This is a genomic window from Reyranella sp., assembly GCF_004297265.1.
Taxonomy (GTDB): domain Bacteria; phylum Pseudomonadota; class Alphaproteobacteria; order Reyranellales; family Reyranellaceae; genus Reyranella.
The window spans coordinates 112034-168510 of the sequence record NZ_SCUT01000035.1 but is presented as its reverse complement, the minus strand read 5'-3'; the positions used below and the strand labels follow the sequence as shown (position 1 = coordinate 168510).

The 56477-nt window shown below is 67.1% G+C and carries 54 protein-coding genes (2 of these 54 running past the window's edge); 26 read left to right on the top strand and 28 right to left on the bottom strand.

The window, feature by feature from the left end:
• On the bottom strand, positions 1–93 hold the start of the coding sequence (locus tag EPO41_RS16060; protein WP_296326867.1) for an OpgC domain-containing protein. It extends 1053 nt beyond the left edge of the window; only the first 93 of its 1146 coding nucleotides appear in the window; the start codon lies at positions 91–93; its stop codon lies off the left edge, out of view.
• 56 nt (positions 94–149) lie between these two features.
• Here EPO41_RS16060 and EPO41_RS16055 point away from each other — a divergent pair, with 56 nt between their 5' ends.
• A complete protein-coding gene (locus tag EPO41_RS16055; RefSeq protein ID WP_296326866.1) occupies positions 150–866 on the top strand; it encodes an alpha/beta hydrolase in 717 nt (238 codons plus the stop codon).
• A gap of 109 nt (positions 867–975) precedes the next feature.
• On the opposite strand, the gene EPO41_RS16050 is transcribed toward EPO41_RS16055, so the two are convergent.
• Positions 976–2184, bottom strand: a complete 1209-nt coding sequence (locus EPO41_RS16050) for a CoA transferase (protein WP_296326864.1) — start codon at positions 2182–2184, stop codon at positions 976–978.
• A gap of 66 nt (positions 2185–2250) precedes the next feature.
• Between EPO41_RS16050 and EPO41_RS16045 the strand changes: the two genes are divergently transcribed.
• Complete coding sequence (locus EPO41_RS16045; RefSeq protein WP_296326862.1) at positions 2251–3231, top strand: tripartite tricarboxylate transporter substrate binding protein; 981 nt, start codon at positions 2251–2253, stop codon at positions 3229–3231.
• 3 nt (positions 3232–3234) lie between these two features.
• Here the strand turns inward: EPO41_RS16045 and EPO41_RS16040 are convergent, their stop codons facing one another.
• On the bottom strand, positions 3235–4449 hold the full coding sequence (locus EPO41_RS16040) for a patatin-like phospholipase family protein (RefSeq protein WP_296326859.1): 1215 nt from the start codon (positions 4447–4449) through the stop codon (positions 3235–3237).
• 173 nt (positions 4450–4622) lie between these two features.
• Between EPO41_RS16040 and EPO41_RS16035 the strand changes: the two genes are divergently transcribed.
• Positions 4623–6416: a hydantoinase B/oxoprolinase family protein gene (locus EPO41_RS16035; RefSeq protein ID WP_296326857.1), complete on the top strand. Its 1794-nt coding sequence runs from the start codon at positions 4623–4625 to the stop codon at positions 6414–6416.
• Between the two features lie 5 nt (positions 6417–6421).
• Positions 6422–8521, top strand: coding sequence for a hydantoinase/oxoprolinase family protein (locus EPO41_RS16030; protein ID WP_296326856.1), 2100 nt, complete (start codon positions 6422–6424; stop codon positions 8519–8521).
• Here EPO41_RS16030 and EPO41_RS16025 read toward each other — a convergent pair.
• The 10 genes from EPO41_RS16025 to EPO41_RS15980 all read right to left on the bottom strand — a co-directional run bounded on the left by EPO41_RS16025 (position 8518) and on the right by EPO41_RS15980 (position 16308).
• On the bottom strand, positions 8518–9804 hold the full coding sequence (locus EPO41_RS16025) for a TRAP transporter large permease (RefSeq protein WP_296326854.1): 1287 nt from the start codon (positions 9802–9804) through the stop codon (positions 8518–8520). The genes EPO41_RS16030 and EPO41_RS16025 overlap by 4 nt on opposite strands.
• Before the next feature lies 1 nt (position 9805).
• Entirely contained in the window at positions 9806–10390 is a 585-nt protein-coding gene (locus tag EPO41_RS16020) for a TRAP transporter small permease (RefSeq protein WP_296326852.1), read from the bottom strand.
• Between the two features lie 15 nt (positions 10391–10405).
• A complete protein-coding gene (locus EPO41_RS16015; RefSeq protein ID WP_296326850.1) occupies positions 10406–11455 on the bottom strand; it encodes a TRAP transporter substrate-binding protein in 1050 nt (349 codons plus the stop codon).
• Positions 11456–11545: 90 nt separating this feature from the next.
• On the bottom strand, positions 11546–11836 hold the full coding sequence (locus tag EPO41_RS16010; RefSeq protein ID WP_296326848.1) for a copper-binding protein: 291 nt from the start codon (positions 11834–11836) through the stop codon (positions 11546–11548).
• Positions 11837–11860: 24 nt separating this feature from the next.
• Complete coding sequence (locus tag EPO41_RS16005) at positions 11861–12352, bottom strand: cupredoxin family protein (protein WP_296326846.1); 492 nt, start codon at positions 12350–12352, stop codon at positions 11861–11863.
• 19 nt (positions 12353–12371) lie between these two features.
• A complete protein-coding gene (locus EPO41_RS16000; RefSeq protein ID WP_296326844.1) occupies positions 12372–13763 on the bottom strand; it encodes a copper oxidase in 1392 nt (463 codons plus the stop codon).
• A gap of 14 nt (positions 13764–13777) precedes the next feature.
• Positions 13778–15214, bottom strand: a complete 1437-nt coding sequence (locus EPO41_RS15995; RefSeq protein ID WP_296326842.1) for a TolC family protein — start codon at positions 15212–15214, stop codon at positions 13778–13780.
• A complete protein-coding gene (locus EPO41_RS15990) occupies positions 15211–15366 on the bottom strand; it encodes a hypothetical protein (protein ID WP_296326840.1) in 156 nt (51 codons plus the stop codon). The genes EPO41_RS15995 and EPO41_RS15990 overlap by 4 nt, the downstream gene beginning before the upstream one ends.
• A 222-nt stretch (positions 15367–15588) precedes the next feature.
• Positions 15589–16020, bottom strand: a complete 432-nt coding sequence (locus EPO41_RS15985; protein ID WP_296326838.1) for a hypothetical protein — start codon at positions 16018–16020, stop codon at positions 15589–15591.
• Positions 16021–16032: 12 nt separating this feature from the next.
• Positions 16033–16308, bottom strand: a complete 276-nt coding sequence (locus tag EPO41_RS15980) for a metal-sensitive transcriptional regulator (RefSeq protein ID WP_296326836.1) — start codon at positions 16306–16308, stop codon at positions 16033–16035.
• Between the two features lie 37 nt (positions 16309–16345).
• On the opposite strand from EPO41_RS15980, the gene EPO41_RS15975 reads away from it, so the two are divergent.
• The 3 genes from EPO41_RS15975 to EPO41_RS15965 all read left to right on the top strand — a co-directional run bounded on the left by EPO41_RS15975 (position 16346) and on the right by EPO41_RS15965 (position 20120).
• The gene (locus tag EPO41_RS15975; RefSeq protein WP_296326834.1) at positions 16346–18700 is read left to right on the top strand and encodes a heavy metal translocating P-type ATPase; all 2355 of its coding nucleotides are present in this window, start codon (positions 16346–16348) and stop codon (positions 18698–18700) included.
• A gap of 78 nt (positions 18701–18778) precedes the next feature.
• Positions 18779–19126: a hypothetical protein gene (locus EPO41_RS15970; protein WP_296326833.1), complete on the top strand. Its 348-nt coding sequence runs from the start codon at positions 18779–18781 to the stop codon at positions 19124–19126.
• Between the two features lie 82 nt (positions 19127–19208).
• Entirely contained in the window at positions 19209–20120 is a 912-nt protein-coding gene (locus EPO41_RS15965; RefSeq protein WP_296326831.1) for a TerC family protein, read from the top strand.
• Between the two features lie 57 nt (positions 20121–20177).
• Here EPO41_RS15965 and EPO41_RS15960 read toward each other — a convergent pair whose 3' ends face one another.
• Both EPO41_RS15960 and EPO41_RS15955 read right to left on the bottom strand, forming a co-directional pair.
• Positions 20178–21095: a phosphoribosylaminoimidazolesuccinocarboxamide synthase gene (locus EPO41_RS15960; protein ID WP_296326890.1), complete on the bottom strand. Its 918-nt coding sequence runs from the start codon at positions 21093–21095 to the stop codon at positions 20178–20180.
• Between the two features lie 115 nt (positions 21096–21210).
• Positions 21211–21603 (bottom strand): carboxymuconolactone decarboxylase family protein, encoded by a 393-nt coding sequence (locus tag EPO41_RS15955; RefSeq protein ID WP_296326830.1) that lies wholly within the window; start codon positions 21601–21603, stop codon positions 21211–21213.
• A gap of 91 nt (positions 21604–21694) precedes the next feature.
• Between EPO41_RS15955 and EPO41_RS15950 the strand changes: the two genes are divergently transcribed.
• Positions 21695–23593 (top strand): potassium transporter Kup, encoded by a 1899-nt coding sequence (locus EPO41_RS15950; RefSeq protein ID WP_296326829.1) that lies wholly within the window; start codon positions 21695–21697, stop codon positions 23591–23593.
• A gap of 1 nt (position 23594) precedes the next feature.
• Here the strand turns inward: EPO41_RS15950 and EPO41_RS15945 are convergent, their stop codons facing one another.
• Entirely contained in the window at positions 23595–23840 is a 246-nt protein-coding gene (locus tag EPO41_RS15945; RefSeq protein WP_296326828.1) for a hypothetical protein, read from the bottom strand.
• Between the two features lie 23 nt (positions 23841–23863).
• Positions 23864–24421: a hypothetical protein gene (locus EPO41_RS15940; protein WP_296326827.1), complete on the bottom strand. Its 558-nt coding sequence runs from the start codon at positions 24419–24421 to the stop codon at positions 23864–23866.
• A gap of 34 nt (positions 24422–24455) precedes the next feature.
• Between EPO41_RS15940 and EPO41_RS15935 the strand changes: the two genes are divergently transcribed.
• The 17 genes from EPO41_RS15935 (at position 24456) to dapA (ending at position 44301) form a co-directional block, all read left to right on the top strand.
• Entirely contained in the window at positions 24456–24638 is a 183-nt protein-coding gene (locus EPO41_RS15935) for a hemin uptake protein HemP (protein WP_296326826.1), read from the top strand.
• A gap of 107 nt (positions 24639–24745) precedes the next feature.
• Positions 24746–26986: a TonB-dependent hemoglobin/transferrin/lactoferrin family receptor gene (locus EPO41_RS15930; protein WP_296326825.1), complete on the top strand. Its 2241-nt coding sequence runs from the start codon at positions 24746–24748 to the stop codon at positions 26984–26986.
• Complete coding sequence (locus EPO41_RS15925) at positions 26980–27822, top strand: energy transducer TonB (RefSeq protein WP_296326824.1); 843 nt, start codon at positions 26980–26982, stop codon at positions 27820–27822. The genes EPO41_RS15930 and EPO41_RS15925 overlap by 7 nt, the downstream gene beginning before the upstream one ends.
• Positions 27823–27834: 12 nt before the next feature.
• Positions 27835–28884, top strand: a complete 1050-nt coding sequence (locus EPO41_RS15920; RefSeq protein ID WP_296326823.1) for a ChuX/HutX family heme-like substrate-binding protein — start codon at positions 27835–27837, stop codon at positions 28882–28884.
• A complete protein-coding gene (locus EPO41_RS15915) occupies positions 28884–29747 on the top strand; it encodes an ABC transporter substrate-binding protein (RefSeq protein WP_296326822.1) in 864 nt (287 codons plus the stop codon). The genes EPO41_RS15920 and EPO41_RS15915 overlap by 1 nt, the downstream gene beginning before the upstream one ends.
• Positions 29744–30778 (top strand): iron ABC transporter permease, encoded by a 1035-nt coding sequence (locus tag EPO41_RS15910; RefSeq protein WP_296326821.1) that lies wholly within the window; start codon positions 29744–29746, stop codon positions 30776–30778. Before EPO41_RS15915 ends, EPO41_RS15910 begins: the two co-directional genes overlap by 4 nt.
• Entirely contained in the window at positions 30775–31554 is a 780-nt protein-coding gene (locus EPO41_RS15905) for a heme ABC transporter ATP-binding protein (protein ID WP_296326820.1), read from the top strand. The genes EPO41_RS15910 and EPO41_RS15905 overlap by 4 nt, the downstream gene beginning before the upstream one ends.
• A gap of 122 nt (positions 31555–31676) precedes the next feature.
• The gene (locus tag EPO41_RS15900; protein ID WP_296326819.1) at positions 31677–32933 is read left to right on the top strand and encodes a hypothetical protein; all 1257 of its coding nucleotides are present in this window, start codon (positions 31677–31679) and stop codon (positions 32931–32933) included.
• A 9-nt stretch (positions 32934–32942) separates the two neighbouring features.
• Positions 32943–34388 carry an SrfA family protein gene (locus EPO41_RS15895; protein ID WP_296326818.1) on the top strand — a complete coding sequence of 482 codons (1446 nt, stop codon included), beginning with the start codon at positions 32943–32945 and terminating at the stop codon, positions 34386–34388.
• Positions 34389–34427: 39 nt separating this feature from the next.
• Positions 34428–37394: a virulence factor SrfB gene (locus tag EPO41_RS15890; RefSeq protein WP_296326817.1), complete on the top strand. Its 2967-nt coding sequence runs from the start codon at positions 34428–34430 to the stop codon at positions 37392–37394.
• A gap of 18 nt (positions 37395–37412) precedes the next feature.
• Positions 37413–40082 carry a virulence factor SrfC family protein gene (locus EPO41_RS15885; protein WP_296326816.1) on the top strand — a complete coding sequence of 890 codons (2670 nt, stop codon included), beginning with the start codon at positions 37413–37415 and terminating at the stop codon, positions 40080–40082.
• Between the two features lie 9 nt (positions 40083–40091).
• On the top strand, positions 40092–41186 hold the full coding sequence (locus EPO41_RS15880) for a tetratricopeptide repeat protein (RefSeq protein WP_296326815.1): 1095 nt from the start codon (positions 40092–40094) through the stop codon (positions 41184–41186).
• On the top strand, positions 41183–41665 hold the full coding sequence (locus EPO41_RS15875) for a hypothetical protein (protein WP_296326814.1): 483 nt from the start codon (positions 41183–41185) through the stop codon (positions 41663–41665). Before EPO41_RS15880 ends, EPO41_RS15875 begins: the two co-directional genes overlap by 4 nt.
• A 62-nt stretch (positions 41666–41727) precedes the next feature.
• A complete protein-coding gene (locus tag EPO41_RS15870; RefSeq protein ID WP_296326813.1) occupies positions 41728–42603 on the top strand; it encodes a hypothetical protein in 876 nt (291 codons plus the stop codon).
• Between the two features lie 111 nt (positions 42604–42714).
• Positions 42715–43164, top strand: coding sequence for a hypothetical protein (locus EPO41_RS15865; RefSeq protein ID WP_296326812.1), 450 nt, complete (start codon positions 42715–42717; stop codon positions 43162–43164).
• Entirely contained in the window at positions 43165–43326 is a 162-nt protein-coding gene (locus tag EPO41_RS15860) for a hypothetical protein (RefSeq protein WP_296326811.1), read from the top strand. It abuts the gene before it with no gap.
• Positions 43327–43350: 24 nt separating this feature from the next.
• A complete protein-coding gene (gene dapA, locus EPO41_RS15855) occupies positions 43351–44301 on the top strand; it encodes a 4-hydroxy-tetrahydrodipicolinate synthase (RefSeq protein WP_296326810.1) in 951 nt (316 codons plus the stop codon).
• On the opposite strand, the gene EPO41_RS15850 is transcribed toward dapA, so the two are convergent.
• The 7 genes from EPO41_RS15850 to EPO41_RS15820 form a co-directional block, all read right to left on the bottom strand.
• Positions 44298–44981 (bottom strand): response regulator, encoded by a 684-nt coding sequence (locus EPO41_RS15850; protein ID WP_296326809.1) that lies wholly within the window; start codon positions 44979–44981, stop codon positions 44298–44300. The two genes, dapA and EPO41_RS15850, sit on opposite strands and share 4 nt — an antisense overlap.
• Positions 44971–47646 carry a sensor histidine kinase KdpD gene (locus tag EPO41_RS15845; RefSeq protein ID WP_296326808.1) on the bottom strand — a complete coding sequence of 892 codons (2676 nt, stop codon included), beginning with the start codon at positions 47644–47646 and terminating at the stop codon, positions 44971–44973. The genes EPO41_RS15850 and EPO41_RS15845 overlap by 11 nt, the downstream gene beginning before the upstream one ends.
• Positions 47647–47661: 15 nt before the next feature.
• The gene (gene kdpC, locus EPO41_RS15840) at positions 47662–48252 is read right to left on the bottom strand and encodes a potassium-transporting ATPase subunit KdpC (RefSeq protein ID WP_296326807.1); all 591 of its coding nucleotides are present in this window, start codon (positions 48250–48252) and stop codon (positions 47662–47664) included.
• Positions 48253–48263: 11 nt separating this feature from the next.
• Positions 48264–50312, bottom strand: coding sequence for a potassium-transporting ATPase subunit KdpB (kdpB, locus tag EPO41_RS15835; protein ID WP_296326806.1), 2049 nt, complete (start codon positions 50310–50312; stop codon positions 48264–48266).
• A gap of 12 nt (positions 50313–50324) precedes the next feature.
• Positions 50325–52034: a potassium-transporting ATPase subunit KdpA gene (gene kdpA, locus EPO41_RS15830; RefSeq protein ID WP_296326805.1), complete on the bottom strand. Its 1710-nt coding sequence runs from the start codon at positions 52032–52034 to the stop codon at positions 50325–50327.
• A gap of 7 nt (positions 52035–52041) precedes the next feature.
• Complete coding sequence (kdpF, locus tag EPO41_RS15825; protein ID WP_296326803.1) at positions 52042–52131, bottom strand: K(+)-transporting ATPase subunit F; 90 nt, start codon at positions 52129–52131, stop codon at positions 52042–52044.
• Between the two features lie 181 nt (positions 52132–52312).
• The gene (locus EPO41_RS15820; protein WP_296326800.1) at positions 52313–53524 is read right to left on the bottom strand and encodes an alpha/beta fold hydrolase; all 1212 of its coding nucleotides are present in this window, start codon (positions 53522–53524) and stop codon (positions 52313–52315) included.
• A 128-nt stretch (positions 53525–53652) separates the two neighbouring features.
• On the opposite strand from EPO41_RS15820, the gene EPO41_RS15815 reads away from it, so the two are divergent.
• A complete protein-coding gene (locus EPO41_RS15815; protein ID WP_296326799.1) occupies positions 53653–54474 on the top strand; it encodes a TorF family putative porin in 822 nt (273 codons plus the stop codon).
• Positions 54475–54565: 91 nt separating this feature from the next.
• Here EPO41_RS15815 and EPO41_RS15810 read toward each other — a convergent pair whose 3' ends face one another.
• The 4 genes in view from EPO41_RS15810 to cyoB are tightly spaced (at most 15 nt apart) and all read right to left on the bottom strand, a layout consistent with a single transcriptional unit that may run on beyond the window.
• Positions 54566–55075, bottom strand: a complete 510-nt coding sequence (locus tag EPO41_RS15810) for a hypothetical protein (RefSeq protein WP_296326797.1) — start codon at positions 55073–55075, stop codon at positions 54566–54568.
• A 15-nt stretch (positions 55076–55090) separates the two neighbouring features.
• The gene (gene cyoD / locus EPO41_RS15805) at positions 55091–55399 is read right to left on the bottom strand and encodes a cytochrome o ubiquinol oxidase subunit IV (protein ID WP_296326795.1); all 309 of its coding nucleotides are present in this window, start codon (positions 55397–55399) and stop codon (positions 55091–55093) included.
• A complete protein-coding gene (gene cyoC, locus EPO41_RS15800) occupies positions 55399–55998 on the bottom strand; it encodes a cytochrome o ubiquinol oxidase subunit III (protein WP_296326794.1) in 600 nt (199 codons plus the stop codon). Before cyoC ends, cyoD begins: the two co-directional genes overlap by 1 nt.
• Positions 55995–56477: the 3' end of a cytochrome o ubiquinol oxidase subunit I gene (gene cyoB / locus EPO41_RS15795; protein WP_296326791.1), read on the bottom strand. 1491 nt of this gene lie beyond the right edge of the window; 483 of the gene's 1974 nt are visible here — the last part of the coding sequence; its start codon lies beyond the right edge, outside the window — the gene reads right to left on this strand; it ends in the stop codon at positions 55995–55997. The genes cyoC and cyoB overlap by 4 nt, the downstream gene beginning before the upstream one ends.

The following is a 56477-nucleotide window of genomic DNA, read 5'->3' as shown; positions in this document are numbered from 1 at the left end:
GATGTTGGTCGGGATGTGGTCGAGGAAGATGAACCACAAAGCGAGCCCGCGGAACAGGTCGAGACGGATGTCGCGAACGGAGGCGGCGGCCATGCCTATTGGTACCGCAGCCGAATCGTCTGCGCTACGCTCGGCGACGGAGGAAGGAAATGACCAAGACCCCCCTGCTGCTCGTCCCCGGCGTGCTGTGCTCGCCCCGCCTGTTCTCGGCCCAGGTCGCCGCCCTTTCGGGCCAGGCCGATATCGTCGTGCCCGACTGGCGCAAGGCACCACTGTCCATCTGGGACAGTTGGGAGACCGCCGCCCGCTGGGTGGTCGATCAGATGCCGGCGGAAAAGTTCGCGCTGGCCGGCCTGTCGCTGGGCGGCATGCTCGCGGTCGAGATCATGCAATTCGCCGCCGACCGCGTGACCAGGCTCGCTTTGCTCGACACCGGCATGAGGAGCCAGAGCGAGGCCGAACGCGCGATCCGCCGCGCCCGCATCCGGCTCGCCGACGAAGGTCATTTCGAGCTGGTGCTCGGCATGCAGATGACACGCTTCATCCCGGCCTATCGCCTGCCCGACAAGCCGCTGGTCGACGAGGTGATGACGATGTGCGGCGAGATCGGCGTCGAGATCTACAAGCGGCAGGAGGAGCTGGCGGCGATCCGCACCGACCGCCGTCCCGACCTGCCGAGCATCAAGTGCCCGACCATCGTCGTCTGCGGCCGCGACGACGCGGCGACGCCGCTCTTCCTGTCCGAGGAGATCGCCAAGGCCATCCCGGCGGCGGCGCTCGTGGTCGTCGACCAGTGCGGCCATCTCGTCACGATGGAAAAGCCCGAGGAAGCGAACCTCATCCTGAAAACCTGGCTGGACAGGTAAGGAGCCTGTCATCCTGAGCCGAAGGCGAAGGATCTCACGGTAGGCAAGGAGTCGTCTGGCCGTTCCGCGAGGTCCTTCACTTCGTTCAGGACGACATGAATGAGAGGACTCAGCCCACGATCTTCTTTTCCCGCAGCGTCGCGATCTCCGCGGCGCCGAGGCCGGCGAGTTCGGTCAGCACCTGATCGGTATGCTCGCCCAGCGCGGGCGGCGGTCGCGTGTCGTCGACCGGCGTGTCGGAGAAGTGGAAGTTGGAGCCGATCAGCGGCACGTCGCCGACCTTGCTGTGCCTGTAGGTCTTCAGCATGCCGCGGCGCTTCACTTCGGGCTCGTCCAGAGCCTCCTTCATGGTGCGGATCGGGCCGGCCGGGAGGTGGCGCAGCTTCTGCGCCCAGTTCTCCTTGGTGTCGGTCGTCAGCACCTCTTCCATGAGGCGTGTCAACTCGGGCTTGTTGGCCACGCGGTTGGCGACCGTATCGAAGCGCGGATCGGTCACCCATTCGGGGTGGCCCAGCGCCTTGGCTGTGTCGGCGAACAGCTTCTGGTTCGCGACCGCCATGTAGATCTTGCCGTTCGCCGTCTCGAACGAGCTGTTGGGCGCCGAGGCGAAATGGCCGTTGCCAGCCCGCCGCGGCTGCTCGCCGCCGATCAGGTAGTAGGAGCCCATGTTGCCCAGCGACACGAGCGCCGTGTCGTAGAGGGCGAGATCGATCTGCTGTCCCTTCCCGGTGTCGCGGCGCGCATAGAGCGCGGCGTTGACCGCGGCCACCGAGTGGATCGCCGTCATCGTGTCGACGATGGCGATGGCATGGCGCAGCCCCTCGCCATTGGCCTCGCCGTTGACGCTCATCATGCCTGACTCGGCCTGCAGCACGGGATCGTAGCCCGGCCGGTCCGACAGCGGCCCGGTCTGTCCGTAGGCCGAAATCGATAGGTAGATCAGCTTCGGATACTTCGCGGCGACGCTGGCATAGTCGAAGCCGTATTTTTTCAGGACGCCCGGCCGGAAGTTCTCGACCATCACGTCGGCACCGGCGAGGAGCTTGTGCACGATCGCCTGGCCTTCGGGCTTGGTGAAGTCCAGCGCGACGCTCTTCTTGCCCCTGTTGTAGGTCATGAAGAAATGGCTCTCGCCGTTGGGGCCCCCGGCCCGCGGGCCGGCGCCCTTGCGCGTGTCGTCGCCGCCGTCGGGATTCTCGATCTTGATCACTTCGGCGCCCATGTCCGAGAGCATCTGGGTGCACATGGGTCCCGCGATCACGCGGGAAAAATCGATGACACGAATGCCGTCGAGCGGCGGCCGACCTGATTTTGACATGGCTGCAAGGTAGGGCTGCAAGCGGCGCGCTGTCCATCCGATGCACATGCGCTAGAGTCCACTCCCATGGACACATTTCGCACATCGCTGTCTCGCCGCAGCCTCTTCGCTCTCCCTCTCCTCGCCGCCCTGCCTGCCGCTGCGCAGACCGAAACTTTCCCGAACAAGCCCATCCGGATCATCGTGCCCTTCGCGCCCGGCGGCTCGGGCGATATCACGGCGCGTCTGGTCGGCAAGTATATTGAGGAAAAGACCGGCCAGCCCTTCGTGGTCGAGAACAAGCCGGGCGCCAACGGCATCGTCGGCGCGATGTCCGTGAAGGTCGCACCGCCGGACGGCTACACGCTGATGCTGGCCACGACTTCGACCAATGCGGCCAACGTCCACATGTACAAGAATCCGGGCTACGACCCGGAGAAGGATTTCTCCGTCGTCGGCATCATCGGCTCCTCCGGCACCTTCCTCGTGGTGCCGGCCGACAGTCCCTACAAGACCCTGGCCGACCTGCTGGCCGACGCCAAGGCGCGACCCGGCAAGCTCAACTTCGGCTATTTCAATGCGAGCTCGCAGGTGCCGGCCGAGGTTCTGGGCAAGAAGGCCGGCGTCGACTGGCAGGGTGTCGGCTACAAGGCGATCGGTAATGCCTGGAACGACCTCTACGGCGGCGCCATCAACTTCATGTTCGTGGACCTAACCGCCGGGCGCGGTCAGGTCGTCGACAAGAAGGCGCGCGCACTCGCCATCTCGCTTCCCAGTCGCAGCCCGCTCTATCCCGATATCCCGGTCCTCTCCGAAACCTTCCCAGGCTTCACCAGCACGGGCTTCCTGGCCATTGCGGTGCCGAAGGCCACACCGCTGCCGATCCAGCAGCGGCTGAACACGCTGATCAACGAGGCCATCACGGCGCCCGAGAACAACAAGCGCCTGACCGATGAATTCGCCCTCACCGCCAGGCCGCTCACGCTCGAGCAATGTGCGGCGCAGGATCGCGAGGAACGCGCCAAGTGGGCCGACTACGTCAAGATCGCGAAGATCGAACCGCAGTAGCCATCACTCCTGACGCGCCAAAGGGTCACGCCAGCGCGACAGCGGGAGTTCGTCGAACCCGTCACCGTTCGGCGTGGCCTGCCCGGCGGTCTGGCTTTCGCCGAGGGAAGAAGCGGCGACGGCTTCTGCCCGCGCCTTCAGGAAGACTTCTGCGGCCTTCTCCCCCTCGGCGATCAGGCGACCGATGTTCTCGGAGCCGCGATCGATCTTGCCCTCGTAGTCGAGCAGATCCTGAAGCTCGGCCGGCATTTCGATACAGGGAATGTGGTAGGGCTTGGCACCATCGGTGTGGAACGACTTCGGGATCCGGACGGGCGCCTTGATGTCGAAACGGCTGAGGAATTCCGGACGGAAGGCATCGGCCAGGATCAGGTCGTTCATGAACTCGAGATGGCCGAGCTGCTGGAACAGCGAGATGTTGCCCTCGAGCTGATTGCGCCGGTCGACGATCTCGCCCGGCTTCAGAGGCACACGCCGACTGGCGGTCGGGTTGATCTTGATCAGCCAGACCTCGTCGGGAATGTTGGCTTCGCCGACCGAGCGCGGGCGGATCAGTTCCTCGACGGGCGGGTTGTCCGAGAAGAGCCCGTCCCAGTAGGCATCCTGTCCGATCTGCACCGCCGGAAAGATGTTTGGCACCGCGCAGGAAGCCAGGACGTGCTCGACCCGGATGGGCTCGTGCGCGGACACGAACTTGGCGAGCGCGCCGCTGGTCACGTTGGCGGCGCCGAGCATCAGGACCGGCCGCTGCGGCTTCGCCCCCCACGAGGCGATCTCCGCGAAGTCGATGTGCTTCTCGAGCAACCCGCGGAAATCGGAGAAGCCCGTGCGCTGCCCCGTCGTCATGAACTCCATCATCGACTGCATGAGCAGCGACGACGGGCTGAGCTGCAGCGTCGGCATGATGCCCGCGTTCACCAGCCGGACCGATTCGACGATGAAGCTGTTGATCGCGTGCTCGATCGGCCCCTGGGCGGTGTTCTCCTCCCAGAAATCCATCATGCGCTTCCAGACGGGCCGCTCGCCCTTCATGAAGGAGTACCAGAGCAGCGTGGCGCAGACGGCGCCGCCCGACGTACCGCTGATGGCGACGAACTCGAACTCGTCCTTCAGCCGGCCCTGTCCCTGAGCCTGACAGAGCGCTTTCAAGGCGCCGGCGGTAAAGGCGGTCTGGCTGCCGCCGCCCTGACAGGCGAGGGCAATCTTGGTCCTGGGCATCGAGCGTTCCTTTGGAGGGCCAATATAGTGTAGCGCGGCGCGGGCAAGTTCGCCCATGCGACCGGTCGGACCGGTCCCGTCTACACATAGCCGAAATTCGACAGGCGAAGCGGCTTGCAAATTGCATGGCGACGCTCGCCAAATGACGGCCACTGATTTCGGGAGGAAGACGAGTGCCGGTATCCGATCCGATCGCATTGGAGCTCTTCAAGAACGCCATCTTCTCGATCGCCGACGAAATGGCGCTCACGGTCTTCCGGACGACCTATTCCGGCGTGCTCAAGGACAACATGGACTATTCGACGGGTTTCGCCGACGCCAACGGCAAGCTCGCGGCCCAGGGCCTGACCCTGCCGGGCCATCTCGGCTCCGTGCCGACGGCGATGGAATCGATCATGCGGCACTTCAAGGACGACATGGCGCCGGGCGACGTCTTCATCATGAACGACCCGTTCGACGGCGGCATGCACCTGCCCGACATCTTCGTGATCAAGCCGCTGTTCCACGAGGGCGAGCGGCTGGCCTTCGCCTGCACCGTCTGCCACCACATCGACGTCGGCGGCCGGGTCGCCGGTTCGAACGCCTCGGATTCGACGGAGATCTACGCCGAGGGGCTGCGCATCGCGCCGATGAAGCTTTACGACAAGGGCATTCTCAACAAGACCATCATGACGTTCATCGAGAAGAACGTCCGCCTGCCCGTCCAGCTGTTCGGCGACCTGCGCGCCCAGCTCGCGGCCTGCCATATCGGCGAGAAGCAGTTCGCCGAGCTGGTCTCACGCCATGGAGCAGAAGAGACGAAGTTCTATCTCAACGAAGTCATCGACTATGCCGAGCGCCTGACGCGGGCGGCGATCCAGGAGCTTCCCGACGGCCAGTGGAGTTTCGAAGACTGGATCGACGATGACGGCGTCGACTACGGCAAGCCGATCCGCCTGTTCGTCACCATCACCAAGAAGGGCGGCCACATGGTGGTCGACTGGACGGGCACCAACCCGCAGGTGAAGGGCGCGATCAACAACACGCTCTCCTTCACCAAGGCCGCCTCCTACACCGGCGTGCGCTCGGTGCTGCCGCCGGGCATCCCCAACAACGAAGGCGTGTTCCGCGCCATCGAGGTGATCTGCCCGCCGGGCACGGTGGGCAACGGCGTGCTGCCGGCGGCCTGTGCGGCGCGCGGCCTGACCGGCTTCCGCATGACCGACTGCATGTTCGGCGCGCTCGCCATGATGCTGCCCGACCGCGTGAAGGCAGCGGGCGACGGCGGCAACACCGGCATCTCGATCGGCGGCTACGATTCGGAGCGCAAACCCTTCGTCTATGTCGACTTCACCTGCGGCGCCTGGGGCGCGCGGCCCTTTGCCGACGGGCTCGACGGCAACTCACACATGTTCGCCAACATGGCCTCGCATTCCATCGAAGTGACCGAGGCCGAGCAGCCGATCCAGCTGCTGGCCTACGAGTTCGTGGCCGACAAGGCGGGCGCCGGAAAGTATCGCGGCGGCGTGCCGTTCCGGCGCGACTACAAGTTCCTCGAGACCGAGGGCATGCTGCAGGTCCGCTCCGACCGCCGCGACCATCGGCCGTTCGGCCTCTATGGCGGCAGTCCCGGCGGGCCGTCGGAGAATTATCTCAACCCCGGGGCTGAGAACCGGCTGCTGCCCTCGAAACTCACGATGACCGTCAAGGGCGGCGACATCTTCCGCCATGTGCTAGCCGGTGCCGGCGGCTGGGGCGATCCACTGGAGCGCGATCCCGCCGCGGTCCTGCGCGACGTGCGCAACGAACTGCTCTCGCCCGCGAAGGCGCTCGCCGACTATGGCGTCGTGATTGACACCGGGGTCTGGAAAGTCGACGCGGCGGCGACGGAACGGCGTCGCGCCGAGATCGCCAAGGTGCGCGGCTGGACCGAGACGCCCAAGGTGCAATGGCACGATCCGGCCCCGCTCGCCCGGGCCGCGGAGTAGCCAACATGACCGTGACCTACCGCGTCGGTGTCGATATCGGCGGCACCTTCACCGACATCGTGCTGCTCGGCTCCGACGGCACCATCCACACCAAGAAGATCTCCTCGAGCGTCGGCAACTACGCCCAGGCAATCGTCGACGGGTTGAGTGAGGTCTTCCGCGAGACCGGGCTCGACGGCGGTGCCATCGAGGAGATCCGCCACGGCACGACGGTCGCGTCCAACGCGATCCTCGAACACAAGGGCGCCCGCGTCGGATTGATCACCACCAAGGGCTTCCGCGACGTGCTGGAGATCCGCACCCTGCGCATGCCCAAGCTGTACGATCTCGGCTGGACCAAGCCCGAGCCACTGGTCGAGCGTTATCTGCGTCGCGTGGTCGACGAGAGGGTCGACCATGCCGGCAAGATCGACCGCGCCCTCGACCCGGCCGATGCGGAACGCGCCGTCGACGCACTGCTGGCCGAGAAGGTCGAGGCGATCGCCATCTGCCTGCTGAACTCCTTCGCCAATCCAACGCACGAGCTGATGCTGCGCGACCTCGTCGCCCGGAAGGCACCGCACCTGCCGCTCAGCGTTTCCTGCGAGGTGCTGCCCGAGATCAAAGAATACGAGCGGACCTCGACCACGGTCATCAACGCCTATGTGATGCCGATCGTGGCGACCTACCTGCATGCGCTGCGGCGCGGGCTCGATGGTGCCGGCATTCCGGCGCGCCTGCTCTTGATGCAATCGAACGGCGGCCTCACGACCGACACCGCCGCCGCCGAGCGGCCGATGAACATCATCGAATCGGGCCCGGCCGGCGGCGTCGTCGGTGCCCAGGCGCTGGCCCGCGCCAAGAACCTCGAGAAGATCATCACCTTCGACATGGGCGGTACCACCGCCAAGGCCTCGATGGTCGAGGACGGCGAGGTCGCGCGCGCCCAGGAGTATGCGGTGGGCGCCGGCATCATGATCGGTTCGCGCCTGCTCACCGGCGCGGGCTACACGCTGAAGGTCCCGGCGATCGACCTCGCCGAGGTGGGCGCAGGCGGCGGCAGCCATGTCTGGATCGATCCGGGCGGCGCGCTGCAGGCGGGACCGGAAAGCGCCGGCGCCTTCCCCGGCCCGGTCTGCTACGACAAGGGCGGCACGGCGCCGACCATCACCGACGCCAACGTGCTGCTGGGTTACATCAACCCCGGCCATCTCGTGGGCGGCGCCGTAAAGCTCAACGCCGACAAGGCGCGCGCCGTGTTCGAGGAGAAGATTGCCAGGCCTCTCGGCATGACCGTCGAGCGCGCGGCCTACGGCGCGCACCTGATCGCGGCCTCCAACATGATCCGCGCCATCAAGGCGGTGTCGACCGAGCGCGGCCGCGATCCGCGCGAATTCTCGCTGTTCGCCTTCGGCGGCAACGGACCGCTGTTCGCCGCCGGCATGGCGGCGGCGCTGGGCATCGGCAAGGTGATCGTGCCGCCGTCCGCCGGGCTCTTCTCGTCCTTCGGCCTGCTCTACGCCGATGTCGAGCACCACTATGCCCGGACCTTCCGGCGCCTGCTGCGCCAGGCCGATCTCGGCGAGATCGATCGCGCCTGGACCACGATGGCGGAACAGGCCGACGGCCAGCTCGCCGCCGAGGGCTTCACGGGCGCGGGCGCCCGGCTGAAGCGCTCCGCGGCGCTGCACTACAAGGGCCAGAGCTACGAGCTCACGGTGCCGGTGCCGGACGGCCCGATCGACGCCCGCATGGTCACGCATCTGGAGGAAGCCTTCGGCCAGGAGCATGAGCGCACCTACGGCCATCGCGCCGGGCCGGACGAGCCGGTCGAGCTGGTCGCCATCCAGCTGGTGGGCGCGGGCTTGCGCGAGGGTAGCGGCGTGCCCCGGAACGTGCGGCCGAGCCGCGCAGAGGCGAAGGGCCAGGCCTCGCGCCGCGCCTGGTTCGGCGACAGGCACGGCTGGATGGAGACGCCGGTCGTGAGCCGCCTCGACCTCTCCGTGGCGCAGACCGGCCCGCTGATCATCGACGAATACGACACGACTTGCGTCGTTCCGCCCGGCGCCCGCGCCGAGCGCGACAGCGCGGGGAACATCGTGATTACGCTGGCGCCGGCGGCCTAGGTCGCCGCCATCTGCGGCAGCCACAGCGCAATCTGCGGCCAGATCGACAGGACCAGCAGCATCAGCAGCATGGTGATGACGAAAGGCGACGTGCCGAGGATCACGTCGTCGATGCGGCCCTTCTTGCGCAGGCCCTGGACGACATAGAGGTTGATGCCGACCGGCGGCGTGATCATGGCCAGTTCCATCAGGATGATGATCATGATGCCGAACCAGATCGGATCGTAGCCGGCCTTGATCATGATCGGCGCGATGATCGGCACCGTCGCCACCATCATCGACAGTGTCTCCATGAACATGCCGAGGATGAAGTAGAAGATCACCACGACGATCAGCAGCTGGACCTTCGACAGGCCGAGGCTGGTGATGAAGCGATTGACCTGGCCGGTGAGGCCGATCGAGGTGATGACGAAGTTCAGGAAGTAGGCCGCGAGCAGGATCGCCATGATCATGGCGGTGGTGCGCATCGTCCCCTCGAAGGCGTTCAGGAGGGTGCGCAGCGTCAGCCGGCGATAGGCCGCGGCGATGCCGATGGAGGCGATCACGCCCAGCGCCGCCGATTCCGTGGCAGTCGCCCATCCCGCATAGATCGAGCCGATGACTGACAGGAAGATCACCAGCGGGGGAATGAGATCGGGAAGGGCCGCGATCCGCTGAGCCCAGCTCGTCGAGGTCGGCTTGCCACCCATCGCCGGCCGCACGAGGCAGATCACCAGCACCGTCAGGCTGAACAGGCTGGCCAGGACGAGACCGGGAATGAAGCCCGCCAGGTAGAGCTTGGGGATCGACGTCTCGGTCAGCACCCCATAGACGATCATGTTGATCGAGGGCGGGATCAGGATGCCCAGCGTGCCGCCGGCGGCGATGGTACCGAGGAACAGCCGCTCGGAATAGCCGCGCTTCTCGACCTCGCCGAGCGCCACGGTCCCGATGGTCGCCGCCGTCGCCACGCTCGATCCGGACGTTGCCGCGAACATGGCGCAGGCTGCGATGTTGGAATGCATCAGGCCGCCGGGCAGCCACGGCACCCACAGGACCAGCGCATTGTACATGCGTTCGGCCATGCCGGAGCGCAGCAGGATCTCGCCCAGCAGCACAAAGAACGGAATCGCCACAAGCAGGAAGTTGTTCGACGTGCCCCAGGCGATCTCGCCCATCGCCAGCGACAGCGGCAGCTTCGAATAAATGCCCGACAGCGACAGGCCGAGGATGCCGAGGCCGGCAGCGACCGGAATCGCCAGAGCCAGCAGGCCGATGAGAATGAGGAGCGTGACGATGAGCATGTCAGGCGCTTCCCTCGCGATCCTGCCGGCCCTTGAGGTCGCGAATCTCGTCCTCGACTTCCTCCTCTGCCGACCGCGTGCTGATCAGTTGCGCCATGCCGTTCAGATCGCCGGCCAGGGCGAGCCGCAGCGACTGCACGATGATCACGATCGCGATGCCGACAAAGGCCACCAGACCTGCGATCCAGAGGAACTGGGGAATGATGGTCGGCGTCTCCAGGGCGGATTGGCTGCGCGATTCCGACGTCCAGGATTGACCGACGACGCCCAGCCCGTGCCACAGGGTCAGCGCGAAGAAGGCGGTGAACAGAACCAGGGCCAGGAGATCGAGCGCCAGCCGCAGCTTCTGCGGAAACAGCACGTAGAGCGAGTCGATCCGGATGTGCGCCCGGTCGAGCAAGGCCGCCCCCAGGCCCCAGGTCGTCCCGATCGCCAGTGAATACCCGGCCAGTTCGTCGGCACCGCCGATCGAGCGCGCGAGGAACTTGCGCATCAGCACGTCGATGCCGATCAGCACCGCAGCCAGGAGAACCAGCGCACCACCGAACCAAAGGCCCCACTGGGCGAAGCGACGGACTCCGATCATGAGAGCAGCCGCCGGCTACGGCGTGGGCGCCTGCAGGCCGAGCGTCTTGCCGACGGTCTCGTTCCATTCCTTCGCGCAGGCTGCTCCGCAGCGCTTGGCCCATCCGGCGAGCACCGCACCCTCGACCAGCTTCTTATGGGCCTCCATCTCCTCGGGCTTGACCGGCACGATGGTGGTCTTGGCGAGCTTGCCCATGGTGCAGGGCTGCTTGCCGGTGTTGCAGTTGTCGGCCTCGCCGGTCGTCGTCTCGATCGTTTTCCACATCTTGTCTTCGTAGGCCTTGAACTGCTCGGTCAGGAAAGCCTGCGTCTTGGGATCGAGCCGCTTCCAGGTGTCGAGGTTGACCGCCAGGACGTTGATGCTCCAGCCCAGCGACATCGGGTAGATCGACTTGGTGACCTCGGCCCAGCCGGCGGTGTTGCCCGACAGGCTGCCGGTCACGCCGCAATCGACCACGCCGTTGTTGAGCGCCGGGACAACCTCGGCAAAGGCCATGCTGACAGCCGTGCCGCCCACTCCGCTCAGGAAGTCGCGCATCGTGTTGTTGAACACGCGGATCTTCTTGCCCTTGAGCCCCTCGAGGCCGGCCAGTACGTCCCGGCACCAGAAGACCTGGGGCGTGTTGCCGCCGAAGGCCAGCAGCTTGGCATTCCAGTTCTTCTGCATCTGGCGGTCGATCACGGCGCGATAAGCATTGCAGGCTTCGCGCGCCTTGGCCGGCGTGAGCGTGAGGCCGGCGAGATCGCACGCCTCGAATCGCGGATCGTCGCCGGCCATCTTGGAAATATCCATGGCGGCGAAGTCCATCACGCCGAGCTTCAGCAGCCGCAGCATGGTCTTGTCGTCGATGCCCATCTGGTCGAGCGGCGTCACGTCGACGGTGATCGCGCCCTTGGAAGCCTCGGGGATCGTCTTGCGCCAGAACGGCAGCTCGTCATGGATCGAGACCGGAGTCGGGCTGTTCAGCCCGATCACCTTGAACTGGCTCTTGGGCAGATCCTGCGCCGCGGCGACTGAGACGAAGGCGGCAGCAAGAGCCAGACCGGACAGCAAACGATGGAACATGCGAACCCCCTGGTCGTCCCCGAATTTCCAGAGACGATGCAGCAAATTGCATGCCACGCGTTGGCGATGGGCTGCCTCATCGCAGCCCGGTCAGCGTCCCTTGCCGAGCTTGGTGACGGTGATGGCGCCGTTGACCCGTTCGGCCTCGAACTCGATCCTGTCGCCTGCCTTCATCCTGTCGAGCATGGCGGGATCGGCGACGCGGAACACCATGGTCATCGCGTCCATGTCGAGGCTCTTGATGGGCCCGTGCTTGAGCGTGACCTTCCCCGCGGACTTGTCGACCTTGATGACTTCGGCCTGCACCATGCCGCTGTCGGCCCATGCGGACACCGAGAATGCGATCGCGACCAGCATCGCCGTGACGATCTTCCTGAACATGCAGACCTCCGCTCCTGAAGGGACTCACTCGACGACGATGGTGCCGGTCATGCCCGCCTGGCGATGTCCGGGGATGAGGCAGGAGATGTCGAACGTGCCCGCTTTGGTGAACTGCCAGAGGATCTCGCCGGTCGCCCTGGGCTTCAGGCGCTTCGCGTTGGGATCGTCGTGTTCCATGTCGGGGTTCTTCTCCATCTCCTTCATGTGCTTCAGGTTCTCCTCGACGGTGCCGATGACGAACTCGTGGTCGACGGCGCCGTTGTTGCGGAGCTGGAAGCGCACCTGCTCGCCCTTCCTGAATCTGAAGCCGTCGGGAAGGAACAGCATCTTCCCCTCGTCCTCGCGGAAGACGACCTGGACGATGCGCGCCGGCTTCTTCGGATCTCCCGGCCTGCCGTACGCCGTCTCGCCGCCGTGATCGTGGCCTTCGCCCGGTGCATGGCCGGGTGCCGCGAGGGCCGCGCCGGCCAGCAGGGCCGCGACGATCGATGCGGTCAGGAACGTTCCGGTTTTCACGATTGCCTCCTTGGTGGAACTATTTGTGGGAGTCATGGGACGACGGCTTGACCACGCGCGCCGGTGCGCCGCCGGGTTTGGTAGCCGGTACGGGCGTGGGCGCGCGGGTGGTGGCGGGCGGCGGCCCCGTCCATTCCCAGGCCACCGTTCCGGGCGGATGCTGGTACCAGCCGGGGTCCTTGTAGTCGTTCGACCCGATGCCCTCGCGCACCTTCACGACGGAGAACATGCCGCCCATCTCGACGGCGCCGAACTGGGCGAAGCCGGTCATCATCGGCAGCGTGTTGTCCGGCAGCGGCATCTCCATCTCGCCCATGTCGGCCATGCCGGCGCTGCCCATCGGCATGTAGTCGGGCACCAGGCGCTTCATCCGTTTGGCGAACTGCTTCTTGTCGACTCCGATGAAGGTGCGGAGGTCATGACCCATCGCGTTCATCGTGTGGTGCGACTTGTGGCAGTGGATCGCCCAGTCGCCGGGGTAGATTGCGTCGAACTCGTAGGCGCGCATGGCACCCACCGGGATGTCGATCGTGACCTCGGGCCAGCGCGCCTCCGGTCGCACCCATCCGCCGTCGGTGCAGGTGACCTCGAAGTCGTAACCGTGCATGTGGATCGGGTGGTTGGTCATGGTGAGATTGCCGACGCGCACGCGCACCCTGTCTCCCTTCGCCACGACCAGGGGGTCGATGCCTGGGAACACCCGGCTGTTCCAAGTCCACATGTTGAAGTTCAGCATCTCTGCGACTTTCGGCACGTAGCCGCCGGGCTCGATGTCGTAGGCGCTCAGCAGGAACACGAAGTCGCGGTCGACGCGATGCTGCTTCGGATCGCGGGGATGGACGACGAAGAAGCCCATCATGCCCATCGCCATCTGCACCATCTCGTCGGCATGCGGGTGGTACATGAAGGTCCCGCTCTTCATGAGCTGGAACTCGTAGACGAAGGTCTTGCCCGGCTTGATGTGAGGCTGGGTGAGCCCTCCGACGCCGTCCATGCCGCACGGCAGGAGCTGGCCATGCCAGTGGACGGTCGTGTGCTCCGGCAGGCGATTGGTCACGAAGATGCGCACCTTGTCGCCCTCGACCGCCTCGATCGTCGGACCGGGGCTTTGGCCGTTGTAGCCCCACAGGCGCGCCGTCATGCCGGGCGCGATCTCGCGCTCGACCGGTTCGGCGACGAGATGGAACTCCTTCCAGTCGCCGTTCTGCCGCCACGGCAGTGTCCATCCGTTCAGCGTCACGACGGGCTGGTAGTCGGGTCCGCTGGTCGGATAGAGCGGCGGCTGCATCGTGTTCGTGGTGGTGGTCGGGGCCTCGGGAATCGACTGCGCCTGGACGCGACCGCTGACGGCGGCGGCGCCGAGGAGTGCGAGACCCGATGCTCCGACGAGATCACGCCGGGAAATGCTCATGTCGTTCTCCTTTCCTAGAGTCCGAGGGGAATTGTTTCGGGAGGCGGGGTCGTGTTGATCACGCCGGACGGCGGCACCGTGCCACCGACGATCAGAGCCGCCTGGAGGTCGGCGACGGCCAGGTGGTAGTCGCGCAAGGCGTCGAGCGACGCGATGTTCGCGTTGATCCGCTCGCGCTCCTCGATCAGCACCTCGAAGACGTCGGTGAGCATCCCGTTGTATCGAAGGAGCACCTCGGACGAGATCTGGCGCCGCAGCGGAACGATGCGCGACTGGTAGTAGCGCGCGATGTCATAGGTCGCGCGATACGTCGCATAGGCGACACGCGCCTCCGAGCGGGCGTTGACCGACCGTTCGACGAGCCTGTTGATCGCCCGCATGTAGATCTCCTGGGCGGCCGTCACGCGGGCCTGGCCGGTGTCGAAGATGGGGATCACGATGCCGAGTTCGATCCCGTACCTGTTCTTGGACGTCTGCTCGCCCGTGCTGCCGGTTTCGACCTCGTTTCGGAAGCCGAGGCCCAGTTCCAGGAACGAGAGATAGCGCGTGGCATTCACGAAGTTCGCCGACTTCGCCAGTGTCACGATCTCGTACCGAAGGATGATCAGGTCGACGCGCCGTCTCATCGCATCGACCTCCACGTCGGCCAGCGCGTCGGCGGCGGCCGGCAGGACCGGGAGCCGGGAGGGAAGCCTGTAGGCGAGATCGCTTCCCCAGAGACCGAGGATGCGGGTCAGGGTCTCTCGCGACGTGGTAACCGCCAGCCGCGCCTGCGCGACCTGGACGCTCAGGTCGGCATAGAAAGCGGAAACGCGCGCCTGGTCGAGCTTGTTGGCTGCGCCGGTCTCGCCGAGCTGCTTCATCATCTGTGCCGAGGCATCGGCCGTCTGGCGCGCCTGCTCGAGCAGGGCGAGGCGCTGCTGGGCGGCGAGCGCGCGGACATAGGCACGCCGCACGTCGATCGTCAGGCTGAGCGTCGTTGCGACCGCGCGATAGCGCGCCTCCTCGAACTCGCGCTTCGCGATCTCGGTCCTGGCGGGCAGCGTCGCGAAGGCCAGCAGGTTGCCGACGAGCTGGAAACCGAACTCCACGAAGCTTCCCGTGCCGAACGTGCGGTTCAAGGTGATTGCGGGATTGGGCGGCAGGCTCGTCTGGACATACTCGGCTTCCGAGATTCCCAGGTCGTTGTAGGCCGCCTGCAGGCCGCGATTGTTCAGGAGCGCGATCTGGACGGCCGCCTCCTCGCTGAGCGGCTCCGCCAGCAGGGACTGCACGCGCTCGCGGGCCCGTCGCATGTCTTCCGGCGAGGAGATCTTCACGGCGTCGCGGCCGATCTCCCGGCGAACGCCGTCCGTGACCGGCGCCATGCCGCCATCGTCGGTGAACTTCGCGCAACCGGCGGCCAGCAGTCCGACGAGGGTGACGGCGGCCACCCGCGAAAGGGCGCTCATTGCGACCGCCCGGCCGCGGGGGCGACGCGATCGTTGAGTTCCCGCCACGGCTTCAGGCCGACCGGCGCATGGGGCGCGGTGCCGGACATCACCGGCTGGTACGGCGTCCCGATGATGGCGGCATCGGGGCTGGAAGCGTCGTCAGGCGACAACGCAGGCAAGGGAGGCGCGGCGCATGCGGCCGCTCCAAGCGCAAGCATGGCTGGAATCAGGAATCTCATGGCAGAAGCCCGGGCAGAATTGACGTGGACGCAACGGGGCGAGCCTCGCGGCCGGACGGCGGCGAGCTGCCTGCGTTCGCGCAAGTCGGACGTCGGAGCTAGCGAGCCGGGGAACGACTCGCGACCAGACACACGCTTATGGCGCGAACGCGGTCAGGTGAATCTGGGAGGACGTTCCGAACGGCCGCCGCAACGGCCCTCGAGCAGGTCGCTCATGAGCGTCGGGACCGATGACGCGATCCCGGGACCTGCCCAGGCATCGATGCCGGGGGCGGCCATCGCTGCATGGCAGGCAATGGTGCAGCAGCCTTCGTCGTGGTTTGCCATGCCGCCGCCCGGACAGGTGTCGGCCTCGTGCGCGGCAGGCGCCTCCGTTCCGTCCGGCAGGCTCGCTGCCGGCGTGGCCGACTCCTCGTACGCGACAGGCTGCGAAGCCATGACGGTCACGGGACGGTCATCCGCCTGGGTATGACCACCATGGGCATGACTGCCATGAGCAGACGCAGCGCCAGCGGCAAGCACCCACGCCGCGAACGCAAGCAGGAGCGCTTGTGCGATCTTCCTCAGCGGGCGGATGGGGGTCATCGGCATTCCTCGTCAGCGCCTGCGACTATCCAGCACTTCGAGTATCTCGTCGATCTTGATCTGCCGGTCCTTTTCCGAGCCGGCATGAAAGGCATGCGCCACGCAATGCTGCAGGTGATCGCCCAGCGTCTCCTGCTCGACCTTGTCGAGCGCGGCGCGCACAGCGCGGATCTGCGTCAGCACGTCGATGCAGTAGCGCTCCTCCTCGATCATGCGCGCCACGCCCCGCACCTGCCCCTCGATCCGGCTGAGGCGCGCGAGCTGCGACTTCTTGAGCTTGTCGTCCATCCTTGAACCATACCCCCGTAGGGTATAGATAGCAAGCATGAGTCACGCCTGCTGCCACGCGTCACACGCGCCCGCCACTGCGGCTCCGGCCGCGGACCCCAATATCGCCATCGATCCCGTCTGCGGGATGAAGGTGAAGATCGAGGGCGCGAAGAACACGACCGTGCATGAGGGGCAGACCTATTACTTCTGCAATCCCAAGTGCCTGCAGAAGTTCACCGCGGAGCCCGCGCGATACCTGAAGGCCGAGGAGGCGCCGCCCGCGCCGCCGGTCGCGCCCGGCACGATCTTCACCTGCCCCATGCATCCCGAGATCCGCCAGGTCGGACCGGGAAGCTGCCCGATCTGCGGCATGGCGCTGGAGCCCGCCGAGATCTCCCTCGACGACGGCCCGAACGTGGAGCTGGTCGACATGACGCGCCGCCTGTGGATCGGCGGCGCTCTCAGCGTCCCGCTCGTGGCGCTCGACATGGGCGGCCACCTGTTGGGCCTGCACGAGTTCCTGCCTCACGGCATCGTGCCCTGGCTGATGCTGGCGCTCGCGACACCGGTGGTCCTGTGGGCCGGCTGGCCCTTCTTCGTGCGCGGCTGGCAGTCGGTACAGACCGGCCATCTCAACATGTTCACCCTGATCGCACTCGGCACTGGCGTCGCCTGGGCCTACAGCGTCATGGCAACCGTGGCGCCCGGCCTGTTCCCCGCCGGCCTGCGCGGCACCGACGGGTCGGTGCCGGTCTATTTCGAGCCGGCGGCGGTGATCGTCGTGCTGGTGCTGGTGGGACAGGTCCTGGAACTGCGCGCCCGCGACGCGACCGGCGGCGCCATCAAGGCGCTGCTGGGACTGGCCCCGCGCACCGCGATGCGCATCGACGCCAACGGCAACGACACGGAAGTGGCGATCGACCGGATCGCGGTCGGTGACCGGCTGCGCGTGCGGCCGGGCGAAAAGGTGCCGGTCGACGGCGCGGTGATCGAGGGTGCGGGATCGGTCGATGAATCGACCATCACCGGCGAGCCCATGCCGGTCTCCAAGGCGGCGGGAGCCAAGGTGATCGGCGGCACCGTGAACGCCAGCGGCACCTTCGTCATGAAAGCCGAGCTGGTCGGCAGCGACACGATGCTGTCGCGCATCGTCAAGATGGTGGCCGAGGCGCAGCGCAGCCGCGCGCCCATCCAGCGCCTGGCCGACATCGTCGCCGGCTGGTTCGTGCCGGCGGTGATCGCCGTCTCGGTGATCGCCTTTGCCGCCTGGTCGATCTGGGGCCCGTCGCCCGCGTTTTCCTACGCGCTGGTGGCGGCGGTCTCCGTGCTGATCATCGCCTGCCCCTGCGCGCTGGGTCTCGCCACGCCGATGTCGATCATGGTCGGTGTCGGCCGCGGCGCCGCCGCCGGCATCCTGATCCGCAATGCCGAGGCGCTCGAACGGTTGGAGAAGGTCGATACTCTCGTGATCGACAAGACCGGCACCTTGACGCTCGGCAAGCCGAGTCTGGCGAGCGTGGAGTCGTTCGACCGTCTGTCCGGGGACGAGATCCTCCGGCTGGCCGCCAGTCTCGAGCGCGGCAGCGAACATCCCATCGCAGCGGCGATCCAGGCCGGCGCGCGGGCACGCGGCGTCTCGACCGCTTCTGTCGAGGGCTTTGCCTCCCCCGCCGGCAAGGGCGTGTCCGGCACGGTCGATGGAAGCCGCCTGCTGCTGGGCAACGCCGCCTTCCTGCGCGAAGCCGGTGTCGATGTCGCCGACGCCGACGCGAAAGCCGACGCGCTGCGCCTTGACGGCGCCACGGTCGTGCTGCTGGCCGTCGACGGCCGGGCCGAAGGGCTGCTGGCGGTGAGCGATCCCGTGAAGCAGACGACGCCGGAGGCGCTGAAGCGCTTGCGCGACGCCGGCCTGCACATCGTCATGCTGACCGGCGACAACCGGCGCAGCGCTGCCGCAGTGGCCGGTCGGCTGGGCATCGACGCGGTCGAAGCCGAGGTCCTGCCGGAGGACAAGGCGCGGATCGTCCAGAAGCTCAAGGCCGAGGGCCGCGTGGTCGCCATGGCCGGCGACGGCATCAACGATGCGCCCGCTTTGGCCGCGGCCGATGTTGGCATCGCCATGGGCACCGGCACCGACATCGCCATCGAGAGCGCCGGGATCACCCTGGTGAAAGGCGACCTCCTGGGCATCGCCCGCGCCCGTCACCTCTCCCGGGCGACCATGGCCAACATCCGCCAGAACCTGTTCTTCGCCTTCGTCTACAACGCGGCCGGCGTGCCGGTGGCGGCGGGCGCGCTCTATCCCCTCCTCGGCATCACCCTCAGCCCCGTCCTCGCGGCGGCGGCCATGGCGCTCAGTTCGGTCAGCGTCATCGGAAATGCACTCCGACTGCGACGACTGGAGATCTGAGCCGCTGCGACATTTTCGGGAGGGTCGTGTCGCTTTGCGCTTGATCTGCAGCGGGCTCCGCCGGAAATTGACCGAACCATGCGCCTGATCCATCGATCGCACCGCGCCGCCAACGCTGTCCGGACCGTGTCTCCGAGCGGCGAGCTGTTCGTTGCCTCGATCGTGATCTGCATGATCCTGGCGTCGTTCGGCGATGCGGTCGATCCGACCTGGTTCGGCGAGGCAGGACTGGAGTTCGCCATCTTCGATCTGGGCGGCGAATTTTCGGTTCTGGCGATGCGTCACTGGCATCTCCTCGAGCTGCTGCTGGCCGGCGGCGTGATGGCCGCGGGCATCATGATCCTGCGCATCGTGGCCGGTGCCTTCTTCCGGCCGCTCGATCCCGCCGACTCCGGCGCCGTCGAGAAGGTGCCCATCAAGCTCTGACGACTGGCTGAAACGCCTGCGACCGCCGCTCCTTCGGGAGCGCGCGGCGTCGGCACGCATTCACTCGTTGTTGGAGATTTTCATGGAACTCGAACTGTTTTCGGGCGCCTTCTTCTCGGCGCTGCTCGCCATCATCCTGATCGACCTCGTGCTGGCGGGCGACAATGCCCTCATCATCGGCCTGGTCGCGCGCAATCTTCCCAAGGAAAGCCAGAATAGGGTCATCTTCTGGGGCACCTTCGGCGCCATCGCCATCCGTGCCCTGATGGCCATCCTCGTCGTCTACATCCTGGCCGTGCCGGGCTTCATGCTGGCCGGTGGCCTCGCGCTGGTCTGGATCGCACGCAAGCTGCTCACGCCCCAGGACAGCGCCGAGGAGAGCCACCTCGTCAAGGCGCCGGCCGCGAGCTTCGCCGCGGCGGTGCGCACGATCATCATCGCCGACGCGGTGATGGGCATCGACAACGTGCTGGCCATCGGCGGCGCGTCGCACGGCTCGATCCTGCTGATCCTGCTGGGCCTCGCCATCAGCGTGCCGATCATCGTCTGGGGCAGCCAGCTCGTGATCAAGCTGGTCGACCGCTACCCGTCCGTTATCCTGCTGGGCGGCGCGGTGCTGTGCTGGACCGCCTACGGGATGATCGTCCGCGAGCCGATGCTGGTGTCGTGGTTCGAAGCCCATCCGGCCGCCAAGCTGGTCTTGGCCGTACTGGCTTTCTCGATCGCGCTGGCGCCCTGGTACGCGGAACGTCTCAGCGAGTCGATGAAGCCGCTGACGGTGCTCCTCCCTGCCATCCTGATCTGGATGCTGGGCTTCGAAGTCGCTGCCAGCGTCTGGAAGGTCCAGGCCGACTATCTGATGGCGACCACCCAGGGCGAGTACCTGATGGAAGGCCTGCGCTGGATCGGCTGGCTGCCGCTCGCCGCGCTCTTCCTGTGGGTGCGTGAGCGGCTCGTGCTGCGCAGCGCGCGTCTCGCCCGCAGCCCGCAGTAAGGCTGGAGCAACCAATCCCTTCTCCTCCCCCGCAAGTCGGGGGAGGAGAAAGGTTTCTTACGACACCGACAGTTCGGCGCCGGTCAGGCGTCGATAGGCCTCGAGGTAGCGCTTGCTGGTCGCCTCGACGACTTCGGGCGGCAGCTTGGGCGGCGGCGCCTCGCCGTTCCAGCGCCCGGCGTGGCGCTCGACGTCGAGCCAGTCGCGCAGCGGCTGCTTGTCGAAGCTGGGCTGCGGCTTTCCTTCTGCATAGCCATCGAGCGGCCAGAAGCGCGAGGAATCCGGCGTCATCACCTCGTCGATCAGCAGGATCTTTCCGGCGGCCGTGCGACCGAACTCGAACTTGGTGTCGGCGATGATGATGCCCTGCTTCAGCGCGACGTCGCGGCCGCGCGTGTAGACGAGACGGGTCAGCCGTTCGAGTTCGGCGGTGACGTCGGCGCCCAGCACCTTCTGCATCTCGGCGATGGTAATGTTTTCGTCGTGGCCGCTCTCGGCCTTGGTCGCCGGGCTGAAGATCGGCGGATCGAGCCGGCCGCTCTCCTTCAGTCCCTTGGGCAGGGTCTCGCCGGCAAGGGTTCCGGACTTGGCGTATTCGCGCCAGGCCGAGCCGGTGATGTAGCCGCGCACCACGCATTCGATGGGAAATACCGTCCCGCGCCGGCAGAGCATGGCGCGACCGGCGATCTCGGCACGGTGCCCCTTCAGCGCCGGCACCGCGGCAATGATCTCGTGGGCGTCGGCCGAGATCATGTGATGATCGACGAGGTCGCCCAGCTGGCGGAACCACCAGGCGCTGACCTGGGTCAGCACGGCGCCCTTCTGCGGGATGGGCTCGGCCATCACCACGTCGTAGGCGCTCACCCGGTCGGTCGCGACCAGCAGCAGCCGGTCGGCATCCACCACATAGACATCGCGCACCTTGCCGCGCGCGATCCGCTCCAGCGGCAGGTCGCTCACCGTCATCAGCATCATCATATCCCTCGTCCTGAGGAGGCCGCGCCGCGGCCGTCTCGAAGGACGGGCCACAGTGCGGATGCCCACCCTTCGAGACGCGGCCCGCGGCCGCTCCTCAGGGTGAGGTTCCTCGTTAACCTTCCTTGCGCAGTTCCTCGAACACTTCCTTCGCGGTGAGCAGCGCCTCGCGCACCGACGGCAGGCCGATATAGCCGCAAAGGTGCATCAGCGCCTCGGACAATTCGTCCTCGGTCCAACCCTGACGACGGGCCATGCGCAGATGAATTGCAAGTTCCGGCCAGCGCGCCTGGGCGGTGTCGGAGATGACGCAGATCAGCGTCTTCGTCTTGAGGTCGAGGCCGGGGCGCGACCACAGCATGCCGAATACCGCCTCGCGGGCGTAGTCGCCGAATTTCTTCATCATGGGGTCGTCGTAGACCCACTTGTTCATGTCGGCGGCGAATTTCTCGCCCATCAGGCTGGCGCGGATTTCGCTGCCCTTCCGGTAGTTCTCGCTCTCGGCCACGGTTTCCTCCTTTGTTACGAATTCTGGACTGCAGCGTCCCGGAATTCGCGGCTAGGATCAATCGTTCGCAGGGGGGAGTCGCGTTACAGAAATGGCCGCCAACGGCACCGCAGTTGAACCCGCTGGCCGGCGGCGCCGGGCAGCGCTGACCCTGGCCGCCCTCGGTGTCGTCTTCGGCGACATCGGCACCAGCCCGCTCTACACCGTCAAGGAGTGCTTCAGCGAGTACACCGGCATCCAGCCGACGCACGACAACGTGCTGGGCATCCTGTCGCTCATCACCTGGGCGCTGATCGTCGTCGTCACGCTGAAGTACGTCGCCGTCGTCATGCGCGCCGACAACAAGGGCGAGGGAGGCGTGCTGGCGCTGATGGCGCTGGTCTCCAGCCAGAGCAACATTCCGTCACCCTGGCGGCGACGGCTCTATCTCATGCTGGGCATTGCCGGGGCCGCGCTGTTCTACGGCGACTGCCTGCTGACGCCCGCCATCTCCGTGCTGAGCGCCGTCGAGGGCCTGACCGTCGCCACGCCAGCCTTCCAGCCGATGGTCATCCCGATTGCGCTCGGAGTCATCGTCGCGCTGTTCTCAGTCCAGCATTTCGGCACCAGCGGCATCGGCAAATGGTTCGGCCCGATCACGCTCCTCTGGTTCGTCGTGCTGGCGCTGCTCGGCATCCACCAGATCGTGCAGCGTCCCGAAGTGCTGATGGCGCTGTCGCCGCACCATGCGATCGGCTTCGCCATACGCGAAAAGATCGTTGCCTTCATCGCGCTGGGAGCGATCACGCTGGCCATCACCGGCGCCGAGGCGCTGTATGCCGACATGGGCCATTTCGGCGCAAAGCCCATCCGGATGGCCTGGCTCGGCCTCGTGTTGCCGGCCCTGCTCCTCAACTACTATGGGCAGGGAGCGCTGATCCTCGAGGATCCGACCGCCCTGGCCAACCCATTCTTCAATCTCGGACCGGATTGGGCGCTTTATCCGCTGGTTGTCCTGGCCACGGCCGCCACGGTGATCGCCTCGCAAGCCACCATCTCCGGCGCCTTCTCGATGGCCAAGCAGGCGGCCCTGCTGGGCCTCAGCCCGCGGGTCCACATCCAGCACACCTCGGCCAGCGAATTCGGGCAGGTCTACCTGCCGGTGGTCAACTGGCTGCAGATGCTGGGCGTCGTCATCCTGATCATGGCGTTCAAGTCGTCGACCAACCTCGCCTCGGCCTACGGCATCGCCGTCACCGGCACGATGCTGATCACGAGCATGCTCGTCTGCGTCATCGCGATACGCAAGTGGAACTGGGGCTGGTCGCTCAGCATCCTCGTCTTCGGCGGCTTCATGGCGCTCGACCTGGCCCTGCTCTCTTCGAACATGCTGAAGTTCCTCGACGGCGGCTGGGTGCCGCTGGCGATTGCCGCGCTGATCTTTCTCTGCATGTGGACCTGGCTGACCGGCCGGGCGGCCGTCGCCAAACACGAGCAGGCAGAAGCGCTGCCTCTGGAAACGCTGCTCGAGAGCATCAACCCGGCCCGCGTGCACCGGCCGCAGGGTACTGCCGTCTATCTGACCGCCACGTCTACCAATGCGCCGCGCTCGCTGATGCACAATCTCAAGCACAACGAGGTGCTGCACGAGCACGTCGTGCTGCTGAGCATCGAGGTCCCTGACATCCCCTTCGTATCATCCGGAGACCGAAGCCAGGTTACGCATCTCGGCAAGGGCGTGCATCGGGTCGTGCTGCACTATGGCTTCATGGAGCAGCCCGACGTGCCGAGCGCTCTCGCCCTGCTCGAGGACAAGGGCATACCGTTCGACCCGATGCGCACGTCTTACTTCATCGGCCGCAACACATATATGGCGGCCACCACATCGCCGTTGCCGCGTTGGCAGGAGAAGCTCTTCCTCGCTCTGTCGCGTTTCTCCGCCAGCGCGGGAGACTTCTTCGGCCTGCCCACCAATCGCGTCGTCGAACTGGGCAGCCGCATCGAGATCTGAGTCAGGCGTCGAAGCCGGTGAGCGAGATCGCATCCCTCGCCGGCGGCTGCAGGCCGCGCGAGAGCAGATCGCCCAGCCGGGCGAAGATGCGGCCCGCTTCGGTGCAGCCGACATCCTGGGCCACCGCCTCGGCGGCGATGTTGAGCAGCGCATTGCCGGCGAGATCGCGGCACTCCGCAGGCAGGCCTTCGACGGCATCGGCGATCACGCGCATGGCGTGCTGCAGGTCGGAGAGACGATCGGGCATCGGGGCGGTCAAGGCAGCGGCCTTCAATTGAGGCGGCCCGCGGCGGCACCGGCCGCCGGAGCGATCCTGAGGCCAGCGCCCGCGAGCGCGACGGCAAATGCCTTCAGGCGGATCGCGGCGACGCGGGACGCGGTGGGCGCCATGAGGATGTCGAGCGACGCCAGCAGCGACGCGTCATGATCCGCTTGCGCGAGACCGCAAAGCGCCACCAGCACCGCCTCGTCGTGGCTGACGCTCGAGCAGGTCGGCACGTGGACTTCCATCGCGCGGCGCGCGCCGAACAGGAATGCATCCATGGCGATCGCGAAGTCCGGCAGCGCGTCGATGACACCCGCGACCTTGAAGCCGCGATGAAGGATCGACCCTTCGCGAGGCAGCGCACGGTCCTGCTGCCACTGACGCAGGGCCCACAACACGAACCGCTCGCTCAACGGCAAGGCGCAGGCGCAACCGGCCTTCCCACACCCCGGCCTGGGGTCGCGTTGCAGGGCGCTAAGCCGCTGTTCCTGAATGGTTTGCATGGCCTCACCGAAAATTGAAGGACCTTGACGAGAAAGACATTCTATGAAATTAAGAGTCATTCGCAAACCTTATAATGAGGCAGTGAGAGACGCCATGAACGACGTGACCCGTCCGCTTCGGGTGCGGGATTTGCAGAGCGACAGGCTGGAAGTTTCCATTCCGGCGGTTGAGAGCGCCGCGCTCCTGCAAGGACGGCGCGAACTCATGATCCGTCACGGAGCCGAGCTCTACCGGTTGCGCCTGACCGCTTCGAACAAACTCATCCTGACGAAGTAATTCGAAACCCCGAGGGGCCATCCCTCCTCGGTCAAACTGCCCAGCCAGCCGGTCCCGCAAGGGTTCCGCAAGCCAGGCGTCCTTTTTTCCCTGGGGACCTGGTTCAAATGAAGCTGCGCATCGTCTACGCGCTGATGGCCACGACAGCCATCTGCGCGCCTCTCGCCACGCCCGCCTGGGCGCAGGCACCGACAACACCCATCGCCGATCCGGCACAGGCACCGCCGGCCAGCCAGGCCGTTCCCACCCAGCTCGACGCCGTGACGACGGCGGCGATGCGCAGCCGGCGACCGCTCGACGATGTGCCGGCCACCGTCTCCGTGATCACGACCGAGAACATCGACCGCGAGAACATGCAGGACGTCCGGGACCTCGTTCGCAACGAGCCCGGCGTCACCGTCGGCAACAATCCCGGACGCGCCGGCTTCCAGAACTTCGTGATCCGCGGCATCGGCGGCAACCGCGTGCTGCTGATGGTCGACGGCATGCGCACGCCCGACTTCCCCGACAGCAACCAGGGCGCCGGCACCTATTCGCGCGAGCAGCCCGACCTCGAGGACATCAAGCGGGTCGAGATCATCCGTGGCCCCGCATCGGCCCTTTACGGCTCCGACGCGATCGGTGGCGTTGTCGCATACACCACCAAGGATCCCGGCGACTACATGCGAGACGGCAAGGACGTCTATGCCAGCGCCAAGGCCGCCTATAGCGGCGCCAACCTGCAGTTCTCCGAATCGTTCACCGGCGCGGTCCGCTCCGGCAACGTCGAGTTCATGGGCATCTACACGCGGCGCGACGGCCAGGAATTCCAGCCGGCGCAGACGACGGTCAGCCCGAATCCCACGACCTGGTACAACAACAATTTCTTCGCCAAGCTGGTGATCAAGCCGACCGAGGTCGACACGATCCGACTGACCGGCTCCTACAACCAGAGCGCACAGAGCACCAATGTGCTCAGCGCCGTCGGCACCTTCCCCAGCCTGTTCGCGCGGATCTACGACGAGTGGGGCCAGGACTACACCAACACCTACCGGATCAGCGCGCAGTGGGAGCACAACGCGCCGATCGGCTTCGTCGACCGGCTGAGCTTCCTTGCCTATTTCAACTCGGTCTACACCCAGGCCGACACCTACACGCTGCGCGGCGGAACAACCAGCGTCGTGCCGAGCAATGCCCGCACCTCGCAGTTCTACTACACACAGAACGTCACCGGCGCCGAGTTGCAGATGCATACCGATCGCGAGATCGGCGGCCTCGACAACTTCTTCACCTATGGCCTGAGCTTCGCCTGGACGACGACGACCCGGCCGCGCAACAGGACGCAGATCACGCTGGCGACCGGCGCCACGACGAACTCGGTGGGCGGCGAACTCTATCCGAACAAGAACTTTCCCGACACCGACACGGTGCAGGCTGGCATCTACGTCCAGGACGAGATCAGCGCGCTGGGCGGACGGCTGAAGATCACGCCGGCGGTGCGCCTCGACTACTACAGCATGACGCCCAATCCGGATAAGTACTTCTGGAACTCGACAGGTGCCACGCTCAATGCCGTGCCGTCGGCGACGACCTACGTCTCGGCCTCGCCGAAGCTTGGCCTGCTGTACCACTTCAACGACACCTATTCGGGCTACTTCCAGTACGCGACGGGCTTCCGCGCACCGCCGTACGACAACGCAAACTTCGGCTTTACCAATGCCGCGTCGTTCTACCAGATCCTGCCCAACGCCAACCTGAAGCCCGAGACGGCCAACTCCTTCGAAATCGGCTTCCGCGGCAAGTACGAGAACGGCTCGAGCTGGCAGCTCACTGGCTTCTACAACCTCTACAACAACTTCCTCGAAACCGTCGTCGTCGGCATGGTGGGCCCGGTCACGCAGTACCAGTACGTCAACCTCACCAACGTGACGATCTGGGGCATCGAGGCGCGCGGCGAATACCGCTTTGCGCCGGAATGGGCGGTGGCCGGCTGGACGGCCTTCGCGCAAGGCACCGACACGAGGACCGGCCTGCCGGTCGACTCGGTGTCGCCGTGGACCACCCAGGCCCGCATCCGCTACGGCTTCGACAAGGGCGTCGTGGCGCAGCTCATCGGCACGGTGGCGGCGGCCCATACCCAGGTCAGCAGCCCGACCTACTTCCAGGCACCGGCCTACTTCAATCTCGACGCCACCGTCGGCTACGTCTTCAACGACCACTTCAAGATCAATGCCGGCGCGTTCAACATCACCAACGCCAAGTACTGGAACGCTCCGGACACGATCGGCATTTCGCCGACCAATCCGCAGCTCGATCTCTATGCCCAGCCCGGCCGGTATTTCGGCGTCAACCTTCTGGCCAAATGGTAGTCCCGGCAGCCCTCTCTGCCGAGCGACTGCCGGCGCCACCGGCACGCGGTCCACGCGTGTCGGTGGCGTTGTCGCTTGCACTGCATGGGCTGGCCATCGTTCCCCTTCTTCTCGCCGGCATATCCGGCAGCAGCGCCAACGACGACGAGCCGGCGCTCATGGTCGAGCTGTCCCTCGCGGCCCCCACCACCGGCGCCGCTGCCGAGGCCGACCAACCCGAAACCACGCCCGAACCGCAGCAGCAGCCCGAGCTGCCGACCCCTCCGGCCGAGCAAACCGAGGCGACGCCGCCGCCCGAGCCGGAACCGCCGCCTCCGCAGGAGGTCGCTGCCGCGGAACCCGAGATCAAGGTCGAGCTCCCTCCGCCGGACGAGCCGCCACCTCCGACTGCCGCCGAGTTGAAGCCGGCGGAGCCACCCAAGCCCAAGCCGCCGCAGGCCAAGCCGGCCGCCGCGCCCCGTCCGACGGCTCAGGCTGCCGTCACGAAGGCTCCCGTGCCAGACGCCGGCAATGCCAGCATCACGCAGCAGCAGGCCGCCTCCTCCTCGTCGCTCATCGTGTTCGAGGGAAAGCCGCGCTACCGGATCCCGCCGACACCGGCCGTCTACCCGCCGCGCTCCATCGAGCTCGGCCAGCAGGGCGAGGTCATGGTGCGCGTGCGCCTCGATCCCGACGGAACCGCGGCTGAAATCATGGTCTGGCGCAGCAGCAGCTTCCCCCTGCTCGACCGTGCCGCGCTCACCGCGGTGCGCGGCTGGCATTTCCTTCCCGCCCTGCGCGACGGCCGCCCGGTCGCCGCCTGGGTGGAAATCCCGGTTCGTTTTCATCTTCGTTGAAAGGACAGTCTGATGCTCTCATCCCCGAATACGGACCTTGCCGCCCGTTGGAACACCCTGCGCGGCGAGAAACCTGCGCTCCGCATCCGCGATGCGGCCGCGACGCTGGGCGTCAGCGAGGCCGAGCTGGTCGCACTCGGCGTCGGCCAGACGGCCACACCGCTGACGACCGACTGGCGCGGCATCCTGAACGACATGCCGGAAGTCGGCCGCGTGATGTGCCTCACGCGCAACGAGCATTGCGTGCATGAACGCCATGGCCGCTTCGAGGGCGTGGACGTGAAGGCCCCGCACGGCATCGTGCTCGGCCCGGACATCGACCTGCGCCTGTTCCTTGGCTCGTGGAAGCACGGCTTCGCGGTGCGCGAGCCACTGAAGCAGGGAGAACGGCTCAGCCTGCAGTTCTTCGACGGCGCCGGCGATGCCGTGCACAAGATCTACGCCACGGACGAGACCGACCGGCCGGCCTTCGATGCGCTGATCGTGCGCTACACGGCCGCGACGCTGCCCGATATGAAGATCGGCAGGCGCGCGCCCGATGCGGTGGATCGTCCCGATTCCGAGATCGACGTCGCGGGCCTGCGCACGGCCTGGCTCGGCATGAAGGACACGCACGAATTCTTCGGCATGCTGGGCAAGTTCAAGGTCGGTCGCGTCCAGGCGCTGCGGCTGGTTGGCGAGGATCTCGCCCGCGAGCTTCCGGCGCGCGCGTTGCGCGCCGCCTTCGAGGCCGCGTCCGCCGACAGCACGCCGGTCATGGTCTTCGTCGGCAGCCATGGCTGCATCCAGATCCATACCGGCCCGGTGAAGCGCCTGGTCGACACGCAGGGCTGGTTCAACGTGCTCGATCCGGACTTCAACCTGCACCTGCGCGACGCGGGCGTGGCCCGGGTCTTTTCGGTGCGCAAGCCGACCGAAGACGGCATCGTCACCTCGATCGAGGCGTTCGACGCGCACAACCGCAACATCCTGCTGATGTTCGGCGCCCGCAAGCCCGGCAAGCCGGAGCTCGAGGAATGGCGCGCCATCGTCGCGAACGTCGAGAAGCAGGCGGCCTCGTGATGAAGCGCCGCACCGCCCTCGGCCTGGGACTCGGCGCGGCGGCAGCCACGGCCTTCCCGGCCCATGCGCAGCAGCCGCCCCGCATCGTGTCGGTCGGCAGTTCCATCACCGAGATCATCTACGCGCTCGGTGCCGAGAAGCTGCTGGTCGGCGTCGATACGACCAGCATGTACCCCGAGGCCGCGCGGAAGCTGCCGCAGGTCGGCTACATGCGGGCGCTGTCGGCCGAGGGCGTGCTGTCGCTGAAGCCGACCCTGATCATCGCGACCACCGCGGCCGGCCCGGCCGGCGCGCTCGACCAGCTCAAGGCGACCGGCATCGAGATCATGATCCTGCCCGATCTCTACGACTACGACAGCGTCGTCACCAAGATCGCCGCCATCGGCAAGTTGACCGGCAAGGTGGCCGAGGCCGACGCCCTGATCGCCAAAGGACGCGAGGCCATGAAGACGCTGGCCGCCAGGCTTGCGATGGCGAAAAGCCACCCACGCGTGCTCTTCCTGCTCTCGATGACCGGCGGTGCGCCGCAGGCCGCGGGCCGCGACACGGCGGCGGCCGGCATCATCAGGCTGGCGGGCGGCATCAATGCGGTCGACGGTTATTCGGGCTACCGGCCGCTCACGCCGGAATCGGTCATCGCCTCCAACGCCGACTATGTACTGGTGACGCGCCAGACCGTGGAAGCGATGGGCGGCAAGCAGGCCATCCTCGACCAGCCGTCGCTCAACCGCACGCCGGCCGGCAAGGCCGGAAGGATCATCGAGTTCGACACGCTGCTCCTGCTTGGCTTCGGCCCGCGCACGCCCGAGGCGGCCACCGAACTCGCGATGGCGCTGCATCCAGACCTCGCGCGCTCGCCGTGACGGCACTTGCGTTGCGGCGTCCGATCCCGCTGTTTGCGCTCGCCGCCCTGGCGAGCGTCGTAGCCAGCCTCTGCATCGGCGCCTTCCCCGTCGGGTTCGGCCAGATCCTGTCGGCCATCGGCCTGTCGAGCACGCCGCTCGACGACACGACGGCAGCCGTCCTCTACGCCATCCGTGCGCCGCGCGTGTTCGCAGCCTTCGCCGTCGGCGCCGCGCTGGCGGCCGGAGGTGCGGCAATGCAGAGCCTGTTCCGCAACCCGCTGGCCGATCCCGGCCTGCTCGGCGTCTCGAGCGGCGCGGCGCTGGCCGCCGTGTCGACGATCGTGCTGGGCGAGAAGGTGATGCACGTCGTGCCGCCGGACCTGCGCCCCTGGTGCCTGCCGATCGCGGCCTTCCTCGGCGGCCTGGCCGCCACCGTCGTCGTCTATCGCATCGCCGCACGCGAAGGCGTGACCCTGGTCGGCACCTTGCTGCTGGCCGGCATCGCCATCAACGCGCTCACTTCCGCCGGCATCGGCATGCTCGTGTTCGTGGCCGACGACCAGCAGCTTCGCACACTCATCTTCTGGACGATGGGCGGCTTCGGCTCCGTCACCTGGGTCGCCATCGCGCCTGCCTTGCTGATCCTTCTGATCAGCGTGCCGACCCTGCTGCCGACCGCGCACCTGCTCGACGCGCTGGCGCTCGGCGAGCGCGAGGCCGGCCATGTCGGCGTCGACGTCGAACGCCTGAAGAAGCGGCTCGTGGCCCAGGTGGCGCTGGCCGTCGGCGCCGGCGTGGCGATCTCGGGCATCGTGGGGTTCGTCGGCCTGATCGCACCGCACATCGTGCGCCTGCTGCTCGGCCCGTCGCATCGCACCCTGCTGCCGGCCGCGGCCCTGTTTGGCGGCGCCTTCCTCGTACTGGCCGATGCGCTGGCCCGCACCATGGTCTCGCCGGCCGAGCTGCCGATCGGCGTGCTCACCGCCCTGGTGGGTGGGCCCTTCTTCCTCTGGCTCCTCGCCAGCCGCGCCGCGCGAGGTGGGCTGTGAAACTCCTGCAGGCCATCGGCATCGAGATCAGGGCACGGACGCGGACACTGCTGCGCGACGTCTCCATAGATGTCGCTCCCGGTGAACTGGTGGCGATCATCGGACCGAACGGCGCGGGCAAGAGCACCCTGCTCAACGCTCTCGCCGGCGACCGTACGCTTTCCTCCGGCGAGATCCTGCTCGACGGACGGCCGCTGGCGCAGTGGAGCAAGCTGGACCTCGCGCGCCGCCGCGCGGTCCTGCCGCAGCATTCGGCCGTAGCCTTCGACTTCACCGGACTGCAGATCGCCACGCTGGGGCTGCTGGCCCATCGGGGCAGCCTGTCGGAACGGGAGATGCAGACGTTGGCCGAAAAGGCCCTTGCCGAGACCGAGGCGCTCGGTTTCGCCGACCGGCCCTATACCGTTCTGTCGGGTGGCGAACGACAGCGCGTCCAGCTCGCACGCGTGCTTGCCCAGTGCGACGCCGACCCCGCGGCCACGCCGTTCCTGCTGCTCGACGAGCCGATCACCGGCCTCGACCTCTCGCATCAGCATGCGGCGCTCTCCAGCGCCCGGCGTCGGGTCGATCGTGGACTTGGCGTACTTGCCGTCTTGCACGATCTCAACATGGCGGCGCGTTATGCAGATCGGGTCGGCATCGTCGAGGATGGCCGTGTGACAAATCTGGGACCGACACGCCAGACGCTCGACCCCGAGAGGCTCTCGGCCGTCTTTGCGACACCCATTGTGCGGCTCGAAGCCGCCGGGAGAACAGCATTTCTCAGTCCCGGCTGATTCACCGCGAATCGGTGTTCAATCCGACACAAACCCGCCGGATTCGAACGATGTTATGATGCTTCGATCAGCAATCATAAGTCCGACCTCAGGCATCCATGGGCGAACGCCCTACTTTGTTGATGACGACCCGACTGGGCGTACGTCCTCTGGGCGTGCGGGGCGAACCGCTGCACTCGGTCGCCGGCCAGTTGCTGTCCGTCATACGGCGTCGCCTGGGTGACGGCCCCGCCGACCTGCTGGCCGAACCGCAGCTTCGCGAGTCCGGCGCTGGCATAGACTGGTACGCGGCGCGCAGCGGTACCGCCCGACGCCTCAGCGAACTGGATGAGACGCAACGCACGGAAGCCCTGCGCATCGTCGAGGATCACCTTGCGTCCATCCGGTCGCTGGGCGCGCAGCTCATGGGCTCGCAGACCAGCGAAGAGGCGCGGCTGATCGGGCGCTCGCTCGAACTCTCGACGTCGCGCCCCTCGGACGATTTCGTGTTCGTGATCGACGGCCAACCGGTGATCGTCGCCTGGGGTTACGAAGCCGACGCCGCGGCGAGCCTGCAGCCGTTCCAGCTGGCGACGGTTCCCGCCGCGGCACGGCCGGAAGCGGTATTCGCGAGCGCTCCGGCGGCCGCGATGCTGCCGGCGACGCGCATCGTCGGCTGGGCGCCTTGGTTCAGTGCCCTGCTGTTCGGCCTGTTGCTCCTGCTTCTCCTGCTGCTGACCTCGTGGCTGCTGCGCGCCTGCGTGCCGGTCGATCCGACCCTGAACGTCGCGACGCTCGAGACGCCGGCACCGCCGGCGCCCGAAGCGCCGCCCGACCCGACGCCGCTGCTGAAGGCTGCCCTCGATTCGGCCGCTGACGAGGAACGGAAGCTCAAGGCGGAGCTCGCATCGCTCGAAGCCGAGCTCAAGGACAAGCTCGAACAGTGCAAGCCGGTCGAGCCGCCCAAGCCGCCGCCCCCACCGCCCGTGGCGAAGGTCGATCCGCCGAAACCGCCGCCACCGCCGCCGGCCCCCAGGCCGCAGCCACCGCAGCAGGCCTCCGCGCCGCCCGTCAATCGGCCGCCGCCGGGCCAGCTTCCCTGCGACTGGTCGGGTGATTCGGGGGGCGAGGGCGTGACACGCAACAAGCACTATCTCGGCGACAAGCCGGGCTTCGTGGCGCTGAACTATCAGCTCTTCGTGCGGCCCGACGACATCAAGGTCATCTATCGCGGCCAGCAGCTCGCCGGCACAGGCGGTCCGCGCAGCGGCCGCGGCGGTTTCGGGTTCGACTGGAATCCGGTCGCCGGGGATTATTCGGTCGACGTGATCGTAACGGGTGAACAATGGGGCACGCGCTGGAACTACGCCATTGCCTGCCCGCGTGGCAGCAGACGGTGAGGAGCTGAGATGGCCGCAGGTCCGCTACTGGTCAGTGAGCCACTGCAGCGCTATCGCGCGCTCGGGCTGGCGGGCGATCCGGTCTGGCGCGCCGCGGGACAGCTGCGCGCCGCCATCGCTTCGCGCCTGTCACGCGAGCATGCCGACCTTCTGGCAGTCCCTGAGGTCGAGCCGAGCGGCCGCACGATCGACTGGTACGCGCCGTTCGACGGCGAGGTGAAGCGTCTCGTCGATCTCGGCGAGGCCGAACGCCGCGAGATCCTCGACAAAGTGCACCGTCTGCACGGCGAGATCGCCGGACTCGCGACCCAGATGGAAGCGGTGGAACGCTCCAGCGCCGAACGCAACTTCGCACGACTGCTGCGTCACGCACTCACTGCACCCGGCGAAGAGACGCTCTACGTCGTGAACGGCCGTCCGGTGATGACCTTCTGGGGCTTCACCGCCGATGCCGCCCTTCCGGGGGTGTTCCTGCCCAGCCTGCCGCCGGCGGTCGCGCCGCGCGTCGCCGCTCCTCACGTCGCGCGGCCCGAAGCCGTCATGGCCTCGGCGCCGGCCGTCGCCGCCGTCGCGGCCCCGCGCACGGTATGGTGGCAGTGGCTGCTGCTCGGCGTGGTGCTGATGCTGATCCTGGCGCTGCTCGCCTGGCTGGTGCGGCCCTATCTGCCACGCATCGAACCCTACATCGAGGCAGAGGCCCGCGAACGTGCACTGGGGTTCTCCGTCCGCCAGCCAATGGAGCTGCAGCAGACCCGCGTCGCGACGCTGGCGCATGACTATGAGGAGCTGCGCCTCGAACTGGCCCGTCTGACCGACGAAATCTCGCGCCGGGGCGGTGATTGCGCAGCCGGCGTCATCGGACCGGGCGGCGTGATCGTCGGCTCCGCCGGCGGGCCGCCGATCGAACGCGGCGCCGGCGCCGATACCGGTGTGGCCGCCAACGATCAGACCAAGGATCCGAACAAGCCGGACGCCAAGGGTGCCGACATGAAGGGGCCGGATGGGCAGAACAAGGACAAGAGCGCCGCTGCGCCCAGCGATCCAAAGAACGATGCCCGGAACGACAAGAAGGAAGAGCCGAAGCCGATGATCGTACCACCCGAGGCCAAGCAGAAGCAGGACCTCGCTTTCCTGAAGGGCGACTGGCGGTCGCGCACCGGCCTCGCGACCGCGACCGGCGAGAAGGATCTGCGCCCGTCCTACACGCTCGACGACAAGGGCAAGGGCAAGGTGTCGTTCACCCAGAAGAACGGCGCCACCTGTGAAGCTCCGGCAGAAGCGCGCTGGGACGGCACCAGGCTGGTGATCGAGGAAAAGAGCAATCCGCGCTGCAGCGACGGCAAGACCTACGCCCGCAACACCGTGAACTGCGAGATCGGTGCCGATGGCGCGGCGCAATGCAAGGGCAGCCAGCCCGGCGACCCGCGCAGCTATCAGGTGCAGATCGGCCGCTGAGACCCTACATACACATGATGATGGCCGTACCGGAGTGACATGAGCGACCTCGCCCGCCTGCCGAGCTATCCCAGCCCGACGACGCTGATTGCCCGCTCCGGCATCCAGTTCCTCGACTTCGGCTTCGATCCGGTGCGCCTCAAGGTGCGCGAATGGGGTTTCCATGACGCCGCCGCCTCGAACGTGGTCGACGACCTGGTCCAGCTCGACTTCGACGAGAGCCGCGGCCAATACGAGGTGGTCGAGAATGGCCGCCGCCGCGCCGCCGATCCCAATCTGGTCATCACCGCCAAGGACGCGCTTGCGCCCTTCCTCGACAAGTGGGTGCCGGTGCCGTTCCTGCAGGTGCGGCCCAACAATCAGTTCCGCGAGGGCCCGGCCGACTGGGCACGCGTGCGCGTGGTCGATCTCGAGGCACGCTACGGCCCGGGCTATCGCGACGAGCAGGGAAACAGGTATCGCGCGGTGCTGGCCTTCGACACCGGCCTGATCGCCGAAGCCGAGGGCCGCGCCTATCTCGCCCCCTCGCCCAAGGACGTGACGTCCGGCGCGTTGTTCGCGCTGGCGCCGCAGCAGCGCGCCAATCACTGGCTGCTGCGCCAGGGCTGGATGGTGCAGTGGCTCGACGAGCTGTTCCACGAACTGCATCCGCGCGCGACCGCGGAAGAGATCGACAACGACATCAAGCAGAAGCCGCAGGAGGCCACGGCGCGCTATCTCGCGTTCCTCGGCCTGCTCGCCGCCGCGGTGCATTTCCCGCCGGTGAAGCTGGTGGGCGACGCCGAGCGGCCCGGGCGCGGCGCGATCGAAGTGGATCTCGTGCTCGACGTCGGCAATTCGCGCACCTGCGGCCTGCTGATCGAGGCGGCCGGCGAACTGGGCGTCAACCTGAACGATTCCTACGAACTGGCACTTCGCGACCTCTCGCATCCCGAGGTCGTGCACACGCGGCCGTTCGAATCGAGGGTGGAGTTCGCGCAGGCCTGGTTCGGCAAGAACCACCTCTCGCGCCTCGGCGGCCGCGCCGATGCGTTTGTCTGGCCGACCATGACGCGGGTCGGCCCCGAGGCGACGCGGCTGGCGGCCCGCCGGCGCGGCACCGAGGGCAACACCGGCATGTCGAGCCCCAAGCGCTACCTGTGGGACGAGGAGCCGCAGACACGCGAATGGCGCTTCAACGTCGCCTACGCCCAGGACCAGACGGCGATGCCAGCCGCCGCCGGTCCGATGGCCCAGCTCGTGAACCAGAAGGGCGAGCCGCTGCACCTGGTCGATGCCGATGCCGATTCGGCCGATCACCTGCCGGTGTTCGAACCGCTCTACTCGCGCTCCTCGGTGATGACTTTCGTGCTGACCGAAGTGCTGCTGCAGGCGCTCACCTTGATGAACTCGCCGCAGCAGCGCGGCCGCCGCGCCCATGCCGAGACGCCGCGCCGCCTGCGCCGCATCGTGCTCACCCTGCCAACCGGCATGCCGCTCGCCGAACGCCTGATCTTCCGCAAGCGCGCCGAGGCAGCGCGCGATCTCGTCTGGATGATGCTGGGCTGGAAGCTCGACGATCCGGCGGCGCCGGCGCCGCGCGTGCTCACCGACTGGGACGAGGCAAGCTGCACGCAGCTCGTCTATCTCTACACCGAAGTCGCGCGCAATTTCGGCGGCGACGCCCGCCGCTTCTTCCAGGTCACGCGCAAGCCGCGCGGCAAGCCGGCCGAGGACGTGCTCAACATCGCGAGCATCGACGTGGGTGGTGGCACCACGGACCTGATCATCAACTCTTACCGCCTTGAGGGAGCTGGCACGTCCGTGACCTTGTTCCCGGAACAGAAGTTCCGCGAGGGCTTCAGCGTCGCGGGCGACGACATCCTGCTGCGCGTCGTCCAGGGCCACGTGCTGCCACCGATCGAAGCAGCGCTGCGCGTGGCCGGCATCGCCAACCCGGCCGACCTCATGGCCGAGCTGGTGGGCGGCGACCGCGGCGGCGAGGACGTGATCCAGCGCAACCTGCGCCAGCAGTTCGCGCTGCAGATCGCCCACCCCCTCGCGCTCGAGTTCCTGCGCGCGGCCGAGACCTACGATCCGACCTCGGGCGTCGTCGCGGCCGAGCCGCGCGCCTACGAGACCTTCTTCCCCGGCGGCGCCAAACCCTCCGAGGAAGTCGTCACCTTCGTGAACGAAGCAGCCCGCAAGCGCGGCGCCCAGAACTTCGACCTGCGTGAAGTGGTTTTTCCGGTCGACCTGCCGGGCCTCGACAAGACGGTACGGGCCGAGATGGGCCGCGTCCTGGCGCCGCTCGCCGAGATCGTCCACGCCTACGACTGCGACGTGCTGCTGCTGTCGGGTCGGCCGTCACGCCTGCCCGGTATCCGCTCGCTGGTGATGGAGCTGCTGCCGCTGCCGCCGGAACGGGTGATCTCGCTGCACGACTATCGCGTCGGCGCCTGGTATCCGTTCCGCGACGCGCGCCTCAGGGTGGAGGATCCCAAGACGACCGTCGCGGTGGGCGCGATGATCGCCGCTCTCGCTCAGTCGCAGCTTCCGGATTTCTCCTTCCGTTCCGACCTGCTGCGCTCCAGGAGCATCGCCAAATTCATCGGCAAGCTCGACGGCGGCGGCCGCCTGCAGAAGGAAGATCTCATCTTCCGCGACGTCGATCTCGACAATCGCGAATACGAGCTGCCGGAAGTCGCCTTCGAGTTCCGGGGTCCCATGTGGCTCGGCGCACGCCAGCTCGACCTGGTGCGCTGGCCTGCGGCGCGGCTCTACGCGCTGGAATTCGCCAAGCCGGAATATGCCGAGCGGCATGCCCGCGAGACGCCGTTCAGGATCGCGCTCGCCCGGGTGAAGCCCAAGGACAAGGACTCTGGTGACGTCGAACGTTTCCGCCTGCGCCAGGTGACCAATCGCGACGGCCGCGCCGTCGCGCTCGACCGCCTGACACTCCGCCTCCAGACACTGCCGCGCCGTGAGGGCTACTGGCTCGACACCGGCATGCTCAAGACCGGTTGAGGGACTTTCGGGTAGATCATGGACACAGTCGATCTCAAGCTTGCTCAGGATTGCGAGGCGCTGGCCGTCGCCGCGAGCGAGGGCGTGGCCTGGCTGAAGGATGCCGCCGGACAGTCGCCGACGGTCGCGCAGCAAGCGCCGTCGCTGGTGAGCGAGCTACAGAAGGTTCGCAACCAGAGCCGCAAGCTCGCGCGGGCCGCCCGGCGCCGCATGTGCGTGGGCGTGTTTGGTCCGAGCCAGGCGGGCAAGTCTTATCTCGTCTCCATCCTCGCGAGCCGCGACGGCCGCCCGTTGCAAGCCCGATTTGCCGACAAGACCTACGACTTCCTGAGCGAGATCAACCCTCCCGGCAATCGCGAGTCGACGGGCCTGGTCACGCGCTTCGGCCTCGGCCTCAGCGACGGCTCGGCCGAATTCCCGGTGAAGGTGCGGCTGCTCACGCAGACCGACATCGTGAAGATCCTGGGCAACTCCTTCCTGCTCGACTTCGACCACCAGAAAGCCGAGTTCGTAGGGCCCGACGGTGCGGCGATCCGCAAGCGACTGACGGAACTGAGGGTCAAGGCGCAGCCGATGCCGGTCGGCGATCTCGACTCCGACGACGTGCTCGACCTGATCGAGTATTTCGACACCTTCTTCGCAGGCGTCACCGCCGAGCTGCGCACCGACTACTGGCGCGAGGCGATCGATCTGGCGCCGCGTCTGTCAGGCCACGACCGCGCCAGGCTCTGGTCGGTCCTGTGGTACGATTTTCAACCCTTCACCGATCTCTACCTGACCCTCTATGACGGGCTGCAGAAGCTCGGCCACGCCGCCGAGGCTCAGCTCGGCATGGACGCGTTGATCCCCCGCGAGAAGAGCATCGTCGACGTGCTGACGCTCGATCGGCTGGGCGCCGATGCGGACGATCTGCTGCTGGTGCGCCCTCGCCGCGCCGACGGCCGCTCCTCGCCGGACGCCCGCCTGCCGCGTTCGCTGGTCTGCGCCCTCACCGCCGAGCTGAACGTCGCGATCGACGAGAAGCCGTGGGACTTCTTCGACCATACCGACCTGCTCGATTTTCCGGGCGCCCGCTCGCGCCTGAAGCTCGCCAACCTCGACGACGTCGCCAAGACCAAGGGTGTGGCCGAGGGCGCCAATCCGCTGCGCGAGCTGCTGCTGCGCGGCAAGGTCGCCTATCTCTTCCAGCGCTACTCGGCCGAGCGCGAGCTCAGTGCCATCCTTCTGTGCATCCCCGACGGCAATCAGGAGGTCCGCGACCTCTCCGACATGATGACAGCGTGGATCGACCAGACGATCGGCGCCACGCCGGCGGACCGCGCCAGGCAGAAGAACGCGCTGTTCCTCGTGCTGACCAAGATGGACCGCGAGTTCGAGCAGAAGGCCGGCGAGACCGAGGAGTCGCGCCGCCTGCGCTGGAGCGCGCGCCTCGGCAATTCGCTGGTCAACAATTTCCGTGGCGAGTGGCCGCTCAACTGGGACGGCAAGCCCTTCGACAACAGCTTCTGGCTGCGCAATCCGACCGTCATCGACGAGCGGCTGATGGACTATGACGGCGGCCGCGAGGTCGACATCGCCGATTCCTTCGCCCAGCGCGCCGGCGAACTGCGTCGCCATTTCATCGAGAACGAGGACGTGCGGCGCCACTTCGCCGATCCGGCGCTGGCCTGGGACGAGGCGTTCCGCGCAAACGACGGCGGCGTGGCACACTTGGTGAAGAGCCTGATCCCGGTCTGCGATCCCGCGATCAAACGAGCCCAGGTGCGCGGCCAGCTCGAGGTCCAGCTGCGCCGCCTGGTCGACCGGCTGGCCGGCTTCCACAGCGCCTCCGACGGCGACGCCCGGGCCAAGAAGCGCGACCTCGTCCATACCGTCCTGCGTGGTCTCGCCAACGTCATCCAGCAGCAGCTGTTCGGCGAGTTGGTCGCTGCCCTGCAGGTCGCCGACACCGCCCTGCGCGAGATCTACTTCCGCATCGCCACGGCACGGCCATCCGACGAGGGCGTGGACAGGAACGGCAAGCCGCACGCCGCGGCAGCGCAGTCGACCGGCGCTGCCGTCGACCTCGGCGCCATCTTCGCCGACGTGTTCGGCGAAGAGCCCGGCCGCGGCGCGCCGCCCGCCGGCGTGCTCGAGGATCGTGCCGAACGCTTCGCCCGCGAGGCCGCCGAATACTGGCTCGAAAACATGCGCCGCATCGGCGCCGACGAGAAGGCGCTGTCGCATTTCGGCGTCGACCGCCAGCATCTCGGCTGGCTGATCGACGAGCTGATCGTGGGCGCCCACCGGCTGAAGCTGATCGACCAGCTCTCCCACGAGGTGCGCGAACTGGAGAATGCGGCCAACGCCAAGTGGGAGGAGATCGCCGAGCGCCAGGTGCGCACGGCCTCCTCGGCGCTCAACGGCTATGTCAGCGCGCTGGGCTTCGACAAGCTGCCGCTCGACCAGCGCCCCGGCCTGCCGCCCAACGCCCCGGTGCGCCGCGTGTTCGAGCAGCCGACGATCATGGTCGACGGAATCCCGCAGCTCAGCGAGAACCCGGCGCCGATCTATGCCGATTACTGCAAGGACTGGATGCGCGCCTTCCTGCAGCTCGCCATGGACAATGTCGGCTACGAGGGCGGACGAGAGATCACGCCCGAACAGAACGACCGGCTGGGCGCCATCCTGCGCACCGTGGCGGCGTAGAGGGTTTCGATGCCTGTCCGTGCGACCATTGCCCCGCTGCCGGAACCCGGCCACGCGCTGTTGCGCGTGAGCGAACTCGACGCCGCACCCGAGGGCCTCACCCTTTCGATCCAGCGCCAGCAGGGACCGGACACGCATCTGGCCGACGATGGCTGGCGCCGCACCGAGACCTGGCTGATGCCCGACGAGGTGAGGCGCAACGGCGAGGTTCTGGAATTCCATCTCGGCCCCGAGATCTGCGACCGCCTGGCCGGCATCGCGACCCTGCGGCTCCGGGTGCGCGAGCCCGACATCGGTGTCGTCGGCACGACCGTCGTGGCCTGGCCCGCGATGCTGACCTCCGGCGCGGCCGGCGCCTCGCGCGCCTACGACGACACGGTGCACCTGCGCCGCCGCCAGCAGCCGGTTCCCGAGCTCGAGCCGGAATTGCCGCCGCCTCTGGAAGTCGCTCCCGAGCCACCACCTCCACCGCCACGCCCCGAGCTGCGCGCGGCGCGCGACCCGCTGGCCGATCTGCCGAAGCGCTCCGGCGCGACGGGCTGGATGATCGCCGCCGTCGTGGTCCTGCTCGCGGTGGGCGGCGGCTACTACTACTGGACCAACCATCTCCATCCGCCGGAGCCGGTCGTCGCCGCCGCGCCGACGCCTGCTCCGACCCCCTTGCAACCGCCCGTGCCAGAGCCGCCGAAGAAGTCGGTTCGCGAGACGGTCGCGGAGTACCTCGCGACCAAGCCCACGCCCGACGCGATGCTGGCCAAGGCGCGCGACTTCGCCAAGGCGGGTGATTTCGCGGCTTCCTTCCTGGTCTTCCGTCAGGCCGCCGAACAGGGCAGCGCCGCCGCGCAGCTCGAGCTGGCGTCCTTCTACGATCCGACAACGCCGCCCAAGGCGGGCTTCCCACACGACGGCACGCAGGCAGCGGACTGGTACGAGCGCGCTGCGCTGGCGGGTCTTGCGGAGGCCCAGCGCAAGCTCGGCCTGCTGCTTGCCAAAGGCGGCGCCGGCCTCGCGGCAGACGCGACCAAGGCCAAGGTCTGGCTGCAACAGGCGGCGGCGCAGAACGATGCCGACGCGAAGAAGGCGCTGGACGGTCTCCCCAAATGAAGATGAGCCTGTTGCTGCCGGTGACGGCGGTGTTTCTCGCCGGGCCGGTGCACGCGCAAACGGCCGGCAAGCCTGCAAGCCCGCCCACGCCCAGCAGCCTCGCCTGTGGCGTCCTGAAGGCGGAAAGCTCGAAGACGGGCTCCACGTCGAACTGGACCGTCTCCGGTCCCTCCGGAAAGAGCACGGAGACTGGCGTCCTGAAGAGCGCTCCACGCTTCGACTGTCTCGACGGCGCCGTCCTGACCGTCGAGTTCACCTCGACGGCCGGTCACTCCTTCTTCGACGCCTATTTTCCCGACGGCACCAACATCGGATACGGACGCCAGCAGATCGACCGTCGTAATAACCGCTTCGTCCTGCCCATTCAGGCCAAGGCCCGCATCGCCACTCCATACCGGGCCGCATTCGACTATCACTGCAAGCTCAACATGCCGGCCGATCCCATCACGCCCGCCATGCGCGCGGAGTGCGCTTTCTGATCTCCCTTGTCATCAGGCACGCGAATTGCACTAACTGTGCGGGCCACAGGGGGGAGAATTTCATGAAGAGTACTATTCTCGGCAGGATGACTGCGCTCGTCATGGCCGGCTCGGCCCTGTTGACCGCCCAGCCTGCCCTGGCACAGGGCGCGATCGACAACAGCGCGCTCTCCTCTCCAGCCTTCCGCGAACACAAGCGTACCTTCGGCCTCGTCTATACGCTGCCGAAGGAAGTGAACGACCTTCTCGCCATCACAATCGGCGGGTTGCTGCGCGAGAAGCTGCTGAACGCCAAGCTCATCGACGAGGCGCTTCGCTTCAACATCCCGCATGTCACGGTGCTGCACATCCACAATATCGACCCGACGACACCGGAGAAGATGCTGAAGGCGGTGCCGAAGCTGCCACCCGTCCTCAATGTCACGCTCAAGACCTTCTACACGACCGAGGCCGCCAAGGGCGCAGGCCATCCCTGGTGGCTCGACCTCGGCATCGTGAAGGAAGGCGCGGGCTTCGAGGCGATGATGGCGTTCAACACCATCGCCACGACCGCGCTGACGCCGCTGCGCGACGGCCCGCTGCCGCGCGTCACCGGTCCGGTCTATGGCGTGATGGGCGACGCCGCCAAGGAGCTGGTGCAGACGGTCGGCGTAAGCGGCCTCAATACCGTCAAAGACGGCAAGGAGCTGCGCCCGCACAATCCGCACAACACGTTGGTCTACTCGATGGCGAAGTTCACGCCGGAGATCCAGGCGGCGTTCAACCAGACGGCGGCCGAGTTCAACCAGATCCTGCCCGACGGCATTCCGATCGCGTTCAAGACCGTGTCGATCGTCGAGCTGGGTTTCGCCGGCAACGTGCTGCGCGAGATCTATCGCCTGAGCCTCGAGGACGGTTCGGTGATCAACGTCGCGACGGGCGCCAAGGTCGCGAAGTAGGCCTTCCGCGAACCGCCCCGTCTTTATGGCGGGGCTATGCCGGGCCGCTCCCGACCCTCTCGAATTCCTACGGGACCCTCCGCCATATCGGAGGTGTCCCGGAGGAATTTCATGCTCGACATCCCGTCTTTCGCCCCCGACGACCCGTCGGGAGCCCTCGTCGACCAGGTCATGGCGGTCGCGCACCTGGCCCCCACGGCCAGCGTCGCCGTCATCGGTCACCACACCCTGCCTTTGCTCCTCGCCCTGATGCGGCGCGGCTGCCCCTGTGTGCGCAGCCTGCGTCCCGACACGGCCTCGCCGGACGGCGAGGCCGCCGACCTCGCTTGGATCGTCGATGTCGCCAGCGAAGACGAGCTTTGCGAGGCCCTGCAGGCAGCGCGCCGCCGCACCGGCGCCAAAGGACGCGTCATCGTCGAAGGCACGGCGTGTGCTTGCCGCAACAGCCTCGCCGCCCTGCGTGATCGCGCAGTGAGTGCGGGTCTCGACGTCGTCTCGTTCGACCATGCTGCGGGCCGGCTCCTTCTCGCGCCCACGCCAGCCCCTGCCAGCGCGGCGTAAATGAGACCGCACATCCCTGTCGCCGTCGGCCGGTTCACGCTGCTGCTGCTCAGCATCACGCTCCTCGCGGCGGCGGCCGTGGCGACGCGCTACCTGCTGTTCGAGCAGAGCCGCGGCGATGCGCAGTACATCCACACCCTGCTCGACAAGGTCCTGCCATAACCGCTTTTCGCCAGGAGGCGATCGATGTTCGACATCATTACCCGCGTAAGAGGCTCTATCGCGGCCCTGCCTACGCCTTACCGTTTCGGCCGGGTCGATTTCGATGCGTTCGCTGGCCTGTGCAATCGCCTGATCGATCGCGGCACGTCCGCGTTGGTCCCGTGCGGCACGACTGGCGAAGCGCCGCTGCTCACCCTCGAGGAACAACACCAGATCGTCGCCGGCGCGGTGGCCGCCAGTGCCGGCCGCGTTCCCGTCGTCGCCGGCGCCGGCAGCAACAATACGAGCACCGCCGTCGAGCTGGCCCGGTCGGCGGAAAAAGCCGGCGCCTCAGCGCTGCTCTGCGTCACGCCGTTCTATCTGAAGCCCAGTCAGACCGGTCTCGTGGCTCACTTCCAGGCCATCCATGATGCAGTCGACATCCCGATCATCCTCTACGACGTTCCCTCGCGCACCGGCTGCGCGCTGGCCGACGTCACCGTTCGGCGCCTCGCAGAGCTGCCGCGGATCCGGGGCCTCAAGGACGCCACCGGCGACATTCCGCGCGTGCCACGCCTGCGGCGCCGTCTGGGCAACGGCTTCCTCCTCCTGTCCGGCGACGACCCGACACAGGGTGCCTTTCGCAAAGCAGGGGGCGACGGCTGTATCTCGGTGACGGCCAATGTCGCGCCGGCCCTGTGCGCCGCCCTCCACCGGGCATGCGATGCGGGGAACGCACAGGAGGTTGCCCGGCTGGAACATCTGCTGGCGCCGCTACATGCCGCGCTCTTCCTCGAGGCCAATCCCATTCCGCTCAAGCGGGCGCTGCATCGCCTTGGCCTGATGGGCGACGGCCTTCGCCTGCCCCTGACTCCGCTCGGCCCCATCGCCGACCAGAAGCTGATGCGCATCCTCGAAGCCGTCGACGCGGCCGAGCTGGAGGAGGCACTGCGCTTCGCCTCCTCGTCGCATCCTCACCAGCCGCGCGCAGCCTAGACCAACCGGTAGCCGACACCCGGCTCGGTGAGTACGTGCTGCGGCGAAGCCGGGTCGGTCTCGATCTTTTGGCGGAGCTGGCGGATGTAGACGCGCAGGTACTGTGGATCGACCGCCTCGTCGCGCCACACTTCCCGAAGCAGATGTCGATGCGTCAGCACCTTGCCGGCGTGGATCGCGAGCTGTTCGAGGATGTCATATTCCTTGGGCGACAGCTTTACCGTCTCGCCGTTCCGTTCGACCAGCCGGCGCACCAGGTCGACCTTGAGCGTGCCGCTCGTGAAGCCGCGGTCCGCTCCCTGCTGCTGCAGCCGGTGACGCAGGGCGGCCCGCAGGCGCGCCATCAGCTCCTCGGCGCCGAACGGCTTGGTGACATAGTCGTCGGCGCCCGAGTCGAGGGCCGCCACCTTGGCCGCCTCCTCGCCGCGTCCCGACAGGACCACGATGGGCACCGGCCCGAGTCTGCGAATGTCGGCGATCAATTCGAGACCGTCGCGATCGGGCAGGCCGAGGTCGAGCAGCACCAGGTCGGGACGATGATGGCGCACCGCCTGCAACGCCTCGGCGCCGGTGCCGGCCTCCAGGGTGCGGTACTCGTGAGCCGTGAGCGTCGTGCGCAGGAGCCGCCGGATCGGCGGCTCGTCCTCGACGATCAGGATGGTGGCGCCGTCAGCGGTCATTCGAGGACACCGGATAACTCACCACGAACTCCGCCCCGCTGCGATCCTTGCGATTGCGCGCCGTGAGCGTCCCGCCCATCGCCTCGGCGAACCCACGGGCGATGGCAAGGCCCAGGCCCGTACCGGGGCGGCGTCTGTCACCCGATTCGGCGCGATAGAATTTGTCGAAGATACGTTCGAGATCGGCCTCGGCAAGACCCGGTCCCTCATCCCGTACGACGATCTCGACACGTTCGCCCGAACGTTCCGCCTCTACGGAGATCCGGCCGCCCGGCGCCGAGTACTTGGCGGCATTGTCGAGCAGATTGAACAGGATCTGCTCCGCCAGCACGAAATCGAGCTGGAGCACCGGCAGCTGCGGCGCCACCGCGGTTGAGACCTTGTGGCCGACCAACAGCGCCGCAGCGCGGCGCAGGGCCGTGGAGACGAGGTCGCCCACTTCCACGGCCTCGCGCTTGGGCACGACGGCACCGGCATCGAGGCGCGTCATGTCGAGCAGATTGCCCACGAAACGATCGAGCCTTTCGGCCTCGCCCTGCGCCGTCGCCAGCAGCTCCTCGCGCGCCGCCCCATCCAGGCGGGCATCGAAGCTGCGCAGGCTGGACAGCGCACCGATGATCGAGGCGAGCGGCGTCCGCAGGTCGTGCGACACCGAAGTCAGCATCGCCGAACGCAGCCGTTCGCGCTCCGCCCCCAGCCTCGCCTGGTCGATATCTTCCGCAAGAGTCACGCGCTCTATGGCGACGGCGGCCTGGTTGCCGACGGCCTCCAGCAGGCGGCGCTCGCCCGACGTCAGTTCATGGCCTTCCTTGTTCGGCAACACGCCGATCACGGCGACGGCCGAGCGGCTGGTGCGGACGGGCACGAACAGCCAGCGTCCGCCCGGCAGGTTGTCGGTCCCGCGCCCCGCGGGTCGGTCGGCATCCCAGGACCAGCGGGCGGCGGCGAGGTCGGCGTCGCTCAGCGCCCCGTCCGGCGGAAAAGCCGCCTGGGTGGAGAGTTCACCGTCCCGGGGCATCAGGACGACGACTTCGGCCTTGAGCAGCCGGGCGATGTGAGAGACCACGATCCAGAGGAGATCGTAGAGATCGACGACGCCGGCGATCTTGCGGCTGAAGGCATAGAGTCCCGCCGTGGTTCGCGCCTCGCGACGCGCCGATTCGGTCTGCGTGCGGGTCCTTGCCGCCAACGCGCTGGCGATGACGGCCACGACGACGAACAGGAAGAGCGCCATGACGTTGGCGGGATCGGCGATCGTGAACTGATAGAGCGGCGGCAGGAAAAAGAAATTGAAGCAGGCCACGCTCAGCGCCGAAACCCAGAGCGACGGCACCAGCCCGTGGCGCGCGGCCGAGAAAAGAACGGGCAGCACGTAGACCAGCGAGATGTTCGGCAGCACGATCAGACGATCGATCAGCACGCCGGCCGCCGTCGCGACGGCTGTCGCCAGGGTGCCCTCGAGATAGGGTCCCGGTGTCAGCGGCACGTCGCGCAGCCAGTCCTGCGGTCCGCTCTTCTGCTCGACCTCGGCCGACGGCGCGACTTCGACCGCCAGGCCCGAACCGGAGCGGATGAGCTCGTCGACGACCGAGCCGTGGCGCAGCTCGAACCAGCGCGATCGGCGCGATTTGCCGACCACGACCCGCGTGGCGTTGCGCGAACGGGCGAATGCCACGATCTCCTCGACGACCGAACGGCCGGGCAAGGTCACGATTTCGGCGCCGAGCTGGGCTGCAAGGCGCTGGGCCTCGGCGAGGCGCGCATGCTCCACCTCGGAGAGGGTCGCGTGCCGGTCGGTCTCGACATAGAGGGCGATCAGCTCGGCATCGAGCGCATCGGCACTGCGCTTGGCGGCACGCACGGCATTGGCCGCGCCCGGCCCGGGATCGAGGCAGACGATCACCCGCTCGCCCGCCGCCCAGGGGCCGGTGATGGCGTGCTCGCGCATGTAGCTGCGCATCTGCTCGTCGACACGAACGGCGGTGCGCCGGAGCGCCAGCTCGCGTAGCGCCGTCAGGTTGCCCGGCGAGAAATAGTGGCGCAGCGCGCGCTGCGCCTGGTCGCGGACATAGACCTTGCCCTCGGCCAGGCGGGCGATCAGGTCGGCCGGCGTCAGGTCGATCAGCTCGACCTCGTCGGCGGCATCGACCACGCGGTCCGGCACGGTCTCGCGAACCCGGATTCGCGTGATCCGCGCCACCACGTCGTTCAGGCTCTCGATATGCTGGACGTTCAGGGTCGAATAGACGTCGATGCCCGCCGCCAGCAGTTCCTCGACGTCGAGGTAGCGCTTGGGATGGCGGCTGCCCTCGGCGTTGGTGTGGGCGAGCTCGTCGACCAGCACCAGCGCCGGCCGCCGCTTCAGGATGGCGTCGAGATCCATCTCCTCGAGCATGCGGCCGCGATAGTCGACGGACCGGCGCGGCAGGACCTCGAGCCCCTTGAGCTGGGCCTCGGTCTCGACCCTGCCATGCGTCTCGACGACGCCGACCACCACATCGACTCCCTCGCGGAGGCGCCGATGGGCCGCCGACAACATCTCCCAGGTCTTGCCGACACCAGGCGCCGCCCCGAGGAAGATCTTGTGCTTGCCGCGCGACTCCTTCTCCGCCGCCTTCAGGAGCGCGTCGGGCGAGGGCCGGAGTTCGTCAGCAGCGGTGACCATTCATCCGGATCATTGTCACCGCTTAGGCAGCGCGTCGAGGGCAAGATTGAGCTGCAGCACGTTGACCCGCGGCTCGCCCAGCAGGCCGTACATGCGGCCTTCGGTGTGCCGCGCCACCAGCGCCCGCACCTCGGCGTCCGACAGGTTTCGCGCCTTGGCGACACGAGCCACCTGCCAGGCCGCGGCCTCGGGCGAGATATGCGGATCGAGGCCGCTGCCCGAGGTCGTGACGAGCTCGACGGGCACGCCCTTGCCGAGCTTGTCGGCATCCTCCTTGACGCGATCGACCAGCGCCTTGGAGGTCGGCCCGAGATTGGACCCCATCGAGTTGGCCGCGTTGTAGGGCGCAGCGATGGTCTTGGTCGAATCCGCGGGATCGGTATCGGTCGTGGCTGACGGCCGGCCGTGGAAATAGGTGTCGCCGGCGAAGGACTGGCCGATCAGGCTCGATCCCACCACCTTGCCGTCCTTCTCCACGAGCGAGCCCGCGGCCTGTCCAGGAAAGGCGGCGCCGGCCACGCCCACCATGGCGAGCGGATAGGCGATACCCAGTAGCACGGTCATCAGCACCAGCATGACGACGGACGCACGGAAATGACGAAGCATGACTGTCTCCTTCAGGCGAGGCCGGTGGCCGCGACCACGACGTCGATCAGCTTGATGCCGACGAAGGGCACGATCAGGCCGCCGATTCCATAGATCAGCAAATTGCGCCGCAGCAGCGCGGCGGCGCCGCTCGGACGGTACTGCACGCCACGCAGGGCAAGCGGGATCAGCGCCACGATGATCAGCGCGTTGAAGATGATGGCCGAGAGGATGGCGCTCTGCGGCGTCGCCAGGCCCATGACGTTCAGCGCGCCGAGCTGCGGGTAGAAGGCGATGAACATCGCCGGGATGATGGCGAAGTACTTTGCCACGTCGTTGGCGATCGAGAAGGTGGTGAGCGCGCCGCGCGTCATCAGCAGCTGCTTGCCGATGGCCACGATCTCGATGAGCTTCGTGGGGTCGCTGTCGAGGTCGACCATGTTACCGGCCTCGCGCGCGGCGTTAGTGCCGGTCTGCATGGCGACACCGACATCGGCCTGGGCGAGCGCCGGCGCATCGTTCGTGCCGTCGCCGCACATCGCCACCAGCTTGCCCTTGGCCTGCTCCTCGCGGATCAGGCGCAGCTTGGCCTCCGGCGTCGCCTGCGCCAGGAAATCGTCGACGCCGGCCTCGGCGGCGATCGCCGCAGCCGTCTGAGGATTGTCGCCGGTGATCATCACCGTGCGGATACCCATGGCGCGCAGCTCCGCGAAGCGCTCGCGGATGCCGCCCTTCACGATGTCCTTCAGGTAGACGACACCCAGGATGCGGCCGTTGCGCGACACGCCGAGCGGCGTGCCGCCTTCCTTGCCGATGGTCGAGGCGATGCGATTCACCTCCTCGACCGGTGGCGTGACGCCCAGCGAGCGCGCGTGCTCGATCACCGAGTCGATCGCGCCCTTGCGGATCACCGCGCCCTCGTGGTCGACGCCGCTCATGCGGGTCTGCGCCGTGAAGGGCACGAACTGCCCGTGCAACTCGGCCACGTCGACGCCGCGCAGGCCGTATTTCTCCTTGGCCAGCACGACGATCGAGCGGCCCTCGGGCGTCTCGTCGGCGAGGCTGGCCAACTGCGCCACCCGCGCAACTTCGTCCTCGGTGACGCCCGTCACCGGGATGAACTGCGTCGCGTGGCGGTTGCCGAGCGTGATGGTGCCGGTCTTGTCGAGCAGCAGCGTATCGACGTCGCCCGCCGCCTCGACGGCACGGCCCGACGTCGCCAGCACGTTGAAGCGCACCAGCCGGTTCATGCCGGCAATACCGATGGCCGACAGAAGCGCACCGATGGTCGTCGGGATGAGGGTGACAAACAGCGCGATCAGGACGACGACGGAGACCGCGCCGCCGGCATAGGTCGCGAAGCTCGGGATGGTGACGACGGCCAGGACGAAGATCAGGGTGAGCCCGGCCAGCAGGACGCTGAGCGCCAGTTCGTTGGGGGTCTTCTGGCGGGCGGCGCCTTCGACCAGGGCGATCATGCGATCGAGGAAGCTCGATCCCTGCTCGGCGGTGATGCGGACCTTGATCCGGTCCGACAGGACGCGCGTGCCGCCGGTGACGGCCGAGCGGTCGCCGCCGGCCTCGCGGATGACGGGTGCGGACTCACCGGTGATGGCCGATTCGTCGATCGTCGCCACGCCCTCGATGATCTCGCCGTCGCCTGGCACCAGATCGCCCGCCTCGACCAGCACCTTCTCACCCACCTTCAGCGTATGGGCGCGCCGCGGCTCGAACGTATCGCCGACACCCAGCAGCACCTTGGCCATTGTTTCGCTGCGCATGCGGCGCAGCGTGTCGGCCTGGGCCTTGCCACGGCCCTCGGCGACGGCTTCGGCGAAGGTGGCGAACAGGACGGTGATCCACAGCCAGATCACGATCTGGATCTGGAAGCCGCTGCCCGTCACGCCGGTCGCCAGATCGCGGACGGTGAGGATGGTGGCGGCCAGGGCCACCATCTCGACGGTGAACATCACCGGGTTCTTCACCAGCTCGCGCGGGTCGAGCTTGGTGAAGCTGCCGAGCAGTGCGGGTTTCAGGATCGCGGGGTCGAGGAGCGACTGCGACTTGTCACGTTTACTCATGATGACGCCTCGTTAGAACAGCGTGCCGGCCAGCAGGGCGAAATGCTCCGCAATGGGGCCGAGGGCCAGCGCCGGAAGGAAGGTGAGACCGCCGACGATCAGCACGGCACCGACCAGCAGGCCGACGAACAGCCCGCCATGGGTCGGGAAAGTGCCGGCCGAGATCGCAGCCTTGCGCTTGGACGCGAGCGAGCCCGCCACGGCCAGCATCGGAATGATGATGGCGAAGCGGCCGACCATCATCGCAATGGCCAATGTGCCGTTGTAGAAGACGGTATTGCCGGTCAGGCCGCCGAAGGCGCTGCCGTTGTTGCCCGCGGCCGACGTGTAGGCGTAGAGGATCTCGCTGAAACCGTGCGGACCGGCGTTGGCCGGGCCCGCCAGGCCCACCGGGATGACACTGGCCAGCGCCGTGAAACCCAGGATGGCGAGCGGAGCACAGAGGATCGCCAGCATGGTGAACTTCACCTCGCGCGCCTCGATCTTCTTGCCGACATATTCCGGCGTCCGGCCGACCATCAGGCCCGCCAGGAAGATCGCCAGGATGGCGAACAGGAGCATGCCGTAGAGGCCCGCGCCGACGCCACCGATGATGATCTCGCCCAGCAGGATGTTGATCAGCGGGATCATGCCGCCGAGCGGCATGAAGCTGTCGAGCATGGCGTTCACCGCGCCGCATGAGGCGGCCGTCGTGATCACGGCGAACAGGGTCGACAGGGTGATGCCGAAGCGGACTTCTTTGCCCTCCATGTTGCCGGCTGCATTGTCGACACCGAGCGCGCCGATCAGCGGATTGCCGCCGGCCTCGGCCCAGTAGCAGACGACGACACCGGCCAGGAACAGCACGCCCATGGCAGCCAGGATCGCCCAGCCCTGACGCTCGTCGCCGACGGCGCGGCCGAATACGTTGGTGAGCGCCGCGCCGATCACGAAGATCGACAGCATCTGCACCAGGTTCGAGAACGCCGTCGGATTTTCATAGGGATGCGCGGAGTTGGCGTTGAAGAAACCGCCGCCGTTGGTGCCCAGCATCTTGATGGCGAGCTGCGAGGCCACCGGCCCCTGCGCGATGGTCTGCTTGGCGCCCTCGAGCGTGGTCGCCTCGACATAGGAAGACAGGTTCTGCGGCACGCCCTGCCAGACGTAGAAGATCGTCAGCAGGATGCAGAAGGGCAGCAACACATAGAGCGTGACCCGCACCATGTCGGCCCAGAAGTTGCCGATGCCCTTGGATTCGGCGCGCGCGAAGCCACGAACCAGCGCCACGGCCAGCGCAATGCCCGCGGCCGCGCTCAGGAAATTCTGAACCGAGAGGCCCGCCATCTGCGAGAGATAGCTCATGGTCGCCTCGCCGCCGTAGTTCTGCCAGTTGGTGTTGGTCAGGAAGCTCACGGCAGTGTTGCCCGCGAGGTCGGGCGCCACGGCGGACATGCCCTGCGGATTGAGCGGCAGCAGGTCCTGCAGGCGCAGCAGCAGATAGAGGAAGGCGAAGCCCACGATGTGGAAGACCACCATGGCGCGGGCGTAGACCCACCAGCTCTGTTCTTCTGCCGGGTCGATGCCGGCGAGGCGATAGAAGCCGCGCTCGACCGGCAGCAGCACCGGCGACAGCAGGGTGCGCCGTCCAGCCATGACATTGTCGAGGTAGCCGCCGAGCGGCCGCGTGAGCAGCAGCACGAGGCCACAGAAGAGCGCGATCTGCGCCCAGCCGTTGAGAGTCATGACAGCCTCAGAACTTCTCCGGCCGCGCCAGCGCGACCGTCAGATAGACGAGCAAAAGGGCGGCGAGGGCGCCGCCCAGGACGTAATCGAAGGTCATGGCCGCCTCACAACCTGTGGCACAGGCGTTCGTAGGCGATCAGCAGGCAGAACAGCAGCAGGCCGCCGCCGAAGAACAGGATGTCGAGCATGGAAATCTCCTTCGCGAGCATAGAAGGGGTTCCGGGCGTAGGAATTCGAGCCGGCGGGCGAGCAGCCAGCATAGGAATTCCATAGGAATTTCAAGACAGGCTGATGACCGAGTCAAGCCAGTCGAACACGCGCCGGTTCAGCACCGAGCGGTTCTGCATCTCACAGTGGTCTCCGGCTCCCTCGGCGGCCGTGAAGCGGATGATCTTCTTGGCGCACCGCAGGGCGTCGAACACGGCCTGCGTGTCAGAGGCCAAAGCGTCATTCTCGGCGTGCGTGAGCAGCACGGGGCATTGGATCTGCTCGATACGCCCTTCGAGGGTGAATCCCTCGATGAGCCGCAGATAGTCGCGGAGATCGGAGGCGCCATTGGCCCAGAAGCCGCGCTGCACGATCTTCCAGCGCAGGCCGCGATCCGCCTGGATGATCGCGAACATCCTGTCGAGGATGCCCTGGTCGAGCGTCGACAGGCTGGCATCGGCGGCAAGGTCGGCGCCGAGATGACTCGCGAAGACCCGCGCCGCCCCGGCCACGCTCCACAGGCCCGGATCGGCGATGCAGGCGGCGAGACGCGGCTCGCCCGTGGCCGCGCGCAGGGCGAGGTAGCCGCCGAGACTCGCGCCGCTGAGCGCAATCCGCGACGGATCGACGGTCGGCAGCGACACGGCGAAATCCACCACCGCCCGCACCACGGTTTCCCAGTCCGGCCGCAAAGGCAGCCCGTGCTCATAGAGCATCTCGCCCTGCCCCGGCCCGTCGAAGATCAGGCAGTGGTAGCCGCGCTGCGAGGCCGCGACGGCCGACGCGAAATAGAGATCCGTCACCGTGGCGTCGTAGCCGTCCACCTGGATGACGAGCGGCCGGACCTTGTCGGCCCGTCCGGCGGCGGGAATGAAATAGGCCGGCAGCGACCGTCCCTCGAAGGGGATGCGCAGCGGCAGGACGGGCGGCTCGCCCAGCGCGAGGCCCTTGTCGAAGGCGTCGATCTGCCTGCGGAAGGCCGATAGGAGCCGGGGATCGACCGGCGCGCCGAAGAGCAGATGATACGAGGCGGCATAGGCGGCGCTCGCCTGCAGGAACAGTTCCCGCGCGGAGCTGCGATGGCCCTTCGCCAGGACGTCCTGCGCTTCGGCCGCCAGCCGGTCGCCGGTCGCGACCCAGGCCGCATGAAAGGCCGAATCGTCACCCTCTCCCACGGCCTCGGCAACCGCGGCGATCTCGCCGAAATCCGGTCCGCCATAGCGGATGTAGGCGAGCGGCCAGGTGCCGAAATCGTCGTGCAGCTCGTCCTTGAACAACTTCATGAAGAGGCGCCTCCGCTCTCGACAGTAGCGTCTGTCCTTATGGGAATCCTATGACTTTCCCTCGTCACTCTTCTGGATTTCCTAGGCCCCGGCGGCGTCTGGTGCGGCCGACATCAGGGAGACAATGGATGATCGGCAGAAGCTTGATTTCAATGGTGGCGATGATCGTGTCCAGCGCCTCGTATGCGCAAGGCACACCGGATCCTCAAACACCGCAGGTGGCGCCGCCGAAGGAGACGTGGAAGGCGCCGTTCGGCGGCACTTTCGCGGCCAGCCTCGCGGTCCTCAACGAATACTCCTACCGCGGTATCTCCCAGACCCAGCGTCAGGCCGCCTTCCAGGCCGGCCTCACCTACGAGACCGCCCCGGTCAGCGAAAAGGTCCCGCTGAGCGCCTATCTCGGCGCCTGGGGCTCCAACGTCGACTTCCCCAATACCGGCACCTTCGCCGAGATCGACGTCATCACCGGCCTCAAGCTCAAGCTGATGGACGACAAGCTCACCTTCGACCTCGGATACATCCGCTACAACTATCTCGGCGCACCCTCGAACCTGTTCTACGACTTCAACGAGTTCGGCCTCGTCGCCGGCTACGATTTCGGCGTCGCCCAGGTCAGCGCCGCCATCCGCTACAGCCCCAACTTCTTCGCCAACTCCGGAAACGCCTGGTACAAGTGGGCGTCGGTCACCGTGCCGCTCCCCTTCATCCACGTGAACGAGAACGTCGCCTTCAAGGCGTTCGGCACCATCGGCAATCAATACGTCGAGCGCTTCGCCAACTACGGCATCCCCAGCAACAACTACTGGGACTGGCAGCTCGGCCTCGTCGTCTCCGTCTACGGCTTCGACCTCTCCGCCGCCTATACCGGCACAAACCTCAGCGTCCAGGACTGCCTCGGCACCCAGAACTGCGCCAGCCGCTTCATCCTCGCTATTTCGAAGACGTTTTGATTCATTGGAGCGCGCCACTCCAGTGGCGCTCATGTCTTCGCCGATCGACAATGGCTTGAGCGCCACTGGAGTGGCGCGCTCCAATAAGGCGTCAGTTCCGGAAGCGAAGCGCGACCGCCAGCATGCGCAGCGACAGGATGGCGAGGCTGAGGGCCAGCATCGAGAAGAGCAGGCTGGGTTCGGAAAGCGGCTGGCCGCGATAGGGAAAGATCTGGCCGCCGATCAGCATGAACAGCCAGATGGCGGCCCAGCTCGCCATCTCGAAGAACGACGCCGAGCCGGGAATGTAGGCCGGGGGCTTCCGGTAGGGCCCGAACCGCACCCGCCAGAACATGTAGGCCGAGGCCACGAGGAACCAGAGGAAGCTCAGGAACTGCACGGCCGTCAGGAGCGTCACCGGCTTCGGCGTACGGCACCAGAAGGCCGGCATCCCGGCGGCGCAGAGACCGTCGAGGGCGCCCGCGGTGAAGCCGACCGCCGCACCTTCGAGCGACAGGTTGGTGAGCGCGAGATAGGCGAGGATCGTCGCCGCGACGGGAGACAGACCGACAATCCACTCCCACAAGAGGAGCGGCGTCATCTTCGACTTGGCTTGTGCCATTTGAACTGTCGCTGACTAAATCAGCATCCGGCTGTGCAGATCGAACATGATCCAGAAGCTGCCGCCCACCATGAGGAAGAGCAGGATGCAGGTGAAGACCAGCGCCAGCACGTTCTCACGCGGCGTGGTCGTGAAGTTGATGTGCAGGAAGAAGCGCAGGTGGACCAGCACCTGCAGCACCGCGGCGATGCCGATGACCAACAAGGTACGCTGCGGCGGCAGGGCATGCGTATAGACCAGCCAGAACGGGATGGCGCTCAGGATGACGGCCAGCACGAAGCCGATCAGGTAGGAGCGCAGGGCGTGCGGGGTCTGGTGTTCCATCACAGCAATCCCGGCAGGTAGACGATGGAGAAGATGCCGACCCAGGCGATGTCGAGGAAGTGCCAGAAGAGGCCGAGGCGTTGCAGGCGCGAGGTGACCGGCAGGGTGAGCCCCTTCAGCGCGACCTGGGCGCCAAGGACGACGATCCAGATCAGGCCCATCGTGACATGGACGCCGTGCGTGCCCACCAGGGTGAAGAAGGCCGAGAGGAAACCGCTGCGGTCCGGACCGGCGCCCTTGGCAATCATGCCGGTGAACTCGCGCACCTCCAGGAACACGAAGCCCACGCCCAACACGAACGTGATGGCCAGCCACAGCAGCACAGCACCGCGATTGCCCGCCTTAGCCTGCAGGCTGGCGAAGCCGAAGGTCATGCTGGAAACCAGCAGCAGCGCCGTCTCGAGGGCGGCGTTGTTCAGCTCGAAGAGCTGCTTGCCGGTGGGACCGCCGGCGGTGCCGGGAATCATGATGGCGTAGGTCGCAAACAGCAGGGCGAAGATCACCGCGTCGCCCATCAGGTAGAGCCAGAATCCCAGCGCCCGCTGCTCGTGGGTCTCGATCTCCTCGCGCTCGTGTGCGCTCATGGGGGCGACGCTCATGAGCGGCTCCCCAGCTGCCGGTAGCGCTGATCCTCGATCGCCTTCACCTCGGCCGCGGACAGGGTGAACTCCTGATCGTCATTGGAGGAGCGCACGATCACGGCGGCGAACATCACGAGGCCGGACGCCAGCACCAGCCACCAGATGTGCCAGACCATGGCGAAGCCCAGGACGAAACCGAAGGCGCCCAGGATCACACCGATCGGCGTGTTGGACGGAATGCGGATCGGCTCGTAGGCCGCCGGCCGGCGGTAGGCGACGCCCTTCTCCTTCATCTCGAGGAAGGCCTCGCGGTCGCTCACCGTCGGGATCACCGCGAAATTGTACGGCGGCGGCGGCGACGAGGTGGACCATTCCAGGGTGCGACCGTCAAACGGGTCTCCGGTGAGATCGCGCGTCCTGGCGCGGTCACGGATCGAGACATAGAGCTGCATCACCATGCAGCCGATGCCGCACAGGACGACCAGGGCACCGGACGC

Excerpts from the sequence above, each read along its gene's own strand:
- EPO41_RS15975 (WP_296326834.1), top strand. The coding sequence starts at position 16,346 with ATGAGTCACGCCTGCTGCCACGCGTCACACGCGCCCGCCACTGCGGCT.
- EPO41_RS15960 (WP_296326890.1), bottom strand. The coding sequence starts at position 21,095 with ATGATGCTGATGACGGTGAGCGACCTGCCGCTGGAGCGGATCGCGCGC.
- EPO41_RS15870 (WP_296326813.1), top strand. The coding sequence starts at position 41,728 with ATGAAGAGTACTATTCTCGGCAGGATGACTGCGCTCGTCATGGCCGGC.
- EPO41_RS16000 (WP_296326844.1), bottom strand. The coding sequence starts at position 13,763 with ATGAGCATTTCCCGGCGTGATCTCGTCGGAGCATCGGGTCTCGCACTC.
- EPO41_RS15890 (WP_296326817.1), top strand. The coding sequence starts at position 34,428 with ATGAGCGACCTCGCCCGCCTGCCGAGCTATCCCAGCCCGACGACGCTG.
- EPO41_RS15875 (WP_296326814.1), top strand. The coding sequence starts at position 41,183 with ATGAAGATGAGCCTGTTGCTGCCGGTGACGGCGGTGTTTCTCGCCGGG.
- EPO41_RS15895 (WP_296326818.1), top strand. The coding sequence starts at position 32,943 with ATGGCCGCAGGTCCGCTACTGGTCAGTGAGCCACTGCAGCGCTATCGC.
- EPO41_RS15915 (WP_296326822.1), top strand. The coding sequence starts at position 28,884 with ATGAAGCGCCGCACCGCCCTCGGCCTGGGACTCGGCGCGGCGGCAGCC.
- EPO41_RS15980 (WP_296326836.1), bottom strand. The coding sequence starts at position 16,308 with ATGGACGACAAGCTCAAGAAGTCGCAGCTCGCGCGCCTCAGCCGGATC.
- EPO41_RS15940 (WP_296326827.1), bottom strand. The coding sequence starts at position 24,421 with ATGACTCTTAATTTCATAGAATGTCTTTCTCGTCAAGGTCCTTCAATT.
- kdpC (WP_296326807.1), bottom strand. The coding sequence starts at position 48,252 with ATGCTTCGTCATTTCCGTGCGTCCGTCGTCATGCTGGTGCTGATGACC.
- EPO41_RS16025 (WP_296326854.1), bottom strand. The coding sequence starts at position 9,804 with ATGCTCATCGTCACGCTCCTCATTCTCATCGGCCTGCTGGCTCTGGCG.
- kdpB (WP_296326806.1), bottom strand. The coding sequence starts at position 50,312 with ATGAGTAAACGTGACAAGTCGCAGTCGCTCCTCGACCCCGCGATCCTG.
- EPO41_RS15925 (WP_296326824.1), top strand. The coding sequence starts at position 26,980 with ATGGTAGTCCCGGCAGCCCTCTCTGCCGAGCGACTGCCGGCGCCACCG.
- EPO41_RS16055 (WP_296326866.1), top strand. The coding sequence starts at position 150 with ATGACCAAGACCCCCCTGCTGCTCGTCCCCGGCGTGCTGTGCTCGCCC.
- EPO41_RS15900 (WP_296326819.1), top strand. The coding sequence starts at position 31,677 with ATGACGACCCGACTGGGCGTACGTCCTCTGGGCGTGCGGGGCGAACCG.
- EPO41_RS15865 (WP_296326812.1), top strand. The coding sequence starts at position 42,715 with ATGCTCGACATCCCGTCTTTCGCCCCCGACGACCCGTCGGGAGCCCTC.
- EPO41_RS15860 (WP_296326811.1), top strand. The coding sequence starts at position 43,165 with ATGAGACCGCACATCCCTGTCGCCGTCGGCCGGTTCACGCTGCTGCTG.
- EPO41_RS15970 (WP_296326833.1), top strand. The coding sequence starts at position 18,779 with ATGCGCCTGATCCATCGATCGCACCGCGCCGCCAACGCTGTCCGGACC.
- EPO41_RS15850 (WP_296326809.1), bottom strand. The coding sequence starts at position 44,981 with ATGACCGCTGACGGCGCCACCATCCTGATCGTCGAGGACGAGCCGCCG.
- dapA (WP_296326810.1), top strand. The coding sequence starts at position 43,351 with ATGTTCGACATCATTACCCGCGTAAGAGGCTCTATCGCGGCCCTGCCT.
- EPO41_RS15880 (WP_296326815.1), top strand. The coding sequence starts at position 40,092 with ATGCCTGTCCGTGCGACCATTGCCCCGCTGCCGGAACCCGGCCACGCG.
- EPO41_RS15935 (WP_296326826.1), top strand. The coding sequence starts at position 24,456 with ATGAACGACGTGACCCGTCCGCTTCGGGTGCGGGATTTGCAGAGCGAC.
- EPO41_RS15950 (WP_296326829.1), top strand. The coding sequence starts at position 21,695 with ATGGCCGCCAACGGCACCGCAGTTGAACCCGCTGGCCGGCGGCGCCGG.
- EPO41_RS15920 (WP_296326823.1), top strand. The coding sequence starts at position 27,835 with ATGCTCTCATCCCCGAATACGGACCTTGCCGCCCGTTGGAACACCCTG.
- kdpA (WP_296326805.1), bottom strand. The coding sequence starts at position 52,034 with ATGACTCTCAACGGCTGGGCGCAGATCGCGCTCTTCTGTGGCCTCGTG.
- cyoD (WP_296326795.1), bottom strand. The coding sequence starts at position 55,399 with ATGGAACACCAGACCCCGCACGCCCTGCGCTCCTACCTGATCGGCTTC.
- EPO41_RS15965 (WP_296326831.1), top strand. The coding sequence starts at position 19,209 with ATGGAACTCGAACTGTTTTCGGGCGCCTTCTTCTCGGCGCTGCTCGCC.
- EPO41_RS16045 (WP_296326862.1), top strand. The coding sequence starts at position 2,251 with ATGGACACATTTCGCACATCGCTGTCTCGCCGCAGCCTCTTCGCTCTC.
- EPO41_RS15815 (WP_296326799.1), top strand. The coding sequence starts at position 53,653 with ATGATCGGCAGAAGCTTGATTTCAATGGTGGCGATGATCGTGTCCAGC.
- kdpF (WP_296326803.1), bottom strand. The coding sequence starts at position 52,131 with ATGACCTTCGATTACGTCCTGGGCGGCGCCCTCGCCGCCCTTTTGCTC.
- EPO41_RS15985 (WP_296326838.1), bottom strand. The coding sequence starts at position 16,020 with ATGACCCCCATCCGCCCGCTGAGGAAGATCGCACAAGCGCTCCTGCTT.
- EPO41_RS16040 (WP_296326859.1), bottom strand. The coding sequence starts at position 4,449 with ATGCCCAGGACCAAGATTGCCCTCGCCTGTCAGGGCGGCGGCAGCCAG.
- EPO41_RS16030 (WP_296326856.1), top strand. The coding sequence starts at position 6,422 with ATGACCGTGACCTACCGCGTCGGTGTCGATATCGGCGGCACCTTCACC.
- EPO41_RS16010 (WP_296326848.1), bottom strand. The coding sequence starts at position 11,836 with ATGTTCAGGAAGATCGTCACGGCGATGCTGGTCGCGATCGCATTCTCG.
- EPO41_RS15930 (WP_296326825.1), top strand. The coding sequence starts at position 24,746 with ATGAAGCTGCGCATCGTCTACGCGCTGATGGCCACGACAGCCATCTGC.
- EPO41_RS15885 (WP_296326816.1), top strand. The coding sequence starts at position 37,413 with ATGGACACAGTCGATCTCAAGCTTGCTCAGGATTGCGAGGCGCTGGCC.
- EPO41_RS15995 (WP_296326842.1), bottom strand. The coding sequence starts at position 15,214 with ATGAGCGCCCTTTCGCGGGTGGCCGCCGTCACCCTCGTCGGACTGCTG.
- EPO41_RS16020 (WP_296326852.1), bottom strand. The coding sequence starts at position 10,390 with ATGATCGGAGTCCGTCGCTTCGCCCAGTGGGGCCTTTGGTTCGGTGGT.
- EPO41_RS16050 (WP_296326864.1), bottom strand. The coding sequence starts at position 2,184 with ATGTCAAAATCAGGTCGGCCGCCGCTCGACGGCATTCGTGTCATCGAT.
- EPO41_RS15945 (WP_296326828.1), bottom strand. The coding sequence starts at position 23,840 with ATGCCCGATCGTCTCTCCGACCTGCAGCACGCCATGCGCGTGATCGCC.
- EPO41_RS15810 (WP_296326797.1), bottom strand. The coding sequence starts at position 55,075 with ATGGCACAAGCCAAGTCGAAGATGACGCCGCTCCTCTTGTGGGAGTGG.
- cyoC (WP_296326794.1), bottom strand. The coding sequence starts at position 55,998 with ATGAGCGTCGCCCCCATGAGCGCACACGAGCGCGAGGAGATCGAGACC.
- EPO41_RS16015 (WP_296326850.1), bottom strand. The coding sequence starts at position 11,455 with ATGTTCCATCGTTTGCTGTCCGGTCTGGCTCTTGCTGCCGCCTTCGTC.
- EPO41_RS15820 (WP_296326800.1), bottom strand. The coding sequence starts at position 53,524 with ATGAAGTTGTTCAAGGACGAGCTGCACGACGATTTCGGCACCTGGCCG.
- EPO41_RS15845 (WP_296326808.1), bottom strand. The coding sequence starts at position 47,646 with ATGGTCACCGCTGCTGACGAACTCCGGCCCTCGCCCGACGCGCTCCTG.